Source organism: Streptomyces sp. SID5464, from assembly GCF_009862985.1.
Classification (GTDB): Bacteria; Actinomycetota; Actinomycetes; order Streptomycetales; family Streptomycetaceae; genus Streptomyces; species Streptomyces chartreusis_D.
Map to the genome: position 1 here is coordinate 138,126 of NZ_WWIQ01000071.1, position 56,646 is coordinate 194,771.

The 56,646-nt window shown below is 70.9% G+C and carries 48 protein-coding genes and 7 pseudogenes; 26 read left to right on the top strand and 29 right to left on the bottom strand.

Translation table 11 applies throughout. From position 1 onward, the window contains the following. From GTY47_RS33305 to GTY47_RS33315, 3 genes and pseudogenes are all read right to left on the bottom strand, one after another. Window positions 1-1,134 (bottom strand): annotated as a pseudogene (locus GTY47_RS33305) (IS1380 family transposase); the annotation flags it as partial. 49 nt (window positions 1,135-1,183) lie between these two features. After that, entirely contained in the window at window positions 1,184-2,116 is a 933-nt protein-coding gene (locus tag GTY47_RS33310; protein WP_010042953.1) for an aldo/keto reductase, read from the bottom strand. 838 nt (window positions 2,117-2,954) lie between these two features. Further along, a pseudogene (locus tag GTY47_RS33315) lies at window positions 2,955-3,282 on the bottom strand (transposase); the annotation flags it as partial. Between GTY47_RS33315 and GTY47_RS33320 the strand changes: the two are divergent. Then, window positions 3,277-3,651 (top strand): annotated as a pseudogene (locus GTY47_RS33320) (transposase); the annotation flags it as partial. The pseudogenes GTY47_RS33315 and GTY47_RS33320 overlap by 6 nt on opposite strands. 10 nt (window positions 3,652-3,661) lie before the next feature. Here the strand turns inward: GTY47_RS33320 and GTY47_RS33325 are convergent. From GTY47_RS33325 to GTY47_RS41985, 5 genes and pseudogenes are all read right to left on the bottom strand, one after another. Then, window positions 3,662-4,246: pseudogene (locus tag GTY47_RS33325) on the bottom strand (transposase); the annotation flags it as partial. 140 nt (window positions 4,247-4,386) lie between these two features. Continuing rightward, a pseudogene (locus tag GTY47_RS33330) lies at window positions 4,387-5,102 on the bottom strand (transposase). Between the two features lie 523 nt (window positions 5,103-5,625). Continuing rightward, window positions 5,626-5,832, bottom strand: coding sequence for a LysM domain-containing protein (locus GTY47_RS33335; RefSeq protein WP_010042967.1), 207 nt, complete (start codon window positions 5,830-5,832; stop codon window positions 5,626-5,628). Window positions 5,833-6,241: 409 nt separating this feature from the next. Beyond that, the gene (locus GTY47_RS33340) at window positions 6,242-6,883 is read right to left on the bottom strand and encodes an NAD(P)H-dependent oxidoreductase (protein WP_010042969.1); all 642 of its coding nucleotides are present in this window, start codon (window positions 6,881-6,883) and stop codon (window positions 6,242-6,244) included. Between the two features lie 459 nt (window positions 6,884-7,342). Continuing rightward, window positions 7,343-7,420, bottom strand: a pseudogene (locus GTY47_RS41985) (short-chain dehydrogenase); the annotation flags it as partial. A 240-nt stretch (window positions 7,421-7,660) separates the two neighbouring features. On the opposite strand from GTY47_RS41985, the gene GTY47_RS33345 reads away from it, so the two are divergent. Next, on the top strand, window positions 7,661-8,098 hold the full coding sequence (locus GTY47_RS33345) for a MarR family transcriptional regulator (RefSeq protein WP_231911100.1): 438 nt from the start codon (window positions 7,661-7,663) through the stop codon (window positions 8,096-8,098). A gap of 218 nt (window positions 8,099-8,316) precedes the next feature. Here GTY47_RS33345 and dmpG read toward each other — a convergent pair. Next, window positions 8,317-8,859 (bottom strand): annotated as a pseudogene (gene dmpG / locus GTY47_RS33350) (4-hydroxy-2-oxovalerate aldolase); the annotation flags it as partial. A 160-nt stretch (window positions 8,860-9,019) separates the two neighbouring features. On the opposite strand from dmpG, the gene GTY47_RS33355 reads away from it, so the two are divergent. From GTY47_RS33355 to GTY47_RS33360, 3 genes are read left to right on the top strand one after another with little or no spacing between them, the layout of a single operon-like run. Further along, entirely contained in the window at window positions 9,020-10,090 is a 1,071-nt protein-coding gene (locus GTY47_RS33355) for an aromatic ring-hydroxylating dioxygenase subunit alpha (protein WP_029181388.1), read from the top strand. Then, window positions 10,087-10,263 carry a hypothetical protein gene (locus GTY47_RS40505; protein WP_010042980.1) on the top strand — a complete coding sequence of 59 codons (177 nt, stop codon included), beginning with the start codon at window positions 10,087-10,089 and terminating at the stop codon, window positions 10,261-10,263. Before GTY47_RS33355 ends, GTY47_RS40505 begins: the two co-directional genes overlap by 4 nt. Further along, window positions 10,263-11,201: a PDR/VanB family oxidoreductase gene (locus GTY47_RS33360; protein WP_010042983.1), complete on the top strand. Its 939-nt coding sequence runs from the start codon at window positions 10,263-10,265 to the stop codon at window positions 11,199-11,201. Before GTY47_RS40505 ends, GTY47_RS33360 begins: the two co-directional genes overlap by 1 nt. A gap of 113 nt (window positions 11,202-11,314) precedes the next feature. Here the strand turns inward: GTY47_RS33360 and GTY47_RS33365 are convergent, their stop codons facing one another. The 7 genes from GTY47_RS33365 to GTY47_RS33395 form a co-directional block, all read right to left on the bottom strand. After that, the gene (locus GTY47_RS33365; protein ID WP_010042985.1) at window positions 11,315-11,986 is read right to left on the bottom strand and encodes a GntR family transcriptional regulator; all 672 of its coding nucleotides are present in this window, start codon (window positions 11,984-11,986) and stop codon (window positions 11,315-11,317) included. Between the two features lie 54 nt (window positions 11,987-12,040). Continuing rightward, a complete protein-coding gene (locus GTY47_RS33370; RefSeq protein WP_010042986.1) occupies window positions 12,041-13,042 on the bottom strand; it encodes a proline racemase family protein in 1,002 nt (333 codons plus the stop codon). A 5-nt stretch (window positions 13,043-13,047) separates the two neighbouring features. Continuing rightward, complete coding sequence (locus tag GTY47_RS33375; protein ID WP_010042987.1) at window positions 13,048-13,938, bottom strand: dihydrodipicolinate synthase family protein; 891 nt, start codon at window positions 13,936-13,938, stop codon at window positions 13,048-13,050. Beyond that, on the bottom strand, window positions 13,935-15,299 hold the full coding sequence (locus GTY47_RS33380) for an NAD(P)/FAD-dependent oxidoreductase (RefSeq protein ID WP_010042988.1): 1,365 nt from the start codon (window positions 15,297-15,299) through the stop codon (window positions 13,935-13,937). The genes GTY47_RS33375 and GTY47_RS33380 overlap by 4 nt, the downstream gene beginning before the upstream one ends. After that, window positions 15,289-15,588, bottom strand: a complete 300-nt coding sequence (locus GTY47_RS33385) for a (2Fe-2S)-binding protein (RefSeq protein ID WP_010042989.1) — start codon at window positions 15,586-15,588, stop codon at window positions 15,289-15,291. The genes GTY47_RS33380 and GTY47_RS33385 overlap by 11 nt, the downstream gene beginning before the upstream one ends. Continuing rightward, on the bottom strand, window positions 15,585-16,739 hold the full coding sequence (locus tag GTY47_RS33390; RefSeq protein ID WP_029181389.1) for an FAD-binding oxidoreductase: 1,155 nt from the start codon (window positions 16,737-16,739) through the stop codon (window positions 15,585-15,587). The genes GTY47_RS33385 and GTY47_RS33390 overlap by 4 nt, the downstream gene beginning before the upstream one ends. A 97-nt stretch (window positions 16,740-16,836) precedes the next feature. After that, window positions 16,837-17,496 (bottom strand): hypothetical protein, encoded by a 660-nt coding sequence (locus tag GTY47_RS33395; RefSeq protein ID WP_010042993.1) that lies wholly within the window; start codon window positions 17,494-17,496, stop codon window positions 16,837-16,839. Between the two features lie 238 nt (window positions 17,497-17,734). Here GTY47_RS33395 and GTY47_RS33400 point away from each other — a divergent pair, with 238 nt between their 5' ends. The 3 genes from GTY47_RS33400 (at window position 17,735) to GTY47_RS33410 (ending at window position 19,377) form a co-directional block, all read left to right on the top strand. After that, on the top strand, window positions 17,735-18,394 hold the full coding sequence (locus GTY47_RS33400; RefSeq protein ID WP_010042996.1) for a helix-turn-helix transcriptional regulator: 660 nt from the start codon (window positions 17,735-17,737) through the stop codon (window positions 18,392-18,394). 32 nt (window positions 18,395-18,426) lie between these two features. Then, complete coding sequence (locus GTY47_RS33405) at window positions 18,427-18,957, top strand: hypothetical protein (RefSeq protein ID WP_010042998.1); 531 nt, start codon at window positions 18,427-18,429, stop codon at window positions 18,955-18,957. Window positions 18,958-19,134: 177 nt separating this feature from the next. Then, window positions 19,135-19,377, top strand: a complete 243-nt coding sequence (locus tag GTY47_RS33410; RefSeq protein ID WP_010043000.1) for a hypothetical protein — start codon at window positions 19,135-19,137, stop codon at window positions 19,375-19,377. Between the two features lie 59 nt (window positions 19,378-19,436). Here GTY47_RS33410 and GTY47_RS33415 read toward each other — a convergent pair whose 3' ends face one another. Next, window positions 19,437-20,111, bottom strand: coding sequence for a 4'-phosphopantetheinyl transferase superfamily protein (locus tag GTY47_RS33415; protein WP_010043002.1), 675 nt, complete (start codon window positions 20,109-20,111; stop codon window positions 19,437-19,439). Then, window positions 20,108-20,968: a metallophosphoesterase gene (locus GTY47_RS33420; RefSeq protein ID WP_010043004.1), complete on the bottom strand. Its 861-nt coding sequence runs from the start codon at window positions 20,966-20,968 to the stop codon at window positions 20,108-20,110. Before GTY47_RS33420 ends, GTY47_RS33415 begins: the two co-directional genes overlap by 4 nt. A 261-nt stretch (window positions 20,969-21,229) precedes the next feature. Here GTY47_RS33420 and GTY47_RS33425 point away from each other — a divergent pair, with 261 nt between their 5' ends. Continuing rightward, the gene (locus GTY47_RS33425) at window positions 21,230-22,366 is read left to right on the top strand and encodes an ATP-grasp domain-containing protein (protein WP_010043006.1); all 1,137 of its coding nucleotides are present in this window, start codon (window positions 21,230-21,232) and stop codon (window positions 22,364-22,366) included. 30 nt (window positions 22,367-22,396) lie between these two features. On the opposite strand, the gene GTY47_RS33430 is transcribed toward GTY47_RS33425, so the two are convergent. The 5 genes from GTY47_RS33430 to GTY47_RS33450 form a co-directional block, all read right to left on the bottom strand. Then, the gene (locus GTY47_RS33430) at window positions 22,397-23,266 is read right to left on the bottom strand and encodes a sulfotransferase (protein ID WP_173937226.1); all 870 of its coding nucleotides are present in this window, start codon (window positions 23,264-23,266) and stop codon (window positions 22,397-22,399) included. Between the two features lie 143 nt (window positions 23,267-23,409). Next, window positions 23,410-24,660, bottom strand: coding sequence for an alpha-L-fucosidase (locus GTY47_RS33435; RefSeq protein WP_010043008.1), 1,251 nt, complete (start codon window positions 24,658-24,660; stop codon window positions 23,410-23,412). 3 nt (window positions 24,661-24,663) lie between these two features. Then, window positions 24,664-27,708, bottom strand: a complete 3,045-nt coding sequence (locus GTY47_RS33440) for a glycoside hydrolase family 38 C-terminal domain-containing protein (protein ID WP_010043009.1) — start codon at window positions 27,706-27,708, stop codon at window positions 24,664-24,666. A 53-nt stretch (window positions 27,709-27,761) separates the two neighbouring features. Beyond that, entirely contained in the window at window positions 27,762-29,099 is a 1,338-nt protein-coding gene (locus GTY47_RS33445) for a 6-phospho-beta-glucosidase (protein WP_010043011.1), read from the bottom strand. Next, the gene (locus tag GTY47_RS33450) at window positions 29,096-29,860 is read right to left on the bottom strand and encodes a DeoR/GlpR family DNA-binding transcription regulator (RefSeq protein WP_010043014.1); all 765 of its coding nucleotides are present in this window, start codon (window positions 29,858-29,860) and stop codon (window positions 29,096-29,098) included. Before GTY47_RS33450 ends, GTY47_RS33445 begins: the two co-directional genes overlap by 4 nt. A gap of 163 nt (window positions 29,861-30,023) precedes the next feature. On the opposite strand from GTY47_RS33450, the gene GTY47_RS33455 reads away from it, so the two are divergent. The 10 genes from GTY47_RS33455 (at window position 30,024) to GTY47_RS33500 (ending at window position 43,439) form a co-directional block, all read left to right on the top strand. Then, window positions 30,024-31,043, top strand: a complete 1,020-nt coding sequence (locus GTY47_RS33455) for a carbohydrate kinase family protein (protein ID WP_010043017.1) — start codon at window positions 30,024-30,026, stop codon at window positions 31,041-31,043. A gap of 47 nt (window positions 31,044-31,090) precedes the next feature. Further along, window positions 31,091-32,368, top strand: coding sequence for an extracellular solute-binding protein (locus GTY47_RS33460; RefSeq protein WP_010043019.1), 1,278 nt, complete (start codon window positions 31,091-31,093; stop codon window positions 32,366-32,368). Between the two features lie 124 nt (window positions 32,369-32,492). Then, a complete protein-coding gene (locus GTY47_RS33465) occupies window positions 32,493-33,377 on the top strand; it encodes a sugar ABC transporter permease (protein WP_010043021.1) in 885 nt (294 codons plus the stop codon). Next, window positions 33,374-34,243 carry a carbohydrate ABC transporter permease gene (locus GTY47_RS33470; protein ID WP_010043025.1) on the top strand — a complete coding sequence of 290 codons (870 nt, stop codon included), beginning with the start codon at window positions 33,374-33,376 and terminating at the stop codon, window positions 34,241-34,243. The genes GTY47_RS33465 and GTY47_RS33470 overlap by 4 nt, the downstream gene beginning before the upstream one ends. A 25-nt stretch (window positions 34,244-34,268) precedes the next feature. After that, on the top strand, window positions 34,269-35,207 hold the full coding sequence (locus GTY47_RS33475; RefSeq protein WP_267880845.1) for an alkaline phosphatase family protein: 939 nt from the start codon (window positions 34,269-34,271) through the stop codon (window positions 35,205-35,207). Beyond that, a complete protein-coding gene (locus GTY47_RS33480) occupies window positions 35,204-38,137 on the top strand; it encodes a glycoside hydrolase family 2 TIM barrel-domain containing protein (protein ID WP_010043027.1) in 2,934 nt (977 codons plus the stop codon). Before GTY47_RS33475 ends, GTY47_RS33480 begins: the two co-directional genes overlap by 4 nt. A gap of 61 nt (window positions 38,138-38,198) precedes the next feature. Then, on the top strand, window positions 38,199-40,034 hold the full coding sequence (locus GTY47_RS33485; RefSeq protein WP_010043028.1) for a LamG-like jellyroll fold domain-containing protein: 1,836 nt from the start codon (window positions 38,199-38,201) through the stop codon (window positions 40,032-40,034). A 26-nt stretch (window positions 40,035-40,060) separates the two neighbouring features. Beyond that, the gene (locus GTY47_RS33490) at window positions 40,061-41,734 is read left to right on the top strand and encodes a PHP domain-containing protein (protein ID WP_010043029.1); all 1,674 of its coding nucleotides are present in this window, start codon (window positions 40,061-40,063) and stop codon (window positions 41,732-41,734) included. Window positions 41,735-41,738: 4 nt separating this feature from the next. Then, on the top strand, window positions 41,739-42,587 hold the full coding sequence (locus GTY47_RS33495) for a hypothetical protein (RefSeq protein ID WP_010043031.1): 849 nt from the start codon (window positions 41,739-41,741) through the stop codon (window positions 42,585-42,587). Window positions 42,588-42,611: 24 nt separating this feature from the next. After that, window positions 42,612-43,439 carry a PaaX family transcriptional regulator C-terminal domain-containing protein gene (locus GTY47_RS33500; RefSeq protein ID WP_010043033.1) on the top strand — a complete coding sequence of 276 codons (828 nt, stop codon included), beginning with the start codon at window positions 42,612-42,614 and terminating at the stop codon, window positions 43,437-43,439. On the opposite strand, the gene GTY47_RS33505 is transcribed toward GTY47_RS33500, so the two are convergent. From GTY47_RS33505 to GTY47_RS33520, 4 genes are read right to left on the bottom strand one after another with little or no spacing between them, the layout of a single operon-like run. Further along, on the bottom strand, window positions 43,430-43,885 hold the full coding sequence (locus GTY47_RS33505) for a MaoC family dehydratase (RefSeq protein ID WP_010043036.1): 456 nt from the start codon (window positions 43,883-43,885) through the stop codon (window positions 43,430-43,432). The genes GTY47_RS33500 and GTY47_RS33505 overlap by 10 nt on opposite strands. 11 nt (window positions 43,886-43,896) lie before the next feature. After that, the gene (locus GTY47_RS33510; protein ID WP_010043039.1) at window positions 43,897-45,405 is read right to left on the bottom strand and encodes a long-chain fatty acid--CoA ligase; all 1,509 of its coding nucleotides are present in this window, start codon (window positions 45,403-45,405) and stop codon (window positions 43,897-43,899) included. 10 nt (window positions 45,406-45,415) lie between these two features. Continuing rightward, complete coding sequence (locus tag GTY47_RS33515) at window positions 45,416-46,291, bottom strand: 4-hydroxyphenyl-beta-ketoacyl-CoA hydrolase (RefSeq protein WP_010043041.1); 876 nt, start codon at window positions 46,289-46,291, stop codon at window positions 45,416-45,418. Between the two features lie 11 nt (window positions 46,292-46,302). Then, entirely contained in the window at window positions 46,303-47,220 is a 918-nt protein-coding gene (locus tag GTY47_RS33520) for an SDR family oxidoreductase (RefSeq protein ID WP_010043042.1), read from the bottom strand. A gap of 188 nt (window positions 47,221-47,408) precedes the next feature. On the opposite strand from GTY47_RS33520, the gene GTY47_RS33525 reads away from it, so the two are divergent. The 5 genes from GTY47_RS33525 to GTY47_RS33545 all read left to right on the top strand — a co-directional run bounded on the left by GTY47_RS33525 (window position 47,409) and on the right by GTY47_RS33545 (window position 51,926). Next, window positions 47,409-47,834, top strand: a complete 426-nt coding sequence (locus GTY47_RS33525; RefSeq protein ID WP_010043044.1) for a MarR family transcriptional regulator — start codon at window positions 47,409-47,411, stop codon at window positions 47,832-47,834. Between the two features lie 79 nt (window positions 47,835-47,913). Next, window positions 47,914-49,263: an MFS transporter gene (locus GTY47_RS33530; RefSeq protein ID WP_040903541.1), complete on the top strand. Its 1,350-nt coding sequence runs from the start codon at window positions 47,914-47,916 to the stop codon at window positions 49,261-49,263. After that, a complete protein-coding gene (locus tag GTY47_RS33535) occupies window positions 49,260-50,627 on the top strand; it encodes a DUF6351 family protein (protein ID WP_010043050.1) in 1,368 nt (455 codons plus the stop codon). Before GTY47_RS33530 ends, GTY47_RS33535 begins: the two co-directional genes overlap by 4 nt. Then, window positions 50,624-51,415: an IclR family transcriptional regulator gene (locus tag GTY47_RS33540; RefSeq protein ID WP_010043052.1), complete on the top strand. Its 792-nt coding sequence runs from the start codon at window positions 50,624-50,626 to the stop codon at window positions 51,413-51,415. Before GTY47_RS33535 ends, GTY47_RS33540 begins: the two co-directional genes overlap by 4 nt. Before the next feature lie 76 nt (window positions 51,416-51,491). After that, window positions 51,492-51,926 carry a VOC family protein gene (locus GTY47_RS33545; protein ID WP_010043055.1) on the top strand — a complete coding sequence of 145 codons (435 nt, stop codon included), beginning with the start codon at window positions 51,492-51,494 and terminating at the stop codon, window positions 51,924-51,926. Window positions 51,927-51,964: 38 nt separating this feature from the next. On the opposite strand, the gene GTY47_RS33550 is transcribed toward GTY47_RS33545, so the two are convergent. Next, window positions 51,965-52,420, bottom strand: a complete 456-nt coding sequence (locus tag GTY47_RS33550; RefSeq protein WP_029181390.1) for a VOC family protein — start codon at window positions 52,418-52,420, stop codon at window positions 51,965-51,967. A 246-nt stretch (window positions 52,421-52,666) separates the two neighbouring features. On the opposite strand from GTY47_RS33550, the gene GTY47_RS33555 reads away from it, so the two are divergent. Continuing rightward, complete coding sequence (locus GTY47_RS33555; RefSeq protein WP_010043060.1) at window positions 52,667-54,061, top strand: glycoside hydrolase family 16 protein; 1,395 nt, start codon at window positions 52,667-52,669, stop codon at window positions 54,059-54,061. A gap of 95 nt (window positions 54,062-54,156) precedes the next feature. Here the strand turns inward: GTY47_RS33555 and GTY47_RS33560 are convergent, their stop codons facing one another. Then, window positions 54,157-55,044 carry an AraC family transcriptional regulator gene (locus tag GTY47_RS33560; protein ID WP_010043062.1) on the bottom strand — a complete coding sequence of 296 codons (888 nt, stop codon included), beginning with the start codon at window positions 55,042-55,044 and terminating at the stop codon, window positions 54,157-54,159. A gap of 166 nt (window positions 55,045-55,210) precedes the next feature. Here GTY47_RS33560 and GTY47_RS33565 point away from each other — a divergent pair. Next, on the top strand, window positions 55,211-56,646 hold a 1,436-nt coding region (locus GTY47_RS33565), incomplete at its 3' end, for a transketolase (RefSeq protein ID WP_010043063.1).

Genomic DNA, 56,646 nt, shown 5'->3' on the forward strand with positions numbered 1-56,646 from the left:
GATCCGGGGTTCCCAGAGTCGGGCTTTGCCGGTCGGAGCGAGCATGGGCATCCAGGCCAGCAGGTCGAGTGCGATCTGGACAATCTCCAGCCAGACCTTGTTCTGCGCGGTGTGGTGGAGGGGCAGGTTGCGCAGGCCAGTGGACCGGGCGGCCCGGATCCGGTCCTCCGCTCGGGCCCGCAGACGGTGACGGAGCTCGAGCTCGGCGATCGGCCGACCGGTCGTATCGGTAGCGAAGCAGGTGATCCGCCTGCCGTCCGCGTCCGTGATTCTCAACTGGGCGCCGGGGTGGGGTCGTTCCTTGCGGACGATCAGCCGCATGCCGCTGGGCCAGCCGTCCAGCAGCTTGCCCGTGAGCTCGGCGACCCAGGCTCCGTCGCGGACCTGGCCGTCGGCCTCGACGGCCGGCGTCCACGCCGGGCCGGGGATCTTCAGCACGTGCTGGTGGATCGCCTAGGTGATCACCATGCCGACCGAGCAGGACAGCCATCGGCCTTGCTTCGCGAGCCAGGACACGAAGTCGTGGGTGCCGCCGGCGGAGTCCGTGCGGATCAGCGTCCGCCGTCCTCGCCGGCACTTCTTCGGCAGTTGAGCCAGGGCCCGTTGGGCGGTGGTGACGTGGTCGGCGGCCGTGTTCGAGCCCGCGCTACCCGGTCTGAGGAGAGCAGCGACCGGCTCTCCGGTTCCGCCCGGGCCGTGGTCGACGAAGGCCGTCAGGGGGTGATGGCCGTAGGTCTTCTTCCAGGTCGCGGCCGCATCCTCCTTGTCGGAGTGCGCGATCACGAGGACGCCGTCGATGTCGACCGTGACCCGTCCATCGAGGGTGTCGATCAGGCGGGAGACCGTCGGGTCGGAAGCGACCGGCCCGAAGACAGCCGGCTCACACCTCAGCATCGCGACATCCGCGAGGCAGTCCCCGCCCAGTGCGACCGCCAGAGCAAGGTCCAGAAGGATCTTCCCAGGATCGTGGACGGCCCGCGGCTTGCGCCAGGACGCCAGGGCTGTGTATATCGCCTGGTCAAGGCCGACCTTGCGGACCGTCTCCAGTAGCAGGACCGCACCGGCCTGCGAGGCCACCCGCCGAGCGTCTCCCTGGACACGGACACGCGGGTACGACGAGATAGGCTCTCTCACCTGGAAAGTGCTCTTTTTCTTGGACAGCTCACCGCGTGAAAACGCGAGGTTAGGGCACTTTGTATCCGGCGGCACGGAACAGTTCATACCATTCGGATCGGGTGAGTGGGATGTCGGAACCGAGCGCGGCGGCCGTGACACGTTCTGGCGTGGTCGTGCCGAGCACGACCTGCATCTGCGCGGGATGGCGCGTGATCCAGGCGACCGCGATCGCCTCGGCCGGCACGCCATATTTGTCGCTCAGCCGGTCGATTACGGCGTTCAACTCGGGGAAGCGGTCGGAACCGAGGAACGGGCCGTCGAAGAATCCGGCCTGGAAAGGCGACCACGCCTGAATGGTGATGTCGTGCAGGCGGCAGTAGTCGACGATTCCGTCATCACGTACGACCGACTGATCGAGGTCCTGCATATTCGCGGCGACGCCCTGCGCGATCATCGGGGCGTGAGTGATCGACAGCTGCAGCTGGTTCGCCACGATTGGTTGCGTCACGTGTTTGCGCAGCAGGTCGAGTTGTCGGGGGGTGTGGTTGGAGACGCCGAAGGCACGGACTTTGCCTGCCGCCGACAGCTCGTCGAAGGCACCGGCCACCTCCTCCGGCTCGACGAGAGCGTCGGGACGGTGCAGCAGCAGGATGTCGAGATAGTCCGTTCCCAGTGCCCGGAGTGAACCGTTCACGGACTCGATGATGTGGTGATGAGAGAAGTCGAAGTATGACGCGTTCCTGACGATTCCGACCTTCGACTGAATGACGAACTGCTCACGCTCCGACGGGCTGAGTTTCATGGCTTCAGCGAACCGACGCTCGCAACCGTGGTCGTCCGAGCCGTATATGTCGGCGTGATCGAGGAACGTGATGCCGGTGTCGCGTGCAGTGTTCACGAGCCTGCGCACCGCCTCGTCGGTCATGTTCTGGATGCGCATCAGCCCAAGGACGACGTTGGGGACCACCATGTCGGTGCCGGGCAGGATGAAGGTCTTCATGTGACTCTTTCGCTGTGACTTGAACGTTTCAGACCGAAGGAAGTGCGAACTGGTCGGCTATGAGCTCGAGATCGGCCGCGGCTGCGAAGTCGCGGATGCTTTCGGAGCGCGAGGCCCTGGGGATCGGGATGACGGCGGGCGCGAGCACCGAGTTCCCAGGTGTGCGTGATTCGGTGGACGGTTGGTGCCTGTCTCGTTGGCGGCCTGGTGGATCGCGCTGTGGCGTTCTGCGTGCCCCTTCGCGTTCGCGATCCCGCCGCGCAATGCGGGGGTTGCGTCGATCTGTGCGCCTCCTCGAGCAACTTCCGTACTTCACCAGGCCGATCGCGTCGACGCCGAGCCGGTGGGCGGGCCGATCGCGGAGACGTTCCGGTCGCCGAGGATGCGATGCTGCATGAGCTTCCTCCTCTCGGACGCCTTGGCGATTTCGCGGTGCTGTGCGACGTCGCGTGCTCACTCTAGAAATGGCCGATCTGGAAATCCAACAGTTGTTGGTTCTGATATTGAGAACTGTGGGATCTGAATAGATTTGCGCCAGACGGTGTGCGTGCCTGCGATCGCTGAGTGCGCGACTGCCGTAGCGGCCGCCCCCTGCGCTCTGCTCCCCCTCCAGGGCAGGCCGAGGTTCGCGGAAGACGACATGTCGCATTCGCCCTCATCGAGAGTGCCTCCCTAACCTCGATCTTTCGTGAGGGTCCGCCGACGGAGTCGGTGGGCCCTTTCGCTTTCCGGAGCTGGTGGTGGGCAGGCCGGCGGCCCGGCTGTCGCGTCGGGGGGCGCCGGGTTCCACTGCCCGGGATCGGGTGGTGCTGTCGTCGGGACGGTGGAGAATTGCTGGTCAGCCGGGGCTGGGCAGGAGCGCGAGCCGTTCGAGGGCGACGGTGATCTCGCCGGTCCAGGGCCAGTGCTGGGTGAGGCGAAGAATCCTGCGGCGACCGGTGGCGACGAGCGGAGCGGCCGCGGAGAACAGGCGGAGCCGTAGTCGGCGGGGCTCCCAGAGCCTGGCCGTGCCGGTCCAGGGCGAGCATCGGCATCCAGGCCAGCAGGTCGAGAGCGATCTGCACGATCTCCAGCCAGATTCGGTTCTGGGCGGTGCGGTGCAGGGGCAGGTTGCGCAGGCCAGTGGACCGGGCGGCCCGGATCCGGTCCTGGGCCCGGGCCCGAAGCACTACCGGCGAGGGCGGTAGACCCTGATCCGAACCGACTCCGCGGGCGGCACCCACGACTTCGCGTCCTGGCTTGCCACGCGAGGCCGATGGCTGTCCTACTCGGTCGGCATGGAGATCACCGAAGCGATCCACGAACACGTGCTGAAGATCCCCGCCTCAGCCTGGACCCCGGCCGTCGAGACCAACGGTGAGGCCCGTGACGGGGCCTGGGTCGCCGAGCTCACCGGCAAACTCCTGGACGGCTGGCCCAAGGGCATGCGACTGATCATCCGCAAAGAACGGCCCCATCCTGGCGCCCAGTTGCGGATCACGGACGCGCACGGCATGCGGATCACCTGCTTCCCGACCAGCACCCCCACCGGCCGATCGCCGAGCTCGAGCTCACGGGCTCGCCGGTTCCGCCCGGTCCGTGGCCGGGGAACGCGGGCTCCAACACGGCAGCCGGCCACGTCACCACCGCCGTAGGTCTTCTTCCAAGTCGCGGCCGCGTCCTCCTTGTCGGAATGCGCGATCACGAGGACACCGTCGAGATCGACGATGACCTGGCCGTCTGCGTCCGGGGCGTTCTGGCCGGCCGACGACCAGGCACGGTTTCGGCCTTCGGAGCGTGCGGAGCGGATGGCCTGCAGGGCTTTCTCGCCGGAGGCGGCGAGGGTGTCGGTCAGCGGGAGATGGTCGGGTCGGAGGCGACCGGGCCGAAGACGGCCGGCTCACACCGCAGCATCGCGAATCGCGAGGCAGTCCCCGCCCGGTGCGACCGCCAGGGCCACGTCCAGGAGGGCCTTGCCGGGATGGTGGACAGCCCGCGGTTTGCGCCACGGAGTCAGAGCCTGGGATATGGCCTGGTCAAGACAGGTCTTGCGGACCGTTGCGACGAGCAGGACCGCTCCTGCCTGGGAGACGACATGGCGGCCGTCGTCCTGGACGCGGAGGCGGGATAGGACCCGATAGAGTGCTTCACCGGGGAAGCGCCTTTGGCGTTGGCAGGAACAAGGACCTCGACGATCCTCATTCTTGCTGGTCAGAGGCAATTTCTGCTTTCCCGACCGCCTGCCGGACAGCCCGCTTCATGAAAGCGCGAGGTTAGAGCTCGTGACATGATCATGGGCGGGCTTTCTTGAGGCGTCTCCAGCAGATGAGACTGCAGGCCAGGGAGACGAAGGCGTCGTGCAGGTCGAGGCGTCTTTCCCCGCGAACGGCCAGGCGTTTGAAGTGCTGCAGGAGCGAGAAGGTTGGCTCGACGACGTAGCGGAGCTTGCCCAGGTCCCTGATGTTCGGGGCGCCCTTGCGGGAGATCACCGGGAGAATGCGGCGCCGGCGCAGCTCACGCCGGTTGGGGTTGCTGTCGTAGCGCTTGTCGCCCAGAAGCGCGTCGGGGCGCCTGCGCGGACGGCCCAGCTTCCCGGCGACGGACGGGATGCCGTCGACCAGGGCCAGGGTCGCGGTCGACCGGCGACGGGCCGGTTGCCTCGCCCCCCTTTTTTCGCGCGGATGTGGGAGGCATCCACGCAGGCCCGGGTCCAGTCCAGGGCGTCGGCCGCATGGAGTTCGGCGAGCAGGATGCGGTGCAGCGTCTCGAAGACGCCGGCCTCGTGCCACCGGCCCAGCCGACGCCAGCAGGTCTGTCCCGAGCCGAACCCGAGCTCCAGCGGCAGTAGTTGCCAGCTGATGTCGTTGTAGAGCACGTACAGGATGCCCTGCAGGCACCGCCGGTCATCCACCGGCTTCGGGCCGGGCGCCTTCTGCGGCCAGGGCGTCAGCAACGGCTCGATCAACGCCCACAGTTCATCCTCCACGATCCACGGCCGACTCCCCACACCTCACGAACGGCGGAGTTGTCGTAACCGGTCACGCCCCACCAGCACACATTCACAAGATCGTGTTACGAGCTCTAAGCCGCCGAGCACGCCGCCGCCGACCCGGACCGGGGCACGCGCGCAGAATCCACTCGCTTCAACGACCGGTACCAGGCCCTGGCCTGACTGGAGGCCGAACTCGCCGGCATGACCGCCCTGACCAGCCGCACCGCCGTTTCCGGCCGAAGCAGCATCACCTCCGCGCTGCGGACATTCGACCAGACGCCCTCGCGGGCGGTCGAGCCCGACCACGGACTGCGCCAGCCGGATTCCTCGTCGGCGGCAGTGCGGGCCCTTTCGAGATGCCGCCGCATTGCTTCGACGAGTGTCGTGCGCTCTTCCGGGCGGGGACTGACGCTTTCGTACTCGAGTTGCCTTTCGAGATGGGCAACCCGCGTTTTCGCACGCGCGCACCATGCGCGGCGGCCCGTTACGCAGGCCTGTCATTCGGCTTGCGTACGGGCCGACCAGCTTTCGGTTCCGGTCATTCGCTCTGGTACTCACCGTCCTCTCCGCCCGCTTCACGGGGCGGGGCCACACGAATCCGATCGCCGGGGTGGATGAGGTCCGGATCCTCGATCTGCGGGTTCCACTCCAGAATCTGATCCAGACTCACGTGGTGCATCCGCGCGATCTTGGTGAGATTGTCACCGCGTTTCACTACGTAGAACTGCGTTTTTGTCTTTTCCATGCATCCAGCCTAAGACAATCCTCCCCGAGAACAAAGTGCGGAATTCCGTTTCGATTTCACTTTTTGATCCGGAAACCGCTTCTGCCGAAGGCGGCTTCCGCTTGGCGGAAGTCCGCCTGGCGGAAGGGCCGTTGCGGTGCCCGGTACAGCTAGTGCACCTTTTTGACATGCGCTTGTGTGGGGGCGATGAGGCTGTGACCCGCTAGGACGGGTTGCAGAGGCGATCGGATCTCGTCCCAGCGACAGTGCGGTGGCGAGCGGCCGTCCGCGTGACGCACGCAAGGCGGCGGACGAAACGCTCGCCAGGGGACCCTCTGTGCGGCGAGGCCGCACAGAGGGTCCCCCCAAGCGGTGGCGCCGCGCGGGCGCGCGCAGCTCGCGGTCATCTACGAGACAGACCCCGGGGCGGTCAGGTCCTGCTCAGCTTGGCGATCCGCAGCCCGTGCTCGGCGGCCTGCTCATGCCCCGTCTTCATCGACTCTTCGGCCAGTCCTCGAAGGTGCGCCATCTCCGGGTTCCAGAACGCGTGGGTCAGCTCCGCCTCGGCGATCTGCAGGTCGAGGCCGAAGACGTCGGCCAGGATCGTGCGCAGGTAGGGCGTGGCGTGGTCCCAGCCCTCCTTCGGGGTGCCGGGCCCGTAGCCGCCGCCCCGGCTCAGCGTCAGGAGCGCCGGCTTGCCCTTGAGCGGCCAGTCACCGTGCACCCCCACCACGGGGTGCTTCAGGATCAGGTCGATCCAGGTCTTGACCTGTTCCGGGACATTCCAGTTGTACATCGGCACCGCGAACAGGAACGCGTCGGCGGCGAGCAGTTCCGCGCCGAGACGGTCGAGGAGCTCGTGCGCCTCGGCCGGGGCCGGCGCGGCCGGGTTCACGACTTCGTGGGCGAGCGCCGTCCATGCGTCCCCGGGCAGTGGCTGGACCCCGAGGTCGCGCCGGGTCACGACGCCGCCGGGGTGCTCGGCGAGCCACGCCTGCTCGGCGGTGTCGGCGAGGGCGCGGCTCACCGACCCTTCGGTACGGATGCTCGCGTCGAGACGGAACAGGTTCACGGGGCATTCCTCCAACGTAGTTCTGCTGTGATGCAGATAGTATGTCTGGCAGAACATCTGCCTACAAGAAAAGTGATCTGACTAACAAGCCGGCGTGACGCGAGGTTCGCGAGGAACCCAGTCGGATCTCGGCTGGCGAGCAGGAAGCAGACGACATCGGCGATTTCGTTCGGATCCCCAGCGCCCTCGCGCGTTTTGCCCCATCGGGCACGGCCGTGTGCCCGCCGAGCATCGCCGCCGTTCCCTCGATGTGGACGGCTCCCGGGGAGACGGCGCCGACCCGCACACCCGACGGACCGGACTCGGACGCCCAATAGCGGGCGAGCGCTCCGGGTCGGCCTTCGAGGCGCCCTAAGCCGCACCGACCGCAGCTGGGGTTCAGGCAGTGCCCGACCCGATCAGGACGATCGATCCGCTCCGTCGGCGCACCATTTCGGGCACCAAGGCCGCTCTGCCGCGCAGGACGACGGACGCTCCTCGTCGGGCCAGTGCCTCGGCGATCGCCCGCCCGATCCACGATGTTGCCCTCGTGACCAGGGCGTTTCGTCCGCCAACTCGTTACTGACGGTCATGACACGTCTCCTTGCCATGACCGGGCCGCGACCTGCCACCCGCTGCGTCATCGCGGGGCCGGAGCGCCCCCGCCCCCAGAAAACTATGGCGGCAAGATGTTCTGCTAACAAGATTATCTGTCGCCATGCTGAAAGGTGCTACGGTGATCTGATGTCCTCCTCTGAACCCCGCGGCCGAGCGAGCGAAAGCGCCAAGTGTCTTACCTTGGACAACGACCTGGTTTGGGCCATTCGCATGATCTCGGGGGCGCTTCGGCGCGCTGCAGCCGACGCCTCAGAGACGCTGCCCGGAGGATCACGCGCCTACTTGGTACTCATGGCACTGGCCGAGGCCGAGGGCAAACCCCCCACGCAGCTCGAACTGGCCGGCCAGGTCGGTCTCGACCGAACGGTGATGACCTACCTTCTCGACGACCTGGAGGGGCAGGGCCTGCTGTCGCGACGCCCGAATCCGCAGGACCGGCGGGCTCGCCACGTGATCCTTACGGACGAAGGCCGATCGCAACTGCAGCGCATGCGAACTGATGTCGCGGCCGCTGAGGCACGGCTGCTTGTGGAGTTGACCGGAGAACAGCAGGCCCAGTTTCGAGACCTCCTGACCCGGGTTGCGCTCACCGCTCAGCGGGGCACTGTCAAAGACTGAGGTGCGTGCTGTTCCTCTCTGGAGACAACTGCCAGGTAGCACAGAAGCGGCGGTGCTGGACGGGAATCGAGACCATTCCGAATGGCGATCATGCCCGTCCAGGTGGCGGTGGCACTCACGCTTCCAGCGTCGGCGTCCGGCGGGCCTTCTCCCGCGCCGACCGGTCTCCCTCCCTGTGCATGCAGGAGCGGTTTCCGCCCGCGCGGCCAGATCCAACCCAACGCGATGTCGGTGATCATGTCCTCAGGGCCGCCGACCATGCGCCGTCTGCCGGCCTCCACGAGGATGCTGCGGGTGTCCAGGCCGTAGCGCGCGGCGGCGGTCTCGGATGGGCGCAGGAAGCTGGAGTACACGCCCGCGTAGCCGAGGGTGAGCGTCTCGCGGTCCACTTGTACCTCGCGGTCCTGCAGCGGACGTACGAGATTGTCGGCGGCGCCCATCAGCGGGAACAGATCGCATCCGTGCTCGAAGTCCCATCAGGTCGGCGACCGCGATGAAAGCCTCGAGGGGCAGTTGCCCGCGCCTGCCCCCTGCCCGGCGAGCGAGGCGTCGACGCGGACAGCGCCGCTCTCGACGGCGACGACGGTGTTCGCCATGCCCAGGGCGAGGTTGTGATGGGCGTGGATGCCCAACTCCGTGGCCGGGTCCACGACGTCACGGTAGGCGCGGAAGCGGTCGCGGACACCGTCCATGGTGAGCCGGCCGCCGGAGTCGGTGACGTAGACGCAGTGAGTGCCGTACGACTCCATGAGCCGCGCCTGGAGTGGTGAGCAAGACGCATGACAAGGTCTGACCTGCTCTTCCGCAGAGACACTTCCGCCTGACAGAAGCCGCCTTGCGCGGCAGCCACAGCCGTCAGGACTCTGTTCCCAACCACGGCACGCGGGGCGACGAAGCCCCGCCGACAGGGACGGGAACCCCATGCCTCACATGACCGCCTTCGCCAGGAACCAGTGGTACGTCGCCGCCTATAGTCACGAGGTCGGGCGGGAGTTGCTCGGACGGACGATCCTCGGTGAGACGCTCGTGCTCTACCGGACCGAGGAGGAGGGCACACCGGTCGTGCTGCACGACCGGTGTGTGCACCGCCGGTACCCGCTGTCCGAGGCCCCGACGCGCCTCGACGGCGACCGGATCGTCTGCGGGTACCACGGGTTCACGTACGACACGACCGGTACCTGCGTGTACGTACCGGGGCAGAAGCGGGTGCCGCGAACGGCCCGGGTCGCCTCCTACCCGGTCGTCGAGCAGGATTCGCTGATCTGGGTGTGGATCGGTGACCCCGCGCTCGCCGACCCGCAGAGCATCCCGCGGGCCAGGCACCTCGACTCCCCCGGCTGGGTCACCGTGCGCGGCATGGAGCCCATCGACTGCGACTACGGCCTGCTCGTCGACAACCTCCTTGACCTGTCCCACGAGACGTATCTGCACGGCGGGTACATCGGCACGCCCGAGGTCGCCGAGACGCCGATCACGACGGAGGTCGACGAGGGCGCCGGGATCGTCCGGGTGAGCCGGCACATGGACGACGCCGAGTGCCCTCCCTTCTACGCCAGGTCCACCGGCATCGAGGGGCGGATCACCCGCTGGCAGGACATCGAGTACCACGCGCCGTGCCTGTATCTGCTGCACAGCCGCATCGCCCCGGTCGGTGTGCTGCCCGAGCCGGACGGCAGCGACCCGAACGGCTTCCACACCGAGATCACGTACGCGATCACCCCGTCCGGCGACGGCAAGGTGTACGACTTCTGGGCCGTCTCCCGCGACTGGGCGACGGACGACGCCGAGGTCACCGAGTTCCTGCGCGGCAACAACCACACGGTCGTGATGCAGGACGTCACCGCGCTCAACCTGCTCCAGAAGACCCTCGGCACCGAGCGCACCGGTTACCAGGAGCTGAGCATCAACATCGACACCGGTGGTCTGGCCGCCCGCCGTATCCTCGCCCGGCTGGTGGAGCAGGGCGAGAAGCCCGTGGAGAAGGTCCAGTGACCAGTCCGACCGGCGAGATCTACCGCATCGACTGGCTGCCGGGCACCGACATCCTGCACGGCACCTGCCACTGCGGCCGTGAGCACACCGCGCAGGACCCCGTGGAGATGTGGGAGTGGATGCTCGCCCACCCGCAGGGGCATGACGTCGACGAGCCGCGAGGGAACAGCTGATGAGCGTGTACGAAGCCGAACTCGTCGTCCCGCGGCGTGAGTTCGTCGCCGACGGCGTGGTCGCCCTGACCCTGCGCCACCCGTTGGGCGAGCCGCTCCCGGCGTGGGAGCCGGGCGCCCACATCGACGTCGTGCTCGGCCCCGGGCTGGAGCGGCAGTACTCGCTGTGCGGCGATCCGGCGGACCGGTCGGCCTGGCGGATCGCGGTGCTGCGCGAGCCGGACGGCCGGGGTGGTTCGGCCCATGTGCACGAGCAGGTGGGGCAGGGCGACAAGGTCCGGGTGCGCGGGCCCCGGAACAACTTCGGCCTGGAGCCCGCCCCCCGCTACCGCTTCGTCGCGGGCGGCATCGGCATCACCCCGATCCTGCCGATGCTGGCGGCTGCCGAGGCGGCGGGCGCCGAGTGGACGCTGCTGTACGGCGGGCGCACCCGCCGGTCGATGGCGTTCGGCGAGGAACTCGCCCGGCGGTACGGGGACCGGGTGACCATCGCGCCCGAGGACGAGACGGGGCTGCTGGACCTGCCCGCGGTGCTGGACGACGTACCCGAGGGCACGCTCGTCTACTGCTGCGGCCCCGGCCCGCTGCTGGACGCGGTCGAGGAGCGCTGCCCGTCCGGAGTGCTGCGCGTCGAGCGGTTCCGGCCGAAGGAGCAGGAGACGGGCGGCGACACCGAGTTCGAGGTGCGGCTGGCGCGGAGCGGCAGGACACTCACGGTCGCGCCGGACGTGTCGGTACTGGACGCCGTGCGCGCCGCCGGGGTCGAGGTGCTCTACTCCTGCACCGAGGGCACCTGCGGCACCTGCGAGACCGACGTGCTGGAGGGCGAGCCTGACCACCGCGACTCGGTGCTCACCGACGACGAGCGCGCGGCGGGCGAGACCATGCTCATCTGTGTGTCCCGCTGCCGTGGCGGGCGGCTCGTGCTGGACCTGTGACCGGGCCGCCGCCCCTCGCCGTCCCGGTCCCGCACCGGGACGGCGGGCGGGCGCGGGCGGTCGGGACGGCCGCTGTTCGCATCCGGCGCGTACAACCCGTGTCGAGGAACAGGTCAGGGTGCCGCCCACAGGCCCCGGACGTGCGAGAGGTGCCGGGTCATCACCGCCCGTACGGCTTCCTCGTCCCGGGCGAGCAGCGCGTCCAGGATCTCCAGGTGCTCCTCCGCCGACGCCTCCAGCCGTCCCTGCTCGACGAGCGCGGTCAGTCCGTAGAGCCGGGAACGGCGTCTGAGGTCCCGTACGACGTCGACGAGATGGTCGTTGCCCGCGAGGGCCAGCAGGCCGAGGTGGAAGCGCAGGTCGGCCTCGACGTAGGCGATGAGGTCACCGGCCGCGGCGGAGGTGACTATCTCCTGGGCGACGGGCCGGAGCGCCTCCAGTGCCACCGGGTCGGCCGTGGCCGCGAGGCCCGCCGTCGTGGGGATCTCGATCAGCGCCCGGATGTGGGTGTACTCGTCCAGTTGCTTCTCGGAGACGGCCGTGACCCGGAAGCCCTTGTTGGGCACGGTGTCGACGAGGCCTTCCTTGGCGAGGTCGAGCATGGCCTCGCGCACGGGGGTGGCGGAGACGCCGAAGCGGGCGGCGAGGCCGGGGGCCGAGTAGACCTCTCCGGGGAGCAGCTCGCCGGCGATCAGGGCCGCCCGCAGCGCGTCCGCGACCCGCTCCCGGTGGCTGGGCTTCCTGCTGCCCAGCACGGGCAGGGCGGGGGTGTGCTGCGAGGCCATGACGGTCGTGGTTCCTCTCACGGTCGGATCGTGCGCGGCTCAATCGTGCGCGGCTTACAGGACGAACCCCGCCGGGAACGGGTCCTCGGGGTCCAGCAGGTACTGGGCGGTGCCGGTGATCCAGGCGCGTCCGGAGAAGCTCGGCAGCACCGCCGGGCGGCCCGCCACCTCGGTGGTGCCGAGCAGTCTGCCGGTGAACCGGGTGCCGATGAAGGACTCGTTCACGAACTCGGTGTGCAGCGGGAGTTCGCCGCGTGCGTGCAACTGTGCCATGCGGGCACTGGTGCCCGTGCCGCAGGGCGAGCGGTCGAACCAGCCGGGGTGGATGGCCATGGCGTGCCGGGAGTGGCGGGCGGTCGAGCCGGGGGCGGCCAGGTAGACGTGGTGGATGCCGTGGATGGACGGGTCCTCCGGGTGGACGGGCGGGTCCTCGGCGTTGACGGCGGCCATGAGGGACAGGCCGGCCCGGAGGATGTCGTCCTTGCGGGACCTGTCGAAGGGCAGGCCGAGACGCTCCAGCGGCAGGATGGCGTAGAAGTTGCCGCCGAAGGCGAGGTCGTACGTCACCGTCCGGCCGTCGGGGAGGGTGGCCTTGCGGTCGAGGCCGACGGCGAAGGAGGGCACGTTCCGCAGGGTGACCCCCTTGGCTGCGCCGTTCGCCACGGCCACCTCGGCGACGACCGGGCCCGCCGGGGTGTCGAGCCGGATGGTGGTGACCGGTTCGGTGACCTCGACCATGCCGGTCTCGACGAGCACGGTCGCCACGCCGATCGTGCCGTGCCCGCACATCGGCAGATAGCCGGAGACCTCGATGTAGACGACGCCCCAGTCGCAGTCGGGCCGGGTCGGCGGCTGGAGGATGGCGCCGCTCATGGCGGAGTGCCCGCGCGGCTCGTTCATCAGCAACTGCTTGATGTCGTCGCGGTGTTCGCGGAAATACAGTCGCCGCTCGTTCATGGTGGCGCCGGGGATGGTGCCGATGCCGCCGGTGATCACGCGGGTCGGCATGCCCTCGGTGTGCGAGTCGACGGCGTGCAGGACGAGTCTGCTGCGCATGATCCCTACGACAATCCGGCCGCTACGGCCTTCTCGGTGGCGGCCCGGACGGCGGCCTCCTGCCCGGGCAGCAGCGGCATGCGCGGCGGGCGGCAGGGTCCGCCGTGGCGGCCGACGAGGTCCATGGACAGTTTGATGGCCTGGACGAACTCCACCCGCGAGTCCCACCGCAGCAGCGGATGCAGCTGCCGGTACAGGGACCGCGCGGTGTCGAGGTCGCCGTCGACGGCCGCGTGGTACAGCTCGACGGACGCCTGGGGCAGCGCGTTCGGGTAGCCCGCCACCCAGCCCTTCGCGCCCGCGACGGCCAGCTCCAGCAGGACGTCGTCGGCGCCGATCAGCAGGTCGAGTTCGGGGGCGAGTTCGGCGATGCGGTAGGCCCGGCGGACGTCTCCGGAGAACTCCTTCACTCCCCGGATGTACCCCTCCCCGTGCAGCCGGGCGAGCAGCTCCGGCACGAGGTCGACCTTGGTGTCGACGGGGTTGTTGTACGCGACGACCGGCAGGCCCGCCTTCGCGACCTCGGCGTAGTGGGCGAGGACGGAGCGCTCGTCGGCGCGGTAGGCGTTCGGCGGCAGCAGCATCACCGCCCGGCACCCGGCCTCGCCCGCCTGCTCGGCCCAGCGCCGGGACTCGGCGGACCCGTACGCGGCGACGCCGGGCATGACGCGCTGCCCGCCGATCGCGGCGACGGCCGTCTCGACGACCCGGGCGCGCTCCTCGGGGGTGAGCACCTGGTACTCGCCGAGGGAGCCGTTCGGCACGACGCCGTCACAGCCGTTGTCGACCAGCCAGGCGCAGTGCTCGGCGTACTTGTCGTAGTCCACGGAGAGGTCGTCGTTCAGCGGGAGCGCGGTGGCGACGAGGACGCCGTGCCAGGGGCGGGGGTCGGTCATGACAGTTCCTCCTGGGTGTGTTGCCGTGCGAGGACGCCGAGCGGTACGGGACGGGCGAACGGCCTTCGGGGCGGGACGGGCGGGCAGCCGGCGAGGCCCGCGACGGCGGCTGCGCACACCCGGCCCTGGCACCAGCCCATTCCGGCCCGGGTCAGCAGTTTCACGGTGCGCTCGTCGCCCGCTCCGAGGTCCAGGGCGTCGCGCACGGCACCGGCGGTGACCTCCTCGCAGCGGCAGACCACGGTGTCGTCGGTGGCCTGCTCGGGCCAGTGCGCGGGCGGCGCGTAGGCGGCATGCAGGGCGGCTGCGGAACTCCTGAGCTTCGTACGGGCCTTGAGGGCGGCGGGTGCCGGGTCGGGGGTGGTGCCGCGCAGGGACGCGGCGGCGGCGCACCCGGCGATGTGCCCCTCGGCGAGGGCGAGGGCCGCGCCGCCGATACCGGTGGACTCCCCGGCCGCCCACACGCCGGGCACGTCCGTGCGCTGCTCGGTGTCGACGGCCACGGCGAGCCCGTCCAGGCCGCAGCCGAGGCCCACCGCCAGGTCGGTGTGCGGGAGCATGCCGTGGCCGACGGCCAGGGTGTCGCAGGGCAGTTGCCGCTCCGTGCCGGGCCGGACGCGTCCGTCGGTGTCGAGGGCGGCGACCGTGACGCCGGTCAGCCGGTCGTCGCCGTGGGCGCGGACGACGGTGTGGCGGGTCAGCACCGGCACGCGGTGGCGCAGCAGCCGGGCAGCGTATCCGGCGCCCTCCGGGAGCTTGCCGGCCAGGGCCCGGCCGTGGCGGGCCAGGCGCCCGGGGCCGGTCGACTCGACGAGCGCGGCGACCTCGACGCCGGCTGCGGCGAGCCCGGTCGCCACGGGCAGCAGCAGCGGTCCGGTCCCGGCCACGACGGCTCTGCGCCCCGGCACCACGAGTCCGCCCTTGAGCATGGCCTGGGCGCCCCCGGCGGTGACGACGCCCGGGAGCGTCCAGCCGGGGAAGGGCAGCACGTGTTCGTATCCGCCGGTGGCCAGGAGCACGGCACGGGCGTGCACTTCGGCCGGTTCCTCCTGCTCCGGGCCGAGCAGCGCGTGCACGGTGAAGCCGCCAGACTTCCGTTCGACGCACCACACGTGATGGTCCGTCAGTACCCGTACGGAGCTGGCGGCGAGGCCGTCCCGCAGTCGCTCCCAGGTTCGCCACTGGTGGTGCAGCGCCTCGGGGCGCCCGGCTCCGAGCCCGGCGGCGGGCTGCCGGTAGAACTGCCCGCCGGTCTCCGTCGCCGCGTCGACGAGCGCGACCCGCGTGCCGCGCGCGGCAGCCGCAAGCGACGCGGCCAGCCCGGCCGGTCCGGCACCGATCACGGCGAGTTCAGTCCGCATGGCCTGTCGCCTCCTGCGTGGCGATCACGTCACCCGGCCGCACCGGGAGCAGGCAAGCCCGTTGGTTGGGGCGGCCGTTGACGGTCACCAGGCAGTCGAAGCAGACGCCGATCCCGCAGAACACCCCGCGCGGACGGCCCTCGCCCCGGGTGGTGCGCCAGGAGGTGACGCCCGCCGCCCACAGCACGGCGGCGACCGTCCGGCCCGGCAGCGCCTCGACCGGCCGCCCGTCGAACGTGACCGTGAAGGCGGGGCCGGGTCCGGCCGCCGCCAGCTCCAGTGGATTCACTCCGCCTCCTCGGGAAAGCGGTCGGGGCGGAACGGGACGAGGTCCAGGTCGGGTGTCCGTCCCGTCAGCGCCTGGGCGATCAGGTGTCCGGTGCCGGTGGCGAGACCGATGCCAGCGCCCTCGTGCCCGCAGGCGTGCAGGAGTCCGGGCGCCCGGGGGTCGGGGCCGATCGCGGGCAGATGGTCCGGCAGATACGGGCGGAAGCCCGCGTACGTCCGCATGGCCCGGACTCCGGCGAGGAACGGGAAGAGCCGCGTCGCGCCCGCCGCCAGCGCCCGCAGCGCCGGGAGCGACAACGACCGGTCGAAGCCGACCCGTTCGCGGCTGGCGCCGATGAGGACCGGCCCGGCGGGTGTGCCCTCGACCACCGGGGAGGTCTGGAGGTCCGCCGAGTCGCTGGCGACGTCGGCCACGTAGTCGGCGGCGTACACCTTGTGCCGGATCCGGGTCGGCAGCGGCTCGGTGACCAGGACGAAACCGCGCCGGGGCAGCACCGGCAGCGACACCCCGGCGCGGGCCGCCACCTCGCCGCCCCAGGTGCCGGACGCGTTGACGACCGCCGGGGCGTGGACGTCGCCCCGGTCGGTACGCACCCCGCGCACCGCGCCGTCGGGGCCCCGCAGTACCCCGGTCATCTCACGGCCGGTGAGCAGCCGGGCGTTCGAGGCGCGCAGCAGGTGCGCCGCCGCCAGGGCGGGCATCACCTGGGCGTCCTGCGGGTAGTGCACGCCGCCCGCGAGGCCGGGGGTCAGGTACGGCTCCAGGTCGGGGAGCCGGCCGGGCGGCACCGGGACCGCCTCGACCCCGGCCGCGCGCTGCCCGGCGGCGAGTGTCTCCAGGCCGGCCAGGGCTTCGCCGGTGCCGGCGACGACGACCCCGCCCTTGGCCTCGTACTCGACCGCCTTCCCCAGCCCCTCCTGGGCCAGTTCGGACCACAGCCGGGCGGACAGCAGGGCCAGGTCGAGCTCGGGCCCGGGCTCCTTGTCGGAGACGAGGAGGTTGCCCTCCCCCGCGCCGGTCGTACCGCCGGCCACCGGGCCCCGGTCCACCACGACGGTGTCCAGGCCCGCACGGGCCGTGTACAGGGCGCAGGCGGCGCCCACAACTCCGGCTCCGACCACCACGACATCGCAGGTCAGCGGCTTGCTCACGTCAGTACTATGTCACACATCACCCTGGCTGGGAATGGGGCGGACGCTGGTGACGCGGCCCTGCGGTGATGTGGTGACCGGGAGGAACCGGCGGGGCTCAGTCGCCCGCCCGCACGACCCTCAGATGGGAGGCGTTACGGCGCGTCCGGCGGTCCCTGGACGGGGTGCGGCGGGCCTCGCGCAGCGCGAACGTGAGCCGGGTGCAGCCCAGTTCCTCGAGCGTCCTGGACGTCTCGACGACGATCCGGCAGTCGGTGGCGCCCCAGCGCGGATCCGGGTGCAGCAGCGGCCGTACGGCGCCGTCGTGCTCGACGGCGCTCTCGCCGACCGAGCGGATCCAGTGCGGCAGGCCGTGCCGGTAGGCGGCCTCCATGATCGGGTCCTGGGCGATGTCGCGGCGGATGGCCTGGAGGCCGTGGTCGGGGCCGTGGCTCTCCACGGTCCGCGCGAAGTGCGCGAGCATCGGCAGGCACCAGCTCGCCTCGTGCTCGCCGAGCACCGTGGGAGCGTCGGGGTGGAACAGCACGAACCTGAGGAAGTTGTCGCCCGGCATGGCCGTCGGATGCGGGCCGACACCACCGAAAAGTGACCGGAAGGCACTGTTGGCCAGCACCACGTCCCAGCAGTGGTCGACGACGAGCGAGGGGAAGGAGACGGCCTCCAGAAGCCCGGAGTAGTCCTCCAGGTAGGCCTGGACATCGGAAGTCTCGGGGACGGGCCGCGGTGCCGGCCGCTGCCCTCCTGCCTGATATGCCATCGGGAGGTCACCCCTCTTGCCTGTGCGGCCCTGACGCGGCGCCCCGATCCTGATGCCCGGAACTGAGGCGTGTCAACTATCGTGGCATTTCGTGCTGGTTGACGGCTGAAATTGGCCACAGTTGTGGCGAGACCTGGATGTGAGTTCGAAGCACCGGCTACGCTCCGGGAAGTTAACGCCGGGGTAGGTCACGGCATCCACTTGTGAGAAGCCTGTGAGAGACGTAGGAGATCTGTCGGTGACGGGTGGCTTCGTCGAAGGTCCGGGCGCCACACCGACGGCCGTGCTGGCGGCCGTCGTCTCCCGTGTCACCGCGCTCGCCGACCGGCTCGGCGTGCCGCACGCCGAGGTCTTCGACATCGGCCGGCTGTCCGTCGCCTCCGGCGTCCCGGAACCCGTGGTCAAGGCCCTGCTCGGCGGCCGGCCGGCGGGCGAGCCCGATGTGCAGGCCCGGTTCCTCCAGCGCCTGGACCTGCTGCGCCGGACCCGGCTCAAACCCAACGGCCGGAAGTACACCCAGCAGGAGATCGCCGACGGCGCGGGCATGTCCCGGCAGCAGGCCGGCGCCCTCATCAACGGCGACCGGCGGCCGACCATGGAGCACTGCGACGCCCTCCAGCGGTTCTTCCGGGTGCACGCCGGTTTCCTCACGGCCGAGGACCCCGAGGCACTGGTGAGCGCCCTCCAGCACACCGAGCAGGAGCTGCTCCAGAAGCTCGCCGACCGCGAGCGGGAGGCGGCCGCGGCAGCCGACGACCCGCTGGAGCGGCTGTTGCAGGACCACGGCGTGCGCGGCATCGCCTGGCGGGCCGCGCAGCTGCCCACCGACCAGCACCGCGACAAGGTGGCGGAGTGGCTGGACATGCTCCTGGAGAGCGTCAAGCGGCCCGAGTCGTGACCGTGGGGAGAACTGTGGGCATCGGTAAGGAAATGCGCCGCCTGTGCGGCGAACTGGTCGCGGAGCTGACCCTCCCCGCGCCGGCGCGGCCCGACGCGCTGTACGCCGCGCTGTGCGATGCCATGAGCAGACGCCGGGGCCGCCCCGTCCACTTCCGTACGGCCGCCTTCCCGCCCGGGACCGCGAGCGGGCTGTGGCTCGACATGGCCGAGCAGGACCTCGTCGTGATCGAGGAACGCACCGCTCCCGACCACCAGTTGGTGATCCTGGGCCACGAGCTGTGGCACATGAAGGCGGGACACTGCTCCCACCACGTCGAGGGCGCCGCCGTCGCGGCCCGGCTGCTCCACGACGGCGCCGACCTCCAGGCGACGGTGCTGAAGGTCGCCGCCCGCACCCGTTTCGACCTCGACGACGAGAAGGAGGCCGAGAGCTTCGGCCTGCTGCTGGCCAGCAAGTGCCGGTCCTGGCTGGCGGGTTCGGCGTCCCGGGGGCCCGTGCAGCGGGACCATCTGGCGGGGCGGATCGAGGCGTCACTGGGCTACCCGGGGTCGCAGGGCTGAGCGGCCGGCAGCGCGGGCCGAGGTGGGGTCCGGCCTGCGCCGAGCGGGCGAACCCACGGGCGGCGGGGCCGGATTGTCAGTGGTGGGCGGCAAGCTGGAGGTGCGTCCCGTGTGTGCGGGGCGTGCGCGCCCTTCAGGGCGCGGGACCGATGACGCCGACACGGGGAGAGCCGACCGATGCCCACCGCCGTACTGACCGACCGTGAACGCACCGCCGTCCAGGCCTATCTGCGGCTGCTGCACACCGTCCGGGCCGCCTTCGACCTGGAGACGGGCCCGCCCGGCGCCCACCGGCCCCCTGTCGTCCCGCCCGGCGTCCTCGCCGAGGCGGAGGAGGCCCTCGACCGAGCGGGCCTCACCGGCAACGAGGAAGCGTTCTTCCGCCTGCTCCAGAGCTGGTGCCCCGAGCCGGGGCCCTGAGCCGGAACCCTGAGCCGACGGCCGATGACACGGCGACCCGGCAAGCCTGATCGCCGGTCTCAGTCGTGCGGTACGGCGACCGCCGTCGCGACCAGGCCGCGGTCGGCGGTCCAGTGGCCGTCGAAGTGGCCCAGGCGGCGGGCGCCGACCCGTGGGCCGGGGACGAGGAGCGTGGCGCGGAAGGTACCGCGCGGTTCGCCGGGGTCGGCGGAGATCTCGATGTCGGCCTCCGCGAAGTCCAGCCACGCGCCGGTGAGCGGGAACCACGCCTTGTAGACGGACTCCTTCGCGCTGAACAGCAGCCGGTCCCAGTGGACGTCGGGGCGCTGTGCGGCCAGCCGCCGCAGGCGCTCGGCCTCGGCCGGCAGGGAGACGGCGGGCAGCACCCCCTCGGGCAGCGGCCCGTGGACCTCGGCGTCGATGCCCAGGGAGGCCAGGTCGGTGGCGCGGACCAGGGCGGCGGCGCAGTAGCCGTCGCAGTGGGTCATGCTGCCGGCCAGCCCGGCCGGCCAGCGCGGGGCGCCGCGTTCCCCGGGCAGGATCGGCTGCGGCGGCACGCCGAGCTTCTCCATGGCCCGGCGGGCGCAGGAGCGGACGACGGTGAACTCCCGGCGCCGCTTGGCGACCGCCCGGGTCACGAGCGCCGCCTCCTCGGGGTACAGCGGGGTGTCCGCGCCGTCGTTGCCGTAGGCCTCCACGGTGACGACGGTCTGGGGCAGCAGTTCCCCGATCACCGCTCCTCGCCCTCCCTCGGCAGGATGCGCCGCAGCCGCCCCGGCTCACCGGACCGCTTGCGCCACTCCCGGGGGTAGCCCACGGACACCTCTTCGAATCGCACGCCCTCGTGCCAGGTGGTGCGGGGGATGTGCAGATGGCCGTAGACCATCGTGTGGACGGGGAATCTGCGGTGCCAGTCGGCGGTCAGTCCCGTGCCGCACCACATGGCGAACTCGGGGTGCCACAGGACGTCCATCGGGTGCCGGTGCAGCGGGTAGTGGTTGACGGGGATCACGGGCAGGCCGTCGGGCAGTTCGGCGAGTCTGCGTTCGGTCTCGGCGACCCGGTCCCGGCACCAGTCCTCCCGACTCGGGTACGGGTCGGGGTGCAGCAGGTACTCGTCGGTGCACACGATGCCCGTACCCTGGGCGTACGCCAGGCCCTGCTCCTTGGTCGCGCACCCGGACGGCAGGAACGAGTAGTCGTACAGCAGGAACAGCGGTGCGACGGCCACGGGGCCGCCGGGGCCGTCCCAGACGGGGTAGGGGTCCTCCGGTGTCGTCACGCCGAGGTCCCGGCACAGCTCGACCAGGTGGTCGTACCGGGCGACGCCGCGCAGGGTGACGGCGTCGCTCGGATGGGTCCACAGCTCGTGGTTGCCGGGCACCCAGACGACCTTGCGGAAGCGGGCCGCGAGCGTCTTGAGGGTCCAGCGGATGTCCGCCACGGTCTCCGCGACGTCCCCGGCGACGAGCAGCCAGTCGTCGTCCGTCCCGGGCCGCATCCCTTCGACCAGGGCGCGGTTCTCCGGGTAGCCGATGTGCAGATCGCTGATGGCCAGCAGTTGTCCGGCGCCACCGGCCGTCGACGTCACCCCTCGTCCCCCTCCACGCCCCCACCGCGAACGCCACCACGAGATCACATCACCGCGCCCGGGGACAAGGGCGGCCGGACGGCCGGGAATCGGAATCCGTAACCCGCGCGTTGCACGACTCGGCCCGCCGAAGCCGTATGATCTGCCCCAACACCACCGCTAAGAACTTCCCTTTCACAGGGGCGGTTTGGTGACCCTCCATTCATCCTGCCCGGGCACGGGCTGCTGAGCCCTGCCCGCGAACCGTGAAAGGCGGCCTGCATGGTCTCTCGCGTACGCGTCTGGCTCAACCGCACGTACGCGGAGAACGTGTTCTTCATGGATCAGCTGCGGAGAAATCCCAGCGACCGGGCCGTCGAGATCCATGCCACGCACGGCGACCCCGACTCCCCCGTGCTGGCCGCCGCCGACACCGCCGAGCTGGAACCCGAGAACCTCTCCCCCGCCGGGTACGTCGAGTACGCGCTCGACCAGTGCGCGCGGCGCGGCATCGACGTGTTCGTGCCCCGGCTGCACCAGGCGGCGATCGTGGCGCACCGCGCCGAGTTCGAGGCGGCCGGTACGGCGGTGCTGGCGCCGCCGCCCGAGGCGGTGGCCGTCTTCCAGGACAAGGTGATCGCCTACGAGGCGGTCCAGGCGATCGGCGTGCCGGTGCCGCCGTGGTGGCGGGTCCGGTCGGGTGACGAACTCGTCGCCGCCGTGGAGGCTTTGGAGGCCGCCGGGCACAAGGCGTGCTTCAAGCCGGCGTCGGGGGCGGGCGGGGTGGGCTTCCGCGTGATCACGCGCTCGCCCTTCTCGCTGATGCACCTGAGCGGGTTCCCGAGCCCGTACGTGCCGCTCGACCTGGTGCTGGAGGCGCTGGGGCGGGCCGAGGAGCCCGTCGACTGGATGGTGATGCCGCGCCTGGAGCAGCCCGAGGTGTCGGTGGACTGCCTGACCGGTCCGGACAACCGGGTCCGGCTGGCCGTCGGCCGCACCAAGAACGGCCGCCGCCGGGGCTTCACGCTGCACGAGCGGTGGCTGGACCCGGCCCGGCGGATCGCGGAGGGCTTCGGTCTGCACTACCTGTCCAACATCCAGTTCCGCATGTTCGGCGACCGGCCGGTCCTGATGGACGTCAACACCCGCCCGGCCGGCGGCCTGCACCAGCTGTCGCTGTGCGGGGTCAACGCCCCCTGGGCCGCCGTCCAGCTGGCGCTCGGCGAGGACCCGGGCGAGGTGGTCCCGCCGTTCCTGGGCCAGGACTACACGGTGGTGTCGGGGCCGCGTCCGCTGCGGCCGGTGCAGCTGCCGCAGCAGCGGCCGGAGGCGACGGAGCAGCAGCCGCTGCCCGCGGTGCCGGCCGGCTCCGTCGAGACGGCGGCCCCGCAGGCCACGGTGGGGGCCCTGCCTCTCTAGCCCCTGTCCCCGCCCAGCGCCTGTCCTCCGCTATGTGCCGTACCCCCATGCCTGGGCCAGTTCCCTCAGGCGTGGGGGGAGTTCGACACCCGGGTCGGCGCCGCGGGCCGACTGGATGCGGCCGGACTTGATGGTGCTGGACCAGTCGCCGAGCTGCGGGCGGAAGGTGCCGTGGTCCTTGCTGCCGTAGTCGAGCATGGCGGGCTCCCAGGGGACGCCGAGGTGGTCGCAGATGCCCCGGGTGACCTTCTCCGGCTCGGCGGTGAGCTCCTCGTAGGTGATCACATGGGGGTCGAGGTTCAGACGGGCCTCCTCCAGCTTCTCGCTGTAGTCGAGGACCTCGGTGCGAACGGCCTCGTGATCGGGGTCGCTGCGGCGGGCGGTGAGGGACGTGACGACCGCGCCGGGGTGGCGGAGCAGCAGGATGTAGCGGGCGTTCGGCCAACATCGGCGCAGGCGGGGCCAGATGAGGGTGTTCGGCGGGGTCTTGTCGACGATGACGTCCTTGCCGCTGCGGCTGAGCTCCAGGTGCAGCACCCGGTCCCACAGCACGTGTTCCAGCTCGTCCTTGTCGAGGTGGAGCGCCCGCATGGCGTCCGCGGTGAAGTCGCGGGACAGGTGGACGTGCACCGTGCGCAGGTGCATCTCGTGCGGGGCGCGGATGCGGCTGTGGCTGTTGAGCAGGACGCGCAGCAGGGTCGAACCGGAGCGCACCGACGACAGGACGAAGACGGGCGAGTCGACCAGCCGGGGCGCGGGCGGGGCGGTGTAGGTGTCGGCTGCCGGGCGGGGGGCGGGGATGGCGTCAAGGGTCCGGCGCGGTGGACTGACCGCTTGCATCACCAGCCTTCCGCGACGCTTCAGGCCCTTGCCGATCGCAGCCATACGCGGGTCTCGCACGGTGACACCTTTCGTTCGCGTTGTGCGTTCCGCATCCCAGGGGGACGGGGCGAACTCAAGGTGTCCACAAGGCGAACCGGCGTGCTCACGAGCGTCCACACACCGCCCGTGAGCAGGCCACTTACCCGTTTCTTAAACTTTCGTCAGAACCGGCCGGCGCCGCGGTACAGCTCCAGTTCCCCTTCCAGTTCGACGGCCAGCACCGTGGCGTGCGGGTCGAGGTCCGGCGCGGCGGGCGGCTCGATCCAGAGGATGCCCGGGGTCTCGTGGAGGCCGCCGGTGACGCGGTGGGCCAGTTCCGTGCCGCTGCCGAGCACCGACACCTTGCGGACCTTTCCGAGGAGACCGCGCACGTTGATCTCGGCGCGTGGGGCGTCGAAGAGGATCAGGTAGAGGGTGCGGCGGTCCTCGGAGAGGGTGCTCGGGCCGTAGTGGTGGCCCGGCGGGAGTCCCCGTTCGGTGCCGTACACCGCTTCCGCGTGCCGGGCGATCCAGGCGCCGAGCCCTTCCAGCCGCTCCGCCTGCTCGGCCGGGATGGTGCCGTCCTCCCGCGGGCCGACGCTGAGCAGCAGGTTGCCTCCGCCCCCGATGGTCTCGGTGAAGTAGCGGATCAGCTGGTCGACCGACTTGTGGTTGTGGTCGTGGTGCTGGTGGCCCCAGGAGTCGTTGATCGTCAGGCACAGCTCCCAGGGGCCCTCGGGCGGGACGACCGGGGCGCCCTGTTCCGGCGTCGCGTAGTCGCCCTCGCTGAGCATGCGGGCGTTGAAGACGACGTCCGGTACCTCGGAGCGGATGAGCGCGGCCAGCTCGGGGATGCGCCACTGCTCCTCGCTGCGGTCCCACTCGCCGTCGAACCACAGCAGGTCGGGCTTGTAGCGGGAGGTCAGTTCGCGGATCTGGCCGTCTCGGTAGGCGAGGAACCTCTCCCAGGCCTGAAGGTCCTCGTCCTCGGCGGCGACCTCCGAGTAGCGGTTGTCCTCCAGCTCCGGTGGGCGGCCGGGCTTGCGGGTGGAGGCGTAGTCGGGGTGGCTCCAGTCCGAGTGCGAGTAGTAGAGCCCGACCTTGAGGCCCTGCTCGCGCAGGGCGTCGGCGTAGCCGGCGATCAGGTCGCGGCCCACGTTCAGGTCGCCGTGGGCCGTGTCCCACAGGGCGACGCCGTCGTGGTGGCGGCTGGTCAGCACGGCGTACTTCGCTCCGGCCCGCGCGAAGAGCCTCGCCCAGTCGCGCGGGTCGTAGCGGGAGGCCGTGAAGCGGTCCAACTGGGACATGTACCGGTCGTAGGGGACGATGTCGTCGTAGAACGACCAGGACTCCTGGACGCCGTCGACGGCGTAGATGCCCCAGTGGACGAAGATCCCCAGCTTCGCGTCGGTGAACCAGGGTTGCATGGCCATGGGTCAGCCCCTGCGCAGACGCAGTGTCAGGATCTGGAAGGGCCGCAGTGCGACGGGGACACCGCCGTCGCCGTCCACGCCCGCCTCCTCGAGCGGTCGTTCCAGCAGGTCGGTGATCTGCGCGCCGGCGAGCGGGAATCCGGTGCGCAGCACCCCCTGGGCCCGGCCGCCGCGGGACTCGTAGAGCCGTACGACGACGTCGCCGGAGGCGTCGTCGGCGAGCTTGACCGCCTCCACCGTCACGCCCTCGCCCTCGACGGAGACGACCGGTGCGGGGGCACCCGCCGCGTCGGCCACCCGGAGCGGGAGGTTGAGGGCGTAGCCCTCGGCGACGGCGTCCTCGATGGTCGCGCCGGGCAGCAGCGCGTAGGTGAAGCGGTGCCGGCCCTGGTCGGCCTCGGGGTCCGGGATGCGCGGCGCCCGGACCAGGCTGAGGCGGACGGTGGTCGTGGTGCCGCCGTCCTCGCGCACCGTGCGGGAGACGTCGTGGCCGTACGTCGAGTCGTTGATGACCGCGACGCCGTAGCCGGGTTCGCCGAGGTGCACCCAGCGGTGGCCGGAGACCTCGAAGCGGGCCGCCTCCCAGCTGGTGTTGGTGTGGGTGGGGCGCTGGATGTGGCCGAACTGGATCTCGGCGGAGGAGTGCGGGGCGCGGATGTCGACCGGGAAGGCCGCCTTGAGGATCTTCTCCGTCTCGTGCCAGTCGATGTCCGTCTCGATGTCGATCCGGGGGCTGCCGGCGCGGACGGTGATCGTCTGGGTGATCGTCGAGCCCTTGCCGAAGGACCGCTCCACGCGGATCGCGCCGACCAGCGGGTCCTGCTCGACGACCGTGACGGACGAGGCGTCGAGGAGGTCCGTGTAGCGGTTCTTGTAGTGCTTGTCGATGTCCCAGGCGTCCCAGTAGTTGGGCAGGTCGGTGTGCAGGCGGAGCAGGTTGCCCGGCTCGGCGAGGACTTCGCGGCGGGCGCGCAGGTCGTAGACGGACGACAGGGTGCCGTCCTCGGCCACCTCCACGCGGACGAGCCCGTTGTCGAGGACCCGGCCGTCCACCGTCACCGGCTGCGCCGGCTCGGCCCCGGCGAGGGGCGCGGAACCGCTCGCGGGCACCTCCACGTACACCGGTGCGCCGTCGGCGGTGCGGACCACCTCGGCACGGTCGTAGGGACTGGTGTTGAAGACGCGGGTCCCGCCGGAGCCGAGCGCGGCCACCGCCTCGGCGGTCAGCGCCTGCAGCTCACGGGCCACGCGGGCGTACTCGGCCTCGGCCTCGCGGTGCACCCAGGCGATGGAGGAGCCGGGCAGGATGTCGTGGAACTGGTGCAGCAGCACCGTCTTCCAGAGCCGGTCCAGCTTCTCGTACGGGTACGCGTAGCCCGGCGCGTGCAGCGCGGCCGTGGTCGCCCACAGTTCGGCCTCGCGCAGGAGGTGCTCGGAGCGGCGGTTGCCCTGCTTGGTGCGGGCCTGGGAGGTGTAGGTGGCGCGGTGCAGCTCCAGGTAGAGCTCGCCGACCCAGACGGGTGCGTCCGGGTACTCCTCGCGGGCCTTGGCGAAGAACTCGTCGGGGTGTTCGACGACGACCTTCGCGGAGCCCTCCAGGTCCGCCAGCCGGCGGGCGCGTTCCATGATCTCGCGGGTGGGGCCGCCACCGCCGTCGCCCCAGCCGAAGGGGGCCAGGGAGCGGGAGGCGCCGCCCTTCTCCTGGTAGTTGCGGACCGCGCGGGACATCTCCTCGCCGCTGAAGCGGGCGTTGTAGGTGTCGACCGGCGGGAAGTGGGTGAAGATCCGGGTGCCGTCGATGCCCTCCCACCAGAACGTGTGGTGGGGGAACTTGTTGGTCTGGTTCCAGGAGATCTTCTGGGTGAGGAACCACTCGTTCCCGGCGAGCTTGGCGATCTGCGGGTAGGCGGCGTTGTAGCCGAAGGAGTCCGGCAGCCAGACGCCCTTGGTCTCGATGCCGAAGTGGTCCATGAAGAACCGCTTGCCGTGGACGAACTGGCGGGCGACGGCCTCGCCGCCGGGCAGGTTGCCGTCGGACTCGACCCACATGCCGCCCACGGGCGCCCACTGGCCGTTCTTGACCGACTCCTGGATGCGGGCCCAGACCTTGGGGTAGTTGTCGCGCACCCACTCGTACTGCTGGGCCTGGGAGCAGGCGAAGATGAAGTCGTCGTACTCGTCGGCCAGGGACGTGACGTTGGAGAAGGTGCGGGACGTCTTGCGCTTGGTCTCGCGGATCGGCCAGAGCCAGGCCGAGTCGATGTGGGCGTGGCCCACCCCGGAGACCGTGTGCGCGCTGGCGTGCGCGGGCTTGGACAGCACCGGCTTCAGCGCCTCGCGCACCGCGGCGGCCGAGCCGGAGACGTCGTCCAGGTCCAGCCGGTCCATCGCCCGGTCGAGCGCGTGCGCGATCTCGTGCCGGCGCGGGTCGTGCTCGCCGAGTTCCAGCATGAGCTCGCGCAGCACCTGGACGTCGAGGTCGAGGTGCCAGACCTCCTCGTCGAGGATGGCGATGTCGGCGCTGCGGAAGGTGTAGAGCGGCTTGTCGCCGGCGGTGAGCTTGTCGCCGAGCGGGGTGGTCTTCGAGAAGTTGTCCGCGAGGATGTCCGGGTTGGAGGCGGCCTCGACCAGGTACTCGACCGTCTCGCCGCCCGTCGCCGGGTTGGCGATCGCCACGTACTGGTTGAGCGGGTTGACGGCCTTCAGCGGGGTGCCGTCCGTGAGGTGCACCAGGGCCTCGGCCTGGTTGCCGGGCCAGTCGCCCACGAAGCCGAGGTCGATGACGGCCTCGACGCGGCGTCCCGCCCACGCCTCGGGCACCTGGCCGCGCATGCGGAACCAGGTGGTGCCCCAGGGCGGTCCCCAGGGGGTGCCCATCGCGAACGGCGCGTACGAGGCGGCGGCGGCCTCCTCGAACGGGACCGGCTCCCCCGGGGCCTGCCAGGCCTCGACCTCGAAGGGGACGGTGGCCGCGTAGATCGCGGTTTTGATGCGCTGATCGTGGAGGCGCTGCACGCGCTCCTCGATACGGCGGCTTTCGTCGTGCATGAGATGTCTCCAGGAAGCGGGAAGCCGGGGGGAAAGCGCTTACCGAACGGTGCTCACCTAAGGTACGCGAGCCCGGGGTGGACCTCGGTGTAGCCCTCGACCAGCCTGCGGGCCACGTTGACGGAGTCGACGAGCGGGTGCAGGGCGAAGGCCTTCACGGCCGTCGTACGGGAGCCGGAGTCGGCGGCGGCCAGCACCTCGCGCTCGACGGCCTTGACCGCGCAGACCAGCCCGGTGGCGTGGCCGGGCAGCGGGTCGACGGCGACGGGGTGGGCGCCGTTGGCGTCGACGAGGCAGGGCACCTCGATGACGGCGTCGGTGTCCAGGACGGACAGGGTCCGCTGGTTGCGGACGTTGAGGATCAGGGTCGTGCGCTCGTCGCGGGCGATCGCGCGCATCAGGGCGAGGGCCACCTTCTCGTAGCCGCCGGACAGGTCGTCCTCGTCGCGTTCGCCCGCGCCCGCGGTCTCGCGGTTCTCGGCCATGTAGGTGGCCTCGCGCTCGGCGCGGGTCTGGTCCCAGACCTTGAGGGCGGGGGCGTCCGGGTTGCTCATCTCGGCGTAGAAGCGGGCCTGCTGGTCGTGCAGGAAGGCGCCGCGGGTCTTCTCGGCCTGCTGGTAGGCCCGTACGGCTTCCCGGTTGAAGTAGTAGTAGTGCAGGTACTCGTTGGGGATCGCGCCCAGGGACTGGAGCCAGTCGACTCCGAAGAGCTTGCCCTCCTCGAAGGAGCCGAGCAGGTCCGGGTCGGCGAGCAGGCGCGGCAGCTCGTCCCGGCCGGCGACGCGCAGGCCGCGTACCCAGCCGAGGTGGTTGAGGCCGACGTAGTCGATCCAGGCCTCCTTGGGGTTCGCGCCGAGCACCCGGGCGATACGGCGGCCGAGGCCGACCGGGGAGTCGCAGATGCCGATGACGCGGTCGCCGAGGTGGCGGGACATGGCCTCGGTGACCAGGCCGGCCGGGTTGGTGAAGTTGATGACCCAGGCGTCCGGCGCCAGGCGGGCGACCCGCCGGGCGATGTCGACGGCGACCGGGACGGTGCGCAGACCGTAGGCGATGCCGCCCGCGCCGACCGTCTCCTGGCCGAGGACGCCCTCGGCCAGGGCCACCCGCTCGTCGTCCGCCCGGCCCTGAAGTCCGCCGACGCGGATCGCGGAGAACACGAAGTCGGCGCCGCGCAGGGCCTCGTCCAGATCGGTGGTGGCGGTCACCTCGGGCGCGTCGGGGACACCGGCCGCCTGCTCGGCGAGGACGCGGGTCACGGCGGACAGTCGCCCGGAATCCAGATCGTGCAGGACGACGTGCGTCACCCGGCCCTCGGCGTGGTCCTGGAGGAGCGCCCCGTACACCAGCGGCACGCGGAATCCTCCGCCGCCCAGAATCGTCAGCTTCACGCCTGCACCTTTCCCGCCAGGACGACCTCGACTCCTGCCTCCTGGAAGGAGGACCGCGTCGCCGCGTCGACCGGCTCGTTCGTCACCACCACGTCCAGGTCCTCGGGACCGCAGACCTTCGCCATCCCGTGCCCCGGGAACTTCGCCGCGTCGGCGAGCAGCACGACCTTCTCGCCCGCCTTGATCATGGCGCGCTTGACCGGCACCTCCACGACCGTCGTGTCCATGACCTGGCCGCCGGGCCGCACGCCGCTGGTTCCGAGGAAGAGCCAGTCGGCGTGCAGCTGGCGCAGGTTGTCCTCGGTGAGGAAGCCGACCAGGGAGCGGTACTCGCGGCGGACCATGCCGCCGAGCAGGACCAGCTCGATGCCCTCGTCGTCGGCGAGTTCCTCGTAGACCACCAGGTTGCTGGTGATCACGGTGAGCCGGCGGCCGTGCAGCTGACGGGCCAGGCGGTAGGCCGTCGTCCCGATGTCCAGCAGCACCGACTGGCCGTCCCTGACCATGGCCGCAGCGCGTTCGGCTATGGCGTCCTTCTCGGCCACGCGCACCTCGGCGACCTCGGCGAAGGGCTGGTCGCCCTCCTCCACCACGGCGCCGCCGTGGACGCGCGTGAGCAGCCCGTCTTCTTCCAGTTTGACCAGGTCCCGCCTGATTGTGGCGGGACTCACGCCCAGCTGCTCTGAGAGGTCGGTCACGGCAGCGGGCCCGCCGGAGCGCAGGGCCCGCAGGATGAGTTGGTGTCGTCGTTCTGCCAGCACGGCGTGAACAGTACTCGTCATCCTCAATCATTTCCATGCTCACTTCTGCTCGGGTATTGACCAATCTCTCCGATCGGCGCACGATTCCGGTCACTGAAATGAAGAGTTTTGACGAGCTCGCGGGGTGGGCTCCTCGAACGCTTCCCAACGAGAGGACCCTTCCGTGGACGACGAACGGCCCGATGTGCTGCTGACCGGGCTGCTCTTCTACGACCTCGTCCTCACGGGGCTCGGCAAGCCCCCGGCCCCGGGCGAGGAGATCTGGACGACGGGCATGGGCTGCGGCCCGGGCGGCATCGCCAACCTGGCGGTGGCGGCCAGCCGCTTCGGCCTGCGCACCTCACTCGCCACGGTGTTCGGCGACGACCTCTACGGCGAGTTCTGCCGGGACATCCTGTGCGACCAGGAGGACGTCGACCTCTCGCTCTCCCGCACGGCCGACGGCTGGCCCACCCCCGTCACCGTCGCCCTCGCCCACGGTCACGACCGGGCCCTGATCACCCACGGCCAGGAGCCGCCGTACTCGCAGGACGTGCTGGTGGGCGACCCGCCCGGGGCGCGTACCGCCCTGGTGCACATCGAGGCGCAGCCGCGCGAGTGGCTCGCCAAGGCCGCCGCGGGCGGCACGCAGATCTACGCCGACGTCGGCTGGGACCCCAGCCAGGAGTGGTCGACGGCCCTCCTGGACCAGCTCACCCTGTGCCACGCCTTCCTCCCGAACGAGACGGAGGCCATGGCCTACACCCGCACGGACAGCGCGGTCGCCGCGCTCGGCACGCTGTCCGAGCTGGTGCCGGTCGCGGTGGTCACCCGGGGCCGGGACGGCGCGATGGCCGTCGACCAGACGACCGGCGAGTACGCCGACGTGCCCGCCCTCGACGTCGAGGTGCTGGACGCGACGGGTGCCGGGGACGTCTTCGGCGCCGCCTTCGTCACCGCCTCGCTCGGCGGCTGGCCGCTCGCGGAACGGCTGCGGTTCGCGGTGCTCGCCGCCGGTCTGTCCGTCCGGCACCACGGCGGGGCGCTGGCCGCTCCCGGCTGGTACGGCGTGGACCGCTGGTGGCGCTCCCTGACCGACCCCGAGCTGAAGCGCGCCTACGGCTTCCTGGCGGACCGGCTCCCGGAGAACCCCGGCCCGCCGGTCGTGTACGCCCCCGTCACCCCTCCCGCACGGCAGCAGTGACTTTCACACACCTCTCAGCACCACGACAGGAAAAACAGGAGTGACCCGTGGACCTTTCTCGTAGAGGCTTCCTCCAGGCCGCCGCGCTCACCGCGGCCGCCTCCGGCCTGACCGTCGCATGCGGCGGCGGCTCGGGATCGGGCGGCACCAAGAACGGCAAGAGCCTCACCATGTGGTACTGGGGTGGCGCACTGAGCGACAAGGTGGTCGCGGAGGCCAAGACGCACTTCGGCAGCCAGGTGAAGCTGACCGCCGCCTCCATCGGCGGCGACTTCAAGCAGAAGCTCACCACCACGCTCGCGGCGGGCAGCTCCGTGCCCGACATCACCGGCATCAAGGGCGAGGACATCGCGTCCTTCCTGCCCAACGCCGACCGCTTCCTCGACCTGAACGACCTGGGCTTCAAGAAGATCTCGTCCCAGTACCTGGACTGGAAGACCAAGCTCGCCCAGACCAAGGACGGAAAGCAGATCGGGTTCCCGATCGACATCGGTCCCACCGCGCTCTTCTACCGCGCGGACCTGTTCCGCAAGGCCGGCCTGCCCACCGACCCCGACAAGGTCGCCGCCGAGGCGGGGACCTGGGACGACTACTTCGCGCTCGGCTCCGAGCTGAAGAAGGCGGTGCCCGGCACCTACCTGATCAACAACATCAGCTCGGTGTTCAACATCGCCGTCGGCCAGGGCACCAAGCGGTTCATCGACGAGAACAACCACTTCATCGGCGACCAGGACCACATCCGCGAGGCGTGGACCACGGCGGTCCGCCCCTACACGCTCGGCATCGACGCCAGGATCAACGACAACACCTGGAACGCCGCCATCGGCAAGAACCTCAGCACCGAACTCGGCGCCGCCTGGCACGCGTTGGACATCGAGCAGGCCGCCCCGGGCACCAAGGGCAAGTGGCGGGTCTGTGCGACGCCCGGCGGACCGGCCAACCAGGGCGGCTCCTACCTGGCCCTGCCCAAGCAGTGCCGTAACCCCGAAGAGGCATTCAAGATCATCAGCTGGATCCTCAGCCCGGCCAACAACGCCCGCGGCTTCACCGACGCCGCCATCTTCCCCGCCTCCCCGTCCTCGTACGCCATGCCCGCCATGACGGGCGGCGACGCCTTCTTCGGCGGACAGAAGATCATCGATGTCTTCGGCCCGGCCGCCAAGGCCATCCCGGTCAGCTACGAGGCACCCGCCGACGCCGCCGTCATGGCCCCCTACTTCACCGAGCTGACCAGCATCGAGGCCAAGGGCAAGAAGCCCGACGCCGCCTGGAAGGACGCGGTCAGCCGGGCCAAGCAGATCGCCCGGCGACAGGGGGTGAACTGAGGTGTCATCACCTCCGGTCACGGGTCCCGCCACGGTGCGCGAGCGCCGCGGCGGGCCGGGCCCGGCCCGGTTCCGTCCGCGGCGCACCCCGCCCGCGGGCACCGCCCGGCCGAGGCGGCGCGGGGTGCTGTCGTACTGGCGGCAGTACCTGGCGATCTCGCCGTTCTACCTGATCTTCATCGCCTTCTCCTTCTTCCCCGTCTTCTACTCGCTGTATCTGGCCTTCCAGCGCTACGACGGCCTGGGCACCAAGCAGTTCGTCGGCCTCCAGCAGTTCGAGTTCCTCTGGAACGACCCCGTCTTCTGGCTGTCGATCCGCAACACCCTGGTGATCTGGGTCCTGTCCACCGTTCCCACGCTCTTCGGCGCCCTGGTCCTGGCGACGCTGCTGCATTCGGTGCGCCGCTTCAAGGGCTTCTACCGCATCGCCCTCTACGTCCCGAACGTGACCTCGATCGTCGCCGTGGCGATCTTCTTCGGCGCGGTGTTCAGCAACAACTTCGGCCTGGTCAACGCGATCCTGGGCACGGTCGGCATCTCGCCCGTGCCGTGGCTGAGCAACCCGTGGCTGATCAAACTGGTCATCGCGCTGCTGATGACCTGGATGTGGACCGGCTACAACATGATCATCTACCTGGCCGGTCTGCAGGCCATCCCGACGCAGATCTACGAGGCGGCCAAGCTGGACGGCGCCGGCCCCGTCCGCACCTTCTTCCAGATCACCATGCCGATCATGCGGCCCATCATCCTGTTCACCGTCGTCATCTCGACCATCAACGGCCTGCAGAGCTTCAGCGAACCCCAGGTGCTCTTCGCCAGCAACGCCGCCAACCAGAACCTCGGCGGCCCGGGCCAGGCGGGCCTGACCACGTTGCTGTACTTCTACCAGTCGGCCTTCCTCAACAACGACTACGGCTACGGCGCGGCCATCGTGTGGGCCTTCTTCGTACTGATCATCGTGCTCGTCGTCATCAACTGGCGCATCGTGCAGCGAGGGAGGAAGTCATGACGACAGCCGCCACGGTGCGGCCGGCCAAGGGCGCGCGGCGGCTGCGCCGCCCCAGGGGCCTGACCGCGCACATCATCCTCGCCCTGGCGGTCCTGATCTCGGTCTTCCCCTTCGTGTGGACGATCGTGATGGCGACCAACACCACCCGTGACATCTACAAGAGCCCACCGAAGCTGACCTTCGGCTCCCACCTGCTGGAGAACATCCGGCACGTACTGAACACGATCGACTTCTTCGGATCGATGCTCAACACGGTCGTCGTCGCGTGCGTCACGACGGCCCTGGTGCTGTTCATCGACTCCCTGGCGGCCTTCGCCTTCGCCAAGTTCGACTTCCCCGGGCGCAAGGTGCTCTTCGGCACGCTGCTGGTGTTCATGATGCTGCCGCTCCAGCTGGCCGTCCTGCCGCAGTTCATCCTCATGTCCGAGATCGGCTGGGTCGGCATGCTCAAGGCGCTGGCCCTGCCCGCCCTCGCCAACGCCTTCGGCATCTTCTGGCTGCACCAGTACATACAGAACGGGGTGCCCGACGAGCTGCTCGACGCCGCGCGCATCGACGGCGCCGGGTTCTTCCGCCAGTACTGGAACATCGCGCTGCCGATGATCAGGCCCGCACTGTCCTTCCTCGCCATCTACGCCTTCGTCAACGCCTGGAACGACTACGTGTGGCCGCTCATCGTGCTCACCAACCCCGACCACGTCACCCTCCAGGTGGAGCTCGCCCAGCTCAACGTCGGCCACAACACCGACTACAGCATGGTCATGGCCGGTGTGCTCATGGCGGCTCTCCCCCTGGTCGTGGTCTTCAGCATCTTCGCGCGCGGCTTCATCGCGGGCGCCACCGAGGGTGCGGTACAGGGCAGCTGAACCGGTGTCGAGAGGGAGGGGCACAGTGGTGGAGGTCTCCGGCGGGGAACGGCCGCGGCGCGGCAAGGTGCTCGTGGTGGGCATGGACGGGCTGCGCTTCGACCGGCTGGTCCGCTCGCCGTCCACGGCACCCGTGCTGCACGCCCTGATGGCCGCGGGCGCCCACGGCACCAGCCTGCTGCCCTACGGCGAGGTGGACGGCCAGGCCGGCGACGGGCCGTCCACCAGCATGGCCTACACCGACTCCGGCCCCGGCTGGTCGAGCGTGCTGACCGGGGTGTGGCCCGACCGGCACGGGGTGACCGGCAACGACTTCGCCGGCGCCGACTACACCCGCTACCCCGACTTCCTCAGCCGCGCCGCCACCGCCCGGCCCGGTCTGCGCAGCGCGGCCGCGGTGTCCTGGCCGGCACTGGTCCGCCGCGGCACGCTCGGCCGCGCCATCGGCCGGCGTGTGCGCTACAACGGTGAGTCCCGCGGCTACGACACCGCGGACCGCCTCGTCGCCCGCACCGCGACACGCTGGCTCACCAAGGACGACCCGGACGTCGTGTTCGTGTACTTCGGCGCCACCGATGAGGCCGGGCACGCCACGGGCCCCCTCAGCCCCGCCTACGATCGGGCCCTCCTCACGCAGGACACCCACCTCGGGCGGCTGCTGGACGCGATCGACGCCCGGCGCTCCGACCCCGCCCGTGCGGACGAGCACTGGACCGTGCTGGTCACCACGGACCACGGACACCTCGACGCCGGTGGCCACGGAGGCGACACGCCTGCCGAACGAGAGGTCTTCGTCGTCCTGGCCGGGCCGGGCGTGCCCGGCGGCACCCGGCTGGACACGCCCCGCCTCGTCGACATCGCCCCCACCGTCCTGGACCGTCTCGGCATCCCCGTCGACCCCGCCTGGGGCCTCCAAGGCCGCGTCCTGCCCCGGCCCACCCCACCGACTTCGGAATGGTCATGACCGACGCACTCCCCGATCCCCTGATCGCCCTGCGCCCCTGGGAGGCACCCGAGGTGACCTCCTGGGGGCGGCTGCCCATGAACGCCGTGGACCGGCGGGCCGGTGCCGTGTCCCTGGACGGCGACTGGCGTTTCCAGTTGCTGCCCGCGCCCGACGCCCCGGTGGGCGAGGGCTGGTCGTCGGCGTACGTCCCCGGAGTCTGGACCATGCAGGGCACGGACGATCTTCCGCGGTACCTGAACGTCCGCATGCCGTTCGCGCAGTTCCCGCCGGCGGTGCCCGCCGCCGACCCGACGGGCGTGTACGAGCGTGCGGTGGACGTGCCGGCCGAGTGGGCCGGGCGGCGGATCGTGCTCCAGGTCGGGGCAGCGGAGAGCGTGCTGCTGGTCCACGTGGACGGGCTGCCCGTCGGCATCTCCAAGGACTCCCATCTGGCCGCCGAATTCGACCTGTCCGGCGTCGTACGCCCCGGCGAGCGGACCACCGTACGGCTGACCGTGGTGAAGTGGTCGGACGCCTCGCACATCGAGGACCAGGACCAGTGGTGGCACGGCGGCATCACGCGTTCGGTGCTGCTCTACGCCACCGACCCGCTGTATCTCGCGGACGTGACCGTACGGGCCCGACGGGACGGTGATCTGCGCGTGGACTGCCTCGTGCGGGACTCCGGCGGGGCCCTGCCCGAGGGCTGGTACGTCAGCGGGGAGCTGGACGGGCAGCTGCTCACGCAGGACGCGGAGTTCGACCGGGCCAACGCCGAGGACGAGCGCGTCTCCGGTTTCCTGGGCGAGGCCCGGCTGCGGGCCGCCGTGCCGGACGTGCGCACCTGGACCGCCGAGACGCCCGAGCTGTACGGCCTGACCGTCCGGCTGCACCGCGCCGACGGCACGGTCGCCGACCGCTCGCACCACCGGATCGGCTTCCGTGACGTCGAGATCACCGGCCGGGACCTGCTGGTCAACGGCGAGCGCGTGTTCATCCGGGGCGTCAACCGGCACGACTTCCATCCGCTGACCGGCCGGACCGTGTCGTACGACGACATGCGCGCGGACCTCGTCCTGCTGAAGCGGTTCGGCTTCAACGCGATCCGCACCGCGCACTACCCGAACGACCCGGCCCTGTACGACCTGGCCGACGAGCTCGGCTTCTACGTCGTCGACGAGGCCGACATCGAGTCCCACGACCACGCGCACGAGATCGCCGACGACCCGCGCTATCTGGGCGCCTTCGTCGACCGGGTCGCGCGGATGGTGCTGCGGGACAAGAACCACCCGTCCGTCATCATCTGGTCGCTGGGCAACGAGTCCGACTACGGCGCGAACCACGACGCGGCGGCGGGCTGGGTGCGCCGGCACGACCCGACCCGGCCGGTGCAGTACGAGGGCGCGGCCAAGCGCGGCTGGGCCGATCCGGGCCTGGCCTCCGACATCGCCTGCCCGATGTACGCGCCGCTCCAGGACTGCCTGGCGCACGCCATGTCCGGGACCCAGACCAAACCGCTCATCCAGTGCGAGTACTCGCACGCCATGGGCAACAGCAACGGCACGCTCGCCGACCATTGGGCGGCCATCGAGGCCACCCCGGGTCTTCAGGGCGGGTTCATCTGGGAGTTCTGGGACCACGGCATCCTGCAGCGTGTGAATGACGGCAGACCGGCCGGGCGTGGGGGCGCCGGGCTCTACGGCAACGGTGTCGCCGCGCCCGGCCACCGCTGGGCGTACGGCGGCGACTTCGGGGAGACCGACCACGACGGCGCCTTCATCGCCGACGGTGTCGTCTTCCCCGACCGCACCCCCAAGCCCGTGATGTTCGAGCACCGGGAGATCGCCGCGCCGGTGCGCATCGAGTGCTTCCGGCACGAGGGCGTCGTCCTGAGCAACCACCAGCACTTCCGGGGCCTGGACTGGCTGTCCGGTGAGTGGCAACTGGCCCTCGCCGACGGCGGCACCCTGACCGCCCCCGCCGAGCTGCCCGATCTGCGGCCGGGCGAGACGGCCGCCGTACCACTGCCGTTCGAGCTGCCGGAGGACGGCGGCGAGGCGTGGCTGACGCTGCGCGTCACGACGTCCCGGGACGAGCCGTGGGCCCCGCGGGGCACGGTCGTGTGCCTGCCGCAGGTACGGCTGCGGCACGCGTCCCCGGTGAAGCACGCCCCCGTCACGCACCGCGCCGTGGAGGTCGACGAGGACGGGCTGCTGATCCATCCGCTGCTGACGGCCGGGCCCACGCTGTCGCTGTGGCGGGCGCCCACCGACAACGACGAACTGGGCGGCATGGCGGCCCGCTGGCGGGACTGGGGGCTCGACGCGCTCACCCGCAAGGTCGTCGCCGTACGGCGGGAACCGGGACGGGTGGCCGTGGTCGCCGACCACCTCGGTCCGGGCGGGGCGGTCCGGCACGAGCAGGTGTTCACGGCGGTCGAGGGCGGGCTGCTCGTGGAGGAGTGTGCCGAGCTGCCCGAGACGCTGGACGACGTGGCCCGGGTCGGATCGGTCTTCGAGACGGTCGCCGGGCTGAACCTGCTGGAGTGGTTCGGGCAGGGCCCCTGGGAGTCGTATCCGGACCGGGGCGCCGGCGCGCCGGTCGGCCACCACTCGCTGCCGGTGGACGAGCTGTTCACGCCGTACCTGCGGCCCCAGGAGAGCGGCGGGCGGCACGGCGTGCGGCGGTTCACGCTGTCCGCGCCGGACGCGACCGGGCTCGCGGTACGGCTGGACCGGCCCCGCCAGGTCTCCGTGACCCGCCATCGCGCGGCCGATCTCGCTTCGGCCGCGCATCACGACGAACTGGTGTCGCGGGCGGGGTGCGTGGTGCACATCGACGCGGCGCACCGCGGTCTCGGCACGGCGTCGTGCGGGCCCGACACCTTCGCCTCCTACCTCGTCCCGGCCGGCGTCCATCGCTGGAGCTGGACGCTGCGCGTTCTCTGAGTTCTCCGCCTCCCTGTCACCCTCTCCGAGACTCCCTCCCTGTCACCCTCATGGAGCACCCATGTGCACTTCGCATGATCACGACCTGGGCGAGGCCCCCCAGGCCGGTGCCGGAAGACGCAGTTTCCTCCGCGCCACCGCGCTGCTCGGCGCGACCGCCACGGCGGTGGCCGCGCTGCCGGCCGTCGCCGCCCGGGCGGAGCCGGCGAGTTGGCGCCCCGACCCGCGCAGCCGTCGCTTCACTCTCGCCGTGATGCCGGACACGCAGTACCTCTTCGACGGGCCGAGCATCGACAAGGCACCGGTCGAGGCGTCGCTGCGCTATCTGCTGGAGCACGGCAGGGAGGAGAACCTCGTCTTCCTGTCCCACCTGGGGGACCTCACGCAGAACGGCGCGAAAGAGGAGTTCGCTGCGATCGGCGAGGCGTTCTCGCTGCTGGACCGGCGGGGCGTCGGCTACAGCGTCCTGGCCGGCAACCACGACGTGAAGTCGTCGACGACCGACCAGCGCGGTGCGACGCCCTATCTGGACGCCTTCGGGCCCGAGCGGTTCGAGCGGCAGCGGACGTTCGGCGGTGCCTCCCCGGACGGCTACAACACCTTCCACCTGTTCACCGCGGGCGGCCGGGAGTGGATGGTGCTCGCGCTGGACTGGCGGCTGTCGCCGCAGGGCTACGCGTGGGCGAAGGAGGTCATGGCGCGGCATCCGAAGACACCCGTGATCCTCACGACGCACGAACTGGTCGTCGAGGACGACGCGTTGTCGGAGTACGGGCAGCAGCTCTGGGACCAGCTGATCGAGGACCACGACCAGATCTTCCTCACCCTCAACGGGCACTACTGGCCCGCCGCCCGCGCGACACGGAAGAACACGGCCGGGCACGACGTCCACCTGCATCTGACGAACTACCAGAACCGTTACTTCGGCGGTGCGGCGATGATCCGCCTCTACCGGTTCGACCTGGACCGGAACGTCATCGACGTGGAGACGGTCTCCCCGTGGATCCTGGGCCGGGCCAAGAAGGGGCTCAACGAGCTGGAGCGGCAGGAGATGGAGCTGAGCGGCGACGCCGACCGGTTCTCCGTCGAGATCGACTTCGAGGAGCGCTTCTCCGGCTTCGCGCCGGTGCCCGCCCGTCCCGCGCGGCCCGCCTCGAAGATGCTGGTGCCGGGCACGGTGGCGTACTGGCGATTCGAGAAACCCGTCGAGGGCACCGCCGGCACGGTGCGGGACCTGTCCGGGCGCGGCAACGACCTCTCGCTCGTCACGGTGGGCGGCGGTGCGCTGGGCTGGTCGGCGGACCACCACCCCGACCAGCCGGGCCACGGCAGCCTGGAGTTCCAGGGCTTCAAGTCCCCGCTGAAGGGCGCCTACCTGCGTACGGTCGACGGTGCCCCGCTCAACTCGGCCACGTTCGAGGACGGTTACACCATCGAGGCGTTCTACCGGCTGCCCGCCGACTGGGACCCGGACCACAACGCCTGGTCTGGTCTGGTCTCCCGCACCGGCACGGGCGGCGCCGCCGGGAAGACCGCCGACGACCCCGACGAGCCGCTGGCCACGCTGTCCCTGTCCAACGACCGTGAGCCGCAGTGGGCGATGCGGCCGCTCAACCAGCAGGGGATCGCCACCAACTGGGGCCAGGAGACCCCGCTGGAGACCTGGTGGCACCTCGCGGTCGTCAACGACGGCGGGCACACCACGCTGTACGTCGAGGGCTGCCCGGTCGTCCGCAACCCCAAGGCGTCCTCCGTCGGCATCACCTCCGTCGGCCTGCCGTGGCTTCTCGGCGGCTACGAGTACGGCGGCAAGATCGACCAGATCCTCCACGGCCGGCTCGGCGACGTCCGGATCGTCGCCCGGGCGCTGCCCGTCACCTCCTTCATGAACCACTGACCTCATCGAACTCGCGAGGATCCGTCATGACCGAGCAGCAGCTGCCCGCCTGGGCCGATCCGTCCGTCTCCCCCGCCGCCCTCGACGCCCAAGGCGTCTCCCGCCGCGGACTTTTGCGCCGGGCGGGCCTGTTCGGCGCCGCCTTCGCCCTGGGACCGGCGGCCCCGGCCCTGGCCGCCGACGGTGACGGCGCACGGCTGGGCGGGGAGGACCCCCGCCTCGCCTACCTCGTCGGCGACCACCACATCCACTCCGTCTACAGCCACGACGCCAAGTACACCTTCTCCCAGCTGGCCGCCGCGGGCGCGACCTACGGCCTGGACTGGATGGTGTTCACCGAGCACTCCAACTTCGGGCACGCCGACTTCGGGGCCGCGCTGGAGCACAAGGAGATCCTCAGGGCCCGAGCGGAGAACCCGCGTCAGCTGATCTTCCAGGGCCTGGAGTGGTACATCCCGGCGGCCGAGCACTGCACGGTGTTCACCACGCCCGGCCGGAACGAGGTCGACCTGCTCACCCGCTTCGAGCGCGCCTACGACGGCAAGCTCCTCGGCTACGACAAGGGCGGCCCCGCCGACGCGGACACCGCCCGCAACGAGGCGCACGCCGTCAAGGCCCTCGAGTGGCTGGCCGGGCAGCGCCGTTCGGGCTACGTCGACGACGTGCTGGTGCTCGCCAACCACCCCATGCGCCTCGGCATCGACTCCCCGCACGAGATGCGCGCCTGGCGGGACGCGGCGCCCGAGATCATGATCGGCATGGAGGGCGCCCCGGGCGCCCAGGGCGCTGCCGTCCCCGGCTGGCGCGGGGCCGGCTCGATCCGCGGCGAGTACGAGAACAAGCCGTCCGCGCAGTCCTGGCCCGGCTACCCGGCGGACGCCTATCTGACGTACGGCGGCTTCGACTGGGCGACCGCCACCGTCGGCGGCCTGTGGGACTCGATGCTCGCCGAGGGGCGGCTGTTCTCGATCACCACCAACTCCGACGCCCACCGGATCGTCTTCGACACCTGGAAGAACGGCGACTGGCAGCCGGGTCAGACCTTCGACACCACCGGGAAGCTGCCCGACCCGGTGCAGACGGACACCCCGCAGCCCGGCAGCGACTTCTGGCCCGGCCAGTTCAGCCGAACCCATGTGGGCGTCACCCGCTACGGCTACCGCGCGGTCATGGCGGGCCTGCGCGCGGGCCGGGTCTGGCTCGACCACGGGCATCTGCTCGACGGGCTCGACGTCCGGCTGACACGGGACCGTGACCGGGGCCGGGGCGTGACGCTCGGCGGCCGGCTGCGGGTCCGCAAGGGCGAGAAGCTCACCCTGAACGTCACCGTGACGACCGCCTCGCGGCCCAACCCCCAAGGGATCCTGCCGGAGTTGGCGCACGTGGACGTCATCCGTGGCGCGGTGCGCGGCCCGGTCGCCGACCGCGACACCTGGAAGGCGCCCGACACCCGCGTCGTCCGCTCGCAGGACGTCTCCGGCCGCAGGGGCACCTATACCCTGCGCGTTCCGCTGACCGCGGGTGAGGAGTCCTTCTACGTCCGGCTGCGCGGCAGCGACGGCAACCGCCACGGCACCGGCTACCTCGGCGCCTCGGTCGACCCGCACGGGCCCGTTCCGCACCCGCCCGGGGACGGTGACCCGTGGGCGGATACGTGGTTCTATTCGAACCCGGTATTCGTCGACGTGGAAGGTGCCTGACCTGATGAGACGTCAACTGCTCGCCGCCACCGCGTTATGGGGCGCCTTCACGCTGGGCGCCGGGACGGCCTCGGCCGCCGGTGCCCCGCAGTGGACGGAGACCGGCACGGCGTACACCGACACCCTCGGCGGCGGGCAGGGCCTGGCCGCCCGCGCGGACGGCTCCCTGCTGTACCGCGGGCTGGCCTCCATCCCGCTGGACCTGCGGGTCAAGGGCTGGAACCACATAGGCGACCCGGACATCGCGCGCGGTCATGTCTTCGACGCCTACCAGGGATCGGACACGGCCACGTCGAAGATGTTCGCGGTCACCACCCCGGCCGGGAAGCGCTACGAGTACGTCCACCCGCTGAACCCGGGCGAGAAACTGAACAACTCCTTCGCCGCCGTCTCACCCGACGGTCAGTGGCTGGTGTCGGGCGAGTGGGGCACGCAGAGCCGGCTCCAGGTCTTCCCGGCGCCCCTGCTCAACCCGTCGACGCCGGCGACCGGCGGTGAGCTGGGGGAGGCCGGGCAGATCACCCTGGACAAGCCGGTGCGCGACATCCAGGGCTGCGACTTCGTCACCGAGACCCGCCTGCTGTGCGCCTCGAACGACGCCTCGGGCACCCTCTTCCCGCAGATCCGGCCACTGGTCCAGGTCGACCTGCCGCGCAAGCCGGACGGGCAGCCGGTCACCGGTTCGGTGCAGAGCCTCTTCGCGCTGCCGCAGCGCAGCGTGTGCACGGGCACCTTCGAGGCGGAGGGCGTCGACTACGACGCGAACAGCGGCACCCTGCGGGCGCAGATGATCCCGCCGGGCGTGTGCGCGGTGACGACGGCCGTCCACGCGTACCAGCAGGTCACGGACTGATCGAGCGGAGGTACGGTGGGCCGCGTGACCGGTGAAGAGTCGCTGCGGCCCCAGTCCCTCATGCTGACGTTCCTGGGTGACCAGGTGCTCGGGCGCGACGTGTGCGTGTACTCGGGCAGCGTCATCGACGTGTTCGCCCGCGCCGGGATCGGCGAGCAGGCGACCCGCTCGACGCTGACCCGGATGGTCAACCGTGACCTGCTGCGCCGCCAGCGCGAGGGCCGCCGGATGTACTTCGGGCTGACCGGGCGCTCGGAAGCCGTGCTGCGCGACGGCGAGCGGCGCATCTGGCAGACCGGTGCCGTCAACCGGCACTGGGACGGCACCTGGACCCTGCTCGGTTTCTCCCTGCCCGAGTCCTGGCAGCGCCAGCGCCACGACCTGCGCTCCCAGCTGACCTGGAGCGGCTTCGGCCCGCTGTTCAACGGCCTGTGGATCGCACCTGGTGAGGTCGACGTGTCGGCGCTGGTCGCCGAGCTCGGCCTGTCCGCCCATGTGAAGGTCTTCCGGGCGCACGCCGATGCCGGGACGGACATCGGCCAGATGATCGAGGAGACGTGGGAGCTGTCCGACCTGGCGGGTAGCTACGAGGGGTTCGTACGGCGCTGGCAGCCCTGGGAGGACGCGCTGCCGGAGGCCGACGAGGCGCTCGTGCTGCGGCTGCGGCTCCAGACCGAGTGGCTGCGGATCGTCCGGCGCGATCCGCGCCTGCCCGTCAAGCACCTGCCGGACGACTGGCCGGCGGAACAGGCCGAGAAGACGTTCCGGGCCGTGCACGACCGGCTCTCACCGCTCGCGCGTGACGCCTCGGAACGCCTCCTCGACCTGGTGCCGGCGCGGCCTCAGGCGTAGAACCGCGACAGGCTCTGGAGCACCGCGGCGGGCTTGCCGCCGCCCTCGATCTCGATCGCACCGTCGACCGTGATCTGCACGCCGCCCGGCACCTCCTCGACCTCGGCGAGCTTCGCCGTCAGCCGGATGCGGGAGCCGACCTTCACCGGGGAGGGGAAACGCACCTTGTTGAGGCCGTAGTTGACCTTCGTCGTCACGCCCTGGACGTCCAGCAGCTCGGTGAACAGCGGGATGAAGAGGGAGAGGGTGAGGTAGCCGTGCGCGATGGGGGCGCCGAAGGGGCCCTCCTTGGCCTTCTCGGGGTCCACGTGGATCCACTGGTGGTCCCCGGTCGCGTCGGCGAAGGTGTCGATCCGCTCCTGCGTGACCTCGATCCACTCGCTGGTGCCGAGGTCGCTGCCCGCGAGCTTCTTCAGTTCGTCGAGGCCGTTGACGGTGATGCTCATGGAGCCGTCCTTCACTGGGAGTCGGTGCCGTAGCGCTTGCGCACACGGGACTTGAGGAGCTTCCCGGAGGCGGTGCGGGGCAGCTCGTCCGCCACCACGACCGACTTCGGGATCTTGTACTTGGCGAGGCGGCCGGCGAGCGACGCGAGCACCTCGTCGGGGTCGAGTGCGGCGCCTTCGCGGGGTACGACGACCGCGCGGGGCACCTCGCCCCACTTGTCGTCCGGCACCCCGATCACCGCGCACTCGACGATGTCGGGGTGGGCGAGGAGCTGGTCCTCGATCTCGGCGGGGTAGACGTTCTCGCCACCGGAGATGATCATGTCCTTGATGCGGTCGACGATGTAGACGTAGCCGTCCTCGTCGATCTGGGCGGCGTCGCCGCTGCGGAACCAGCCGTCCGCGAAGGCCGCGGCCGTCTCCTCGGGCAGCCCCCAGTAGCCGGGCATGACGTGCGGCCCGCGCACCACGACCTCGCCCACTTCGCCGACGTCGACCGGCGCGAGGTCGGGCCGTACGACGCGTACGTCGCTGAAGAAGTGCGGCACGCCCGCCGAACCCGCCTTGCCGACGGCGTGTTCGGCGTCCAGGAACAGCGTGCCGGGCGCGGCCTCGGTCATGCCGTAGCCCTGGAGGAAGGTCAGGCCGCGCCTCTGGTACGCCGCGATCAGCGGGGTGGGGACCGGGGAGCCGCCGCAGGTGAGGATGCGCAGCGACGACAGGTCGGCGTCCGGCCAGCGCGGGTGCCGGGCGACCTGGTCGAACATCGTGGGCACACCGAACATGAAGGTGATCCGGTGCCGTTCGATCAGGTCGAAGGTGGCGTCCGGGTCGAAGGCCTCGACCAGGACGCAGGTGCCGCCCTTCAGCAGGACCGGGAGCGTCAGCATGTTCAGGCCGGCGGTGTGGAAGAGCGGGGCGGAGACCAGGGCGCGTTCGTCGGCGAACAGGTCGTGGTCGACGAGGACGTTGATCGCGTTCCACGTGAGGTTGCCGTGCGTGAGCATCGCGCCCTTGGGGCGGCCGGTCGTCCCCGAGGTGTACATGATGATGCAGGTGTCGTCCGGGGCGACCGGTGTGTCGATGGGCTCCCCGGCGGCCGAGGCCAGCGCCTCCTCGTACTCGGCGCCCACTTCGACATAGGTACGGACGTCCGTGCTGCCCGGCAGTCCCGCGACCAGCCCGGCGTGCGAGGGGCCGTAGACGAGGGCCTTGGCGCCGGAGTCGGCGAGCTGGTAGGCGATCTCGGGACCGGCCAGGCGGGTGTTGAGGGGGACGAAGACCGCGCCGAGCGTGCCGGCCGCGAACAGGGTCTCCAGATAGGAGGGGTGGTTCGGGCCGAGGTAGGCGATGCGGTCGCCGCGGCGAACACCCCTCTCGCGCAGGGCGTGGGCGAGGCGGGTGGTGCGCTCGTACAGGCCGGCGTAGGTGCGGGTGGTGTCGCCGTGGATCAGGGCGGTGCGGTGCGGGGTCTTGCGGGCCCGGCGTGCGGGCCATGACCCCAGTCCCTCGTTGCGCATGTCACGCCCCTTACGGTTTCGTCAGCCCGAGCAGGCGGGCGGCGTTCTCCTTGAGGATCTTCGGCCGGACCTCGTCCTTGATCGTCAGCTTGTCGAAGTCGGCGAGCCAGCGGTCGGGGGTGAGGACGGGGAAGTCGGAGCCGAAGAGGACCTTGTCCTTCAGCAGCGTGTTCGCGTACTGCACGAGCTGCGGCGGGAAGTACTTCGGCGACCAGCCGGACAGGTCGATGTGCACGCCCGGCTTGTGCGTGGCGACGGCCAGGGCCTCGTCCTGCCAGGGGAACGACGGATGCGCCAGGATGATCTTCAGGTGCGGGAAGTCGGCGGCGACGTCGTCGACGTGCAGCGGGTTGGAGTACTTGAGCCTGATGCCGCCTCCGCCGGGCACGCCGGCTCCGATGCCGGTCTGGCCGGTGTGGAACAGGGCGATCGTGCCGGTCTCCTCGATCACCTCGTAGAGGTCGTACGCCACCGACCGGTCGTTGGGGAAGAAGCCCTGGATGCTGGGGTGGAACTTGAAGCCCTTCACCCCGTACTCCTCGACCAGGCGGCGGGCCTGCTTGACCCCCGCCTTGCCCCGGAAGGGGTCGATGGAGGCGAAGGGGATGAGGACGTCGGCGTTGGCGGCGGCGGCCTCGGCGACCTCCTCGTTGGGGACGGGCGGGGTGCCGGTGGCGGACTCGGCGTCGACCGTGAAGATCACGGCGGCCGTCTTCCGCTCGCGGTAGTACGCGGCGGTCTCCTCCAGGGTCGGCTTCCGCTTGCCCTCGACCTTGAAGTAGGCGGAGGAGGCGTCGTGCAGGTCGTCGTCCAGGGAGGAGTGGCCCTTGGAGGACACCTCCGCGTGGGTGTGGACGTCGATCGCGACGAGGTCGTCGACATTCATGGACAGGGCCATCACGCCTCCGGGAACTTCGGTGCCGGGATGCCGACCGACTGGAGCTCGGCACCGACCGAGGTGGGCCAGGCGTCCGCCAGGGTGCCGGGGGTCCAGCCGCCGTCGGCGTAGGCCGCCCTGATCTCCTGCGGATGCGACCAGAGTGCCACCTTGTCGCCGCCGATGCCGATGCACTGGCCGGTCACGCCGCGCGCTGCCTCGGAGGCCAGGAACGGGACCAGGGCGGCGCAGTCCTCGGGGGTGCCGAAGCCCTCGCCCTTGCGCAGGAAGTCCGGGAGCGGCTCACCGTTCTTCATGGCCTCGATGTACGGGGCGAAGGCGGGGATCGTCTCGGTCATGGCGGTCGCGGCGACCGGCACGATCGCGTTGACGGTGATGTTCGCGCGGCCCAGCTCCATCGACCAGGTACGGGCCATCGCCGCGATGCCGGCCTTGGCGGCGGCGTAGTTCGTCTGGCCGAAGTTGCCGCGCTGCCCGGCCGGGGAGCCGACCAGGATCAGCGAGCCGCCCTCGCCCTGCTCGCGCATCCGGACGGCGGCGGCGCGGGCGCAGGTGAAGGTGCCCTTGAGGTGGGTGGTGATCACAGCGTCGAAGTCGTCGTCGGTCATCTTCCACAGCACCTTGTCGCGGAGGATGCCCGCGTTGGTGACGAGGACGTCCAGCCGGCCGAACTCCTCGGCCGCGCGGTTCACCAGCCGATCCGCCGCCTCGGTGGTACCGACCGGGACCACCTCCGCCACGGCCTTTCCGCCCGCCTCGGTGATGGACTTCACGGCCGCCTCGGCCACGGCCTCGTCGACGTCGTTGACCACCACGGACGCTCCGTGGGCGGCCAGAGCATGCGCGTAGGCGAGGCCGAGGCCCCGGCCGCTGCCGGTGACGACGGCGACCTTGCCGGAGAGATCGATGCTGGGCACGGGTGGGTCCCTTCACACGGGTTCGACTTCGAGATCGAAGCTAAGAGCAATAATTGTTGACGTCAATAGTTGTTGGTGACCTACGTGTGCGAGATGCTGGAATCTCTCCAGGAAGCACCGAGCACAGGGAGCCCGCCATCACACGCCAGAACCTCACCCCGAAGCCCATCGACGCCCACGAGCCGTGGATGCGCGGGCTGCACGCCGACACGGGCTACCTGCTGTACCGCCTGGGCCTGCGCTCGGGACAGCTCTTCAACGCCTGCCTCCAGGAGTCGGGCCTGCGCCTGCGCCACTACGCGGTACTGCGCTTCCTCGCCACCTCCGACGGCGCCCTCCAGCGCGAGCTGAGCACCCGGCTCGGCTACGACCCGAGCGCGATCGTCGGCCTGGTCGACGACCTGGAGAAGCAGGGCTTCGCCGAGCGTCGCCCCTCCCCCGACGACCGCCGCAGCCGGATCGTCGTACTGACCGACCGGGGCCGCGCGTTCCTGCGTGACACCGACGAGGCCGGCCAGCGGGTGACGAACGAGCTCCTGGGCCCGCTGGACCCGGCCGAGCGGGACGCGCTGCACGCGCTGCTGCTGCGGATCGCCGAGGACGGCCTCAACTGATGTTGTGCAAATGATTGACGGCTGCACGCTGGCTGCATAACTTCATCGGCCAACCGAGACCCGTCCCCAGGGAGCTCCCGTGCAGCCATCCCCGTCCGCCGCTCAACCCGCCCCCGGTCCCCGGCAGTTGCGCCGCGTGGCCGTCTCCGGCCTGCTCGGTACGACCGTCGAGTTCTACGACTTCCTCGTCTACGGCACGGTCGCCGCGCTCGTCTTCGGCGACCTGTTCTTCCCCCGGGCCGACCCCGCGGTCGGCACCATCGCGGCGTTCGGCACCTTCGCCGCGGGCTATCTCGCCCGCCCGCTCGGCGGCATCGTCTTCGGCCACTTCGGCGACCGGATCGGCCGCAAGTCGATGATGCTGCTGACCATGGTCCTGATGGGCACGGGCAGCTTCCTCATCGGCCTGCTGCCGACGTACGACGCGATCGGCGTCTGGGCCCCGGTGCTGCTGGTCGCCCTGCGCGTGGTGCAGGGCATCGCGATCGGCGGCGAGTGGGGCGGTGCGATGCTGATGGTCGTCGAGCACGCCGATCGGACGCAGGGTTCCCGGCGCGGCCTGTGGTCCAGCTTCACCCAGCTCGGCGCCCCGCTCGGTTCCGTGCTGTCGGCCGGTGTGGTCACGCTCGTCGCCGGCCTGCCCGACGACGAGTTCCGCTCCTGGGGCTGGCGGGTGCCGTTCCTGCTGAGCATCGTGCTGCTGGCCGTCGGGCTGTTCGTCCGCCTCAAGGTCGCCGAGAGCCCGCTGTTCGCCCAGGTCAAGCGGGAACCGGTGGACAAGCCGCCGATCGTGGAGGTGCTGCGCCGCCCGAAGCCCGTGCTGCTGGCCGCGTGCGTCGGCATCGGCGCGTTCACCACGCAGTCGCTGCTGACGAGCTTCATGATCTCCTACGCCGTCGACCAGGGGTACACCCGCCCGCAGGTGCTGACCGCCGTGACCGTCGCCTCCTGCGTGGCCCTCGCCGTCCTGCCCGCCGCGTCCGCGCTGTCGGACCGGGTCGGCCGCCGACCGGTCGTGCTCGCCGGAGCGGTCGCCTCGGCCGCACTCGCCTTCCCCGTGCTGGCGCTCGTCGACTCCGGCTCGCCCGGGCTGCTGATCCTCGCCCTCGCCCTCGGGCACGGTGTCGCCCAGTCGACGATGTACGGACCGCTCGGCGCCCTGCTCACCGAGATGTTCGGCACCCGCGTCCGCTACACCGGCGCCTCCCTCGGCTACCAGGCGGCCACCCTGGTCGGCGCCGGGTTCTCCCCGCTGATCGCCGGCAGCCTCCTCGCCTCGTACGGGGGCGGGAGCACGCCCGTCTCGCTGCTGCTGTGCGCGGGCGCGGCGATCACCGCCGTCACCGTGTGGCGACTGCGCGAGACGCACACCGACGCCCTGGACTCCCCCGTCCCCACCACCCCCACCCTGGAAGGGACCCCGCGTTGAGGATCCGCCTCGCTCTACTGACCGCCTGCCTGTCCCTGGCGACCGCGCTGCCCGCGCAGGCCGCCGCCACGGGCACCCACCTGGAGGGCCGGCTCCCCTCCGGCGCCGCGTACGTGATGGACGTGCCCGCGTCCTGGAACGGCACGGTGTTGCTGTACAGCCACGGCTACACCCCGGCCGGAGCCCCCAACCCGGCCCAGAACACCCCGGGTGCGGCCGCCCGCGACAAGCTGCTGGCCGAGGGCTACGCCCTGATCGGCTCCTCGTACGCGACGAACGGCTGGGCCGTCACCGAGGCGGTGCCCGACCAGCTCGCCACACTGGACCTGTTCACCGAGAAGTTCGGGGCGGCCCGGCGGACCCTCGCCTGGGGCACGTCGTACGGCGGTTTCGTCACCACGATGCTCGCCGAGCGGCACGCCGGCCGGTTCGACGGTTCGCTGTCCATGTGCGGGCTGGTGCAGGGCGGCGTCGCCAACTGGAACAGCACCCTGGACCCGGTGTTCGCGCTGCGCACCCTCCTCGCGCCGGACTCCGGAATCCGGCTTACGGACTTCGCCGGCCAGGCGGAGGCGGTCGCCGCCGGTAAGGCGCTCACCACGAAGGTCGACGCCGCCCAGAAGACCCCCGAGGGCCGGGCCCGGATCGCCCTCGCCGCCGCCCTGCACAACATCCCCGGCTACAACGACGCCTCGCAGACCGAGCCGGGCCCCACGGACTGGCAGACCCGGCAGGCCAACCAGTACTCCGCCGTCCGGGGCCTGCTCCAGATGCCCGCGTTCAGCTGGCGGCAGGAGGCCGAGAGCCGGGCGGGCGGCAACCCGTCGTGGAACACCGGTGTCGACTACACCGCCATGCTCGCCCGGTCCCCGTTGTACAAAGAGGTGACCGAGCTCTACAAGGAGGCGGGACTGTCCTTGCGTACCGACCTCTCGGCCCTGGGCCGGGCACCCCGGATCTCCGCCGATCAGCCGGCCGTGCGGTGGATGCGGAACACCAGCGTGCTCTCCGGCCGGCTCGCCGATCCCCAGCTGAACATCCACACGACCGGTGACGCGCTGATACCGGTGCAGGCGGAGAGCGCCTACCGGCGGGCGGCCACCGCGGCCGGCTCCGGGCCGCTGTTCCGGCAGGCCTACGTCGACGGCCCCGGCCACTGCACGTTCACCCCCGGCGAGACGCTGGCCGCCCTGCACGCCCTGGAACACCGCCTGGACACGGGCCGCTGGGACACCTCGCCCGGCGCCCTCAACTCCCGTGCGGCAGCGGAGGATCCGACGACGGAGCCCCGCTACGTACCGTACCGGCCGGCCGCCTACCCCCGTCCCTACGACCTCGCCCACCCGGGAGACACCCGGCCATGACCGCTCTGCCCCGAGTCCTCGGCTCCGCTCGCACGGGGGGCGCCCCCACCGCGACCGACCGGCTGCTGGCCGTGCTCGCGGCCTTCGACCACGAGCACCCGGCCCTGTGCCTGACGGACATCAGCCGGCGGGCCGGGCTGAGCCTGACCACCGCCCACCGGCTGGTGGGCGCGCTCACCGAGTGGGGCGCACTGGAACGGGACGAGTCCGGCGTCTACCACGTCGGGCTCCGACTGTGGGAGATCGCCGCACTGGCACCGCGCGGCCTCGCCCTGCGGCAGATCGCGCTGCCGTACCTGGAGGACCTGTACGAGGCGACGCACGAGAACGTGCAGCTGGCGGTGCGGGACGGCTCGGACGTCGTCTACATCGAGTGGCTGTCGGGGCGTTCGGCGGTCGGCGTGCACATCCGCGTCGGCGCGCGGTGGCCGCTGCACGCCACCGGGGTCGGGCTCGCCCTGCTGGCCCACGAGGACCCGGGGTTCCAGGAGGAGTACTGCGCGGGCGCACTCGCGTCCTTCACGCCGTACACGATCACCGATCCGGCGCGGCTGCGGCGTGAGCTCGCCGAAGTGCGCCGGACCGGGGTGGCGGTGAGCGACCGTCAGGTCACGGAGGACGCACTGTCGGTGGCGGCGCCGGTGCGCACGGCGGACGGCTCGGTGGGCGCCGCCGTGTCCATCGTGGTGCCGCACGCCGACGCCCAGGTGCCGGTGCTGGCCCCGGCGGTACGGGTGGCGGCGCGCGGGATCTCCCGGGCCCTGGGGTGGCAGCCGGAGCGGGCCTGAACCGGCGCGTTCGGCAGGTGTCCGGCATCGGCCTTCCGGTCCGCCTGTGACCTGGGACCCCTGCTATGGTGCGCCGATGTCATCGATCAGGCAGTTCCAGGTCACCTTCGACTGCGCAGAACCCGCGCGCCTCGCCGGTTTCTGGTGCGAGGTGTTGGGGTATGTCGTGCCGCCGGTCCCGGAGGGGTTTGCCACTTGGGAGGACTACCATCGCTCGCTGCCGCCTGAGGATCAGGTCATCTACTTCGCGTGCAGTGATCCCACGGGTGTGGGCCCGCGTCTGCTCTTCCAGCGCGTACCCGAAGGGAAGATCGTCAAGAATCGGGTGCATCTCGACGTGCGGGTCGGCACCGGACTCGTGGGGGAAGAGCGACTCGCCACACTGGAGGCCGAATGCGCACGACTGGTCGCGCTCGGTGCGGCACACGTACAAACGCTGCTTGCCGATGACGACAACGAGTCGTGCATCCTGATGCAGGACATCGAGGGCAACGAGTTCTGTCTCGACTGAGCATCCTCGGCGACGGCGAGACCACGTGCGGGACACCCCTAGGCCACGCAGAATTCATTGCCCTCCGGGTCGCGCAGCACGACGCCGTAGTAGTCCATCTCCGGCTCGTCCATGACCCGCAGCACCGTCGCGCCGGCCACGGTCAGCCGGTCCACCTTCGCCGTGACTCTCCGGGTGCGCTCCGGCAGGGGAACGCCTCTGCCGCCGCCGACCTTCAGGTCGAGGTGCACCCGGTTCTTGACGGTCTTGCCCTCCGGCACCTGCTGGAACCAGACGCGGGGCCCCTGCCCCTCCGGGTCGACGATCGACTCGGGGAGCTCCCCCGCCCCCGCGGGCAGTTCCTCCGCGGGCACCCCCATGTCCTGCCAGTAGGCCCGCCAGGTGGGGTGCCCGCCGGGGGGCGGTTCGGGCACGTATCCGAGGGCCTCGGTCCAGAAGGTCACGAGTCTCGCCGGGTCGGCGCAGTCGATGGTCAGTTGCAAGGTGACATCCATACGGTGAGCATGGCAGCAGGGTCTGACAACGGCTGGCCTGGAGGCAGCCGCGACGGCCACCCGGATGCCCCGCTCGAATGCCCTCAACACCCCCGGTCGCAGAGCCCGTTCAGGACCTGCACTCATCGGCCGCGCCGCACTTTTCCCGGCTTTACCTCTTGACGACGCGGGTGGCGTGGAGCACATTGACGGCACTTTGAGAGCGCTCTCACACTCCCCGCACCCGTACCCGAGAGGCATCCCCACATGAGAGACACCTCCGGCAGACCCCGAGCACGGCGCCCGCTCCGGCGGGCGGTCGTCGCCGTCGTCAGCGCGCTCGGCCTCGCCGCGGTCGCCGCCACCGCCGCGACTCCCTCCGCGAGCGCCTCCGCGCCGCCGCCCCCGTCGGGCTGGACCCAGGTCTTCCTCGACGACTTCAACGGCCCCGCGGGCAGCGGCGTCAACACCTCCGACTGGCAGTACGCGACCGGCAAGGGCTACCCGGGCGGCCCCGCCAACTGGGGCACCGGCGAGATCGAGACGATGACGAGCAGCACCGACAACGTCTCCCTCGACGGCAACGGCAACCTCCGCATCACGCCCCGGCGGGACGGAGCCGGCAACTGGACCTCCGGCCGCATCGAGACCAACCGCACCGACTTCCAGCCCCCGGCCGGCGGCAAGCTCCGCGTGGAGTCGCGCATCCAGGTGCCGAACGTCACCGGGGCCGCGGCGAAGGGCTACTGGCCGGCGTTCTGGATGCTGGGCGCCCCCTACCGGGGCAACTACTGGAACTGGCCGGGCGTGGGCGAGCTGGACATCATGGAGAACACCCAGGGCCAGAACACGGTGTTCGCGACGATGCACTGCGGCACCTCGCCGGGCGGGCCCTGCAACGAGACGAGCGGCATCGGCAGTTCGACGACCTGTCAGGGCACCACGTGCCAGGCCGGCTTCCACACCTACCGGATGGAGTGGGACCGCTCGACGAGCGTGGAGGAGATCCGCTTCTACCTCGACGGCGTCAACTTCCACACGGTGCGCGCCAACCAGGTCGACGCGACGACCTGGCGCAACGCCACGGACCACGGCTTCTTCATCATCCTGAACGTCGCGATGGGCGGCGGATTCCCGGACGCGTTCGGCGGCGGCCCGGACGCGGGAACGCAGCCCGGCCACCCGATGGTCGTCGACTACGTCCAGGTGCTGTCGTCCGGCGGCGGCACCACGCCTCCCCCGACCGGCAACCGCGACGCCTACTCCACCATCCAGGCCGAGTCCTACGACGGCCAGTCCGGGGTGAGCACCGAGACGACGTCCGACTCCGGCGGCGGCCAGAACGTCGGCTCACTGGCCAACGGTGACTGGCTGCACTTCAAGGGCGTCAACTTCGGCTCCACCGCGGCCCGGCAGTTCAGCGCCCGGGTCGCGAGCGGTGCGGCGGGCGGTGTCAGCGGACTGGTCGAGGTACGGCTGGACAGCCGGAGCAACGCGCCCGTCGGGAGTTTCGCGGTGGGCAACACCGGCGGCTGGCAGTCGTGGCGGACCGTCCCTGCGAACATCGCCTCCGTGACGGGCACGCACGACGTGTACCTGACCTTCACCAGCGGGCAGCCGGCGGACTTCGTGAACGTCAACTGGTTCACCTTCGGGCACTGACTCCGTCCTGCGCCTTCGGAAAGGGGCTCCACGCGCGCGTGGAGCCCCTTTTCGCCGTCCGGCCTTCGTGGTCTCGACGTCCGGCCTTCGTGGTTTCAGCGCAGTTCCGCCCGGAACGCCGCCGGCGTCTGGTCCGTGTGCTGGTGGAAGAACTTGGAGAAGTTCGCGGCGTCGGGGAAGCCGACCGCCGCCCCGATGCGGCCGATCGGCAGGTCGGTGTGGGCGAGGAGCCGTTTGGCCTCCAGGACCACGCGCTTGCCGATGAAGGCCTTGGGGGTGTCGCCGGTCGCGCCGCGGACCGCGCGGACCAGGGTGCGGCGGGAGTAGCCGAGCGCGTCCGCGTAGGCGCTGACGCTGTGGTTGGTGGCGAAGTCCTTCTCCACGGCGTCCCGGAAGAGGGTGAAGGTGGAGTCGGCCTGCTGCCCGACCGACTCCGCCGAGCCGGCGGCGAGATGGGCGAGCCGCAGCAGGAACGCCGTCAGCGAGTGGCGCAGGACGGCGGTGTGCAGGCTCAGCGGCAGCGTCTCCGTGTCCTCGTACTCGCGTCGCAGCTGGCCGAGCGAGTCGCGCAGACCGGCGAGTTGGGCCGCGTCGGGGCGCAAGTGCGGCGGCAGGTCGTAGCGGTACAGGCCGGTGGCCTCCACGGTCGCGCGGGGCAGGAAGCCCGGCTGCATGGTCAGCACCGTTCCGCGGTACTCGCTCGTGCGGGAGAAGCGGTGGACCTGCCCCGGGCGGATCCACAGCAAATCCCCGGCCGTGGCCTCGTACTCGGTGAAGTCGACCATGTGCCGGACCGGGCCGGCGCCGAACAGCAGCACGACGTGGAAGTCGATGCGGTGCACACGCTCCAGGGGCGCGTCGGCGTGCCAGGTGCGGCCGGTGCCCATGGGGCCGACCTGCATGCCGACGCCGCCGACACTCAGCTCGACCGGGAAGGGGCACGTTCTGATCCCGTCGCCGCCTTGGATGCTTCTGTCTGCCATATCCGCCATGTCCGCCTCGTACCGCGCCGTTCGCGCGCCGCGCTGCCTCCGGGTGTCCCACTTTCACCACAGGCTGGCACACGGCGACCTTCCTTCGAAAAAGTCAGACTTTTAGTTTTGAAGACGTCAGACCAGCCACTTCGCTCCTATCGAGGATCTCTTGAAGATGAGCACGCAGACAGCGGACAGCTTCGAATGGACCGAACTCGACCGGCGTGCCGTCGACACCGCCCGCCTGCTGGCGGCCGATGCCGTCCAGCGGGTCGGAAACGGCCACCCCGGCACCGCGATGAGCCTGGCACCGGCCGCCTACACGATCTTTCAGAAGGTGATGCGGCACGACCCCGCCGATCCGGAGTGGACCGGCCGTGACCGCTTCGTCCTCTCCCCCGGTCACACGTCGCTGACCCTCTACACGCAGCTGTACCTCGCGGGCTACGAGCTGGAGCTGGACGACCTGAAGGCGTTCCGCACGCACGGCTCGAAGACGCCCGGCCACCCCGAGTACGGGCACACCGCCGGCGTGGAGACCACCACCGGCCCGCTCGGCCAGGGCGTCGCGAACGCGGTCGGCATGGCGATGGCCGCCCGCTACGAGCGCGGTCTGTTCGACCCCGACGCCCCTGAGGGCGAGTCCCCCTTCGACCACACCGTCTGGGCCATCGTCTCCGACGGCGACCTCCAGGAGGGCGTCTCCGCCGAGGCCTCCTCGCTGGCCGGCCACCAGAAGCTCGGCAACCTGGTCTTCCTCTACGACGACAACCACATCTCCATCGAGGGCGACACCGCGACCGCGTTCTCCGAGGACGTGCTGAAGCGGTACGAGGCGTACGGCTGGCACGTGCAGCGGATCGAGCCGCGGGAGGACGGCGACGTCGACGTGCACGCGCTGTACGCGGCGCTGAAGGAGGCTCAGGCCGAGACCGGGCGCCCCTCGATCATCGCGATGCGCACCATCATCGCCTGGCCCGCCCCGAACGCGCGGAACACCGAGGCCTCGCACGGTTCGGCGCTCGGCGAGGACGAGGTCGCCGCCACCAAGCGCCTCCTCGGCTTCGACCCGGAGCAGAGCTTCGAGGTCGCCGACGAGGTGCTGGCGCACACCCGTGCGGCCCTGGACCGGGGCGCCGAGGCGCACGCCGCCTGGGACAAGCGGATCGCCGCCTGGCGCGGCGAGAACCCGGAGCGGGCCGCCACGTTCGACCGGGTCAGCAAGGGCGAGCTGCCCGCGGGCTGGGAGGACGCCGTGCCGGTGTTCGAGCCGGGCAAGGCGGTCGCCACCCGTGCCGCGTCCGGCAAGGTGCTCCAGGCCCTCGGCGCCGTCGTCCCCGAACTGTGGGGCGGCTCGGCCGACCTGGCCGGCTCGAACAACACCACGATCGACAAGACGTCGTCCTTCCTGCCGGGGGGCAACCCGCTGCCGGAGGCCGACCCGTACGGCCGGACGATCCACTTCGGCATCCGCGAGTTCTCCATGGCCGCGGAGATGAACGGCATCGCCCTGCACGGCAACACGCGGATCTACGGCGGCACCTTCCTGGTGTTCTCCGACTACATGCGCAACGCCGTCCGGATGTCGGCCCTGATGCAGCTGCCGGTGAC

Excerpts from the sequence above, each read along its gene's own strand:
- GTY47_RS33410 (WP_010043000.1), top strand. The coding sequence starts at position 19,135 with ATGCCCACCGCCGTACTGACCGACCGTGAACGCACCGCCGTCCAGGCC.
- GTY47_RS33545 (WP_010043055.1), top strand. The coding sequence starts at position 51,492 with ATGTCATCGATCAGGCAGTTCCAGGTCACCTTCGACTGCGCAGAACCC.
- GTY47_RS33515 (WP_010043041.1), bottom strand. The coding sequence starts at position 46,291 with ATGAATGTCGACGACCTCGTCGCGATCGACGTCCACACCCACGCGGAG.
- GTY47_RS33380 (WP_010042988.1), bottom strand. The coding sequence starts at position 15,299 with ATGCGGACTGAACTCGCCGTGATCGGTGCCGGACCGGCCGGGCTGGCC.
- GTY47_RS33490 (WP_010043029.1), top strand. The coding sequence starts at position 40,061 with ATGACCGAGCAGCAGCTGCCCGCCTGGGCCGATCCGTCCGTCTCCCCC.
- GTY47_RS33425 (WP_010043006.1), top strand. The coding sequence starts at position 21,230 with ATGGTCTCTCGCGTACGCGTCTGGCTCAACCGCACGTACGCGGAGAAC.
- GTY47_RS33555 (WP_010043060.1), top strand. The coding sequence starts at position 52,667 with ATGAGAGACACCTCCGGCAGACCCCGAGCACGGCGCCCGCTCCGGCGG.
- GTY47_RS33440 (WP_010043009.1), bottom strand. The coding sequence starts at position 27,708 with ATGCACGACGAAAGCCGCCGTATCGAGGAGCGCGTGCAGCGCCTCCAC.
- GTY47_RS33505 (WP_010043036.1), bottom strand. The coding sequence starts at position 43,885 with ATGAGCATCACCGTCAACGGCCTCGACGAACTGAAGAAGCTCGCGGGC.
- GTY47_RS33375 (WP_010042987.1), bottom strand. The coding sequence starts at position 13,938 with ATGACCGACCCCCGCCCCTGGCACGGCGTCCTCGTCGCCACCGCGCTC.
- GTY47_RS33395 (WP_010042993.1), bottom strand. The coding sequence starts at position 17,496 with ATGGCATATCAGGCAGGAGGGCAGCGGCCGGCACCGCGGCCCGTCCCC.
- GTY47_RS33480 (WP_010043027.1), top strand. The coding sequence starts at position 35,204 with ATGACCGACGCACTCCCCGATCCCCTGATCGCCCTGCGCCCCTGGGAG.
- GTY47_RS33405 (WP_010042998.1), top strand. The coding sequence starts at position 18,427 with ATGCGCCGCCTGTGCGGCGAACTGGTCGCGGAGCTGACCCTCCCCGCG.
- GTY47_RS33525 (WP_010043044.1), top strand. The coding sequence starts at position 47,409 with ATGCGCGGGCTGCACGCCGACACGGGCTACCTGCTGTACCGCCTGGGC.
- GTY47_RS33310 (WP_010042953.1), bottom strand. The coding sequence starts at position 2,116 with ATGAAGACCTTCATCCTGCCCGGCACCGACATGGTGGTCCCCAACGTC.
- GTY47_RS33470 (WP_010043025.1), top strand. The coding sequence starts at position 33,374 with ATGACGACAGCCGCCACGGTGCGGCCGGCCAAGGGCGCGCGGCGGCTG.
- GTY47_RS33365 (WP_010042985.1), bottom strand. The coding sequence starts at position 11,986 with ATGGCCTCGCAGCACACCCCCGCCCTGCCCGTGCTGGGCAGCAGGAAG.
- GTY47_RS33435 (WP_010043008.1), bottom strand. The coding sequence starts at position 24,660 with ATGGCCATGCAACCCTGGTTCACCGACGCGAAGCTGGGGATCTTCGTC.
- GTY47_RS33360 (WP_010042983.1), top strand. The coding sequence starts at position 10,263 with ATGAGCGTGTACGAAGCCGAACTCGTCGTCCCGCGGCGTGAGTTCGTC.
- GTY47_RS33370 (WP_010042986.1), bottom strand. The coding sequence starts at position 13,042 with ATGCGCAGCAGACTCGTCCTGCACGCCGTCGACTCGCACACCGAGGGC.
- GTY47_RS33510 (WP_010043039.1), bottom strand. The coding sequence starts at position 45,405 with ATGCGCAACGAGGGACTGGGGTCATGGCCCGCACGCCGGGCCCGCAAG.
- GTY47_RS33540 (WP_010043052.1), top strand. The coding sequence starts at position 50,624 with ATGACCGCTCTGCCCCGAGTCCTCGGCTCCGCTCGCACGGGGGGCGCC.
- GTY47_RS33495 (WP_010043031.1), top strand. The coding sequence starts at position 41,739 with ATGAGACGTCAACTGCTCGCCGCCACCGCGTTATGGGGCGCCTTCACG.
- GTY47_RS33550 (WP_029181390.1), bottom strand. The coding sequence starts at position 52,420 with ATGGATGTCACCTTGCAACTGACCATCGACTGCGCCGACCCGGCGAGA.
- GTY47_RS33335 (WP_010042967.1), bottom strand. The coding sequence starts at position 5,832 with ATGGAAAAGACAAAAACGCAGTTCTACGTAGTGAAACGCGGTGACAAT.
- GTY47_RS33560 (WP_010043062.1), bottom strand. The coding sequence starts at position 55,044 with ATGGCAGACAGAAGCATCCAAGGCGGCGACGGGATCAGAACGTGCCCC.
- GTY47_RS33355 (WP_029181388.1), top strand. The coding sequence starts at position 9,020 with ATGCCTCACATGACCGCCTTCGCCAGGAACCAGTGGTACGTCGCCGCC.
- GTY47_RS33485 (WP_010043028.1), top strand. The coding sequence starts at position 38,199 with ATGTGCACTTCGCATGATCACGACCTGGGCGAGGCCCCCCAGGCCGGT.